Origin of the sequence: Mesorhizobium sp. M1050, assembly GCF_040318715.1 — a bacterium.
GTDB lineage: Bacteria > Pseudomonadota > Alphaproteobacteria > Rhizobiales > Rhizobiaceae > Mesorhizobium.
On sequence record NZ_JAMYMV010000037.1, the window covers coordinates 1 to 56,131 of the forward strand.

The following is a 56,131-nucleotide window of genomic DNA, read 5'->3' on the forward strand; positions in this document are numbered from 1 at the left end:
CGACAGGATCGAGGGCCGCCAGCACCCGGCTGAAGGTGTCGTGGCTGGGCGCGCCACGCTCGAGCGGGATGAACTGCCGCAACAGATCGAGACGGTTCCTGGCAAACAGCTCCATCTCCGTGCAGTGCGTCGCCCCGCAAAGCACCGCCGCAAGTGCTACGAACAAAATCTCCGGCAACGAGTGCTGCGCGGTCAAGTCCCGTGGGTCCGGCACCTCGCCGAATACATCCAGAAACACCATCACGGCCTCCGATCATTCAGAGGTCCTCTCAGAATCGATTTCCGCACACCACACAAGAGTCCGTTTGTACTCATGTGCGATTCCCCTGCCCTTGAGGGGGAGATGTCCGGCAGGACAGAGGGGGGCGCCACGCAATGATGCGGGAGAAAAGCTTACCCCGCGCGGCCACCCCCTTGCTCGGCTTTGCCCGCCTCCTGCGCCGCTACGGCTTTGCCGTCGCGCCCGAACAAGTCTCCGGCTTCATGCAAGCGGTGACATTGCTCGGACCGCGCTCGATGGCCGACATACGCGAGGCGGCGCTCGCGACGCTGGCGCCGCCGCCCGACCGCCGCGACGAATTCGAGGCGCATTTCCAGAGCCATTTCTATGGCAACACATCGGCGATGGTCGAAGGCGACGCCGACGAGGAAACCCGCATCAAGGATGATGGCGGCGCCGACGAACAACAGAACGAAGCCGACCGGCAACAAGAGGGCGGCGAGCTGTCCTCGGCCCTGGAGCAACTGAGCAGCCGCGATTTCCAGCGCGACAATGACGGCCTTGCCGCTTTCCGCCGCAAGCTCGCTTCCGCCTTGCCCGCCCGCCGCTCGTTCCGTACCGTGCGCACCCACTCGCGCGGCAAGCTCGATCTTCGCAGGTCGCTGCGGGAAATCGTCAGCGCCGATGGCGACGTCCCCTCGCCGCTGCTGCGACGCCGCCAGACCGTGCCGCGCAAGCTGCTGATCCTCATCGACGTGTCCGGCTCGATGAAGCTGCATACAGCGGACTATCTCAAACTCGCGCATGCCGCGGTGCAGGGCGCCGAACGCGCCGAAATCTTCACCTTCGGCACGCGGCTGACCCGCATCACCGGGGCATTGCGCATCCGCGACCGCGACCAGGCTTTGGCCCGCGCGGCCGCCCAGGTTGACGACTGGGACGGCGGCACCCGCATGGGACCAACGCTGCTCGCCTTCCTCTCGGTGCCGCGCTTTTCCGCTTTTGCACGCGGCGCCGCGATCATCATCCTGTCCGACGCGCTGGAGCGCGGCGACCATGGCGAGCTGGAGACGGCCATGCATCGGCTGAGTGCCCGCGCCTTCCGGCTTTCGCTGGCCACGCCTTTGGCCGGAGACCCGCGCTTCCGGCCGGCAACGGCGGCATTGCGCGCCATCCTGCCGGTGATCGACGATCTCGTCGACGGCTCGTCGCTTGCCGGCCTCACCGATTTCATCCTGTCGCTCGCCCGCCCTGCCCCGGCTGCGGCGACAATCTGGAAGAGGGTTTCGTGATGCAGAAGGCAATCGACGCACATTTTCACATCTGGCGCCAAAGGGATCAGCCCTGGCTGGTCGGCCCGATGGTGCCGCGCATCTTCGGCCCTTACGAGCCGATCCGCCGCGACTATCCGATCGAGGAGTTTCTGGCCGACCAGAAGGGATCCGGCGTCGAAAAGGCCGTCTATGTCCAGACCAACTGGGCCAGGGAGGATTTCGAGAAGGAAGTCGCCTTCCTGCAGAAGACCGCTGACGAGACCGGCTGGCCGCATGCCATCGTCGGCTACACCGACATGACTGTCGACGACGTCAGGCCCCAGATCGATCGCTTGAAAAAATATCCGCTGCTGCGCGGCGTGCGCATGCAATTGCACTGGCACGAAACGCTGGCCTTCCGCTTTGCCGCTTCGGCGGACCAGGTCATCGACCGTAAGGTGCGGGCGAATGTTGCGCGGCTGAAGGATTATGGCTTGTCCTTCGACCTTCAGCTCTTCCCTGCCCAGATGAAGGACGGGCTGACGCTGGTCGGCGAAAACCCGGAGACGAATTTCATCCTCACTCATGCCGGTATGCTGACCGGCATGGAACCGGAAACCACCGAGGCCTGGAAGACCGGACTGCGCATGCTGTCGGCAGCGCCCAATCTCTACGCCAAGCTCTCCGGCCTCGGCACCTTCGTCCACCGCAACGACCCGGCGCTGATCGCCTATATCGTCGACAACGCGATCGAGATCCTGGGCGCTGACCGTCTGATGTTCGGCTCGAACTTCCCGATTGAAAAGCTATGGACCAGCTACGCCGAACTGATCAAGGCGCACCGCAATGCGATGGCCAAGCATGGCGCGGCGGCGGAGGCGGATATTTTCTGGAACACGGCGGAGAAGGTTTACCGGCCGGTGTGAGAGCGCGCTTCCCGCCCCCACAAGTGAGAAGATAAGGTAAGCCGCGCCTACCTTACCTCGAACTGCGGATCGACCGGGATCTGCATCGCGGTCACCAGATGGTTGGTCTGGCCGGCGAGCCCGATGATCGACACCAGTTCGCCATGCTGGACATCGGTCATACCCTTGGCTCGCGCTGCCGCCGTGTGCGAGTGAACGCAGTACGAGCAGCCATTGGCGGTCGACACCGCGATGTAGATCATTTCCTTGGTCAGCGGATCGATGGCGCTGTCGGCGACCATCACCACCTTCAGCTGTTCCCAGATCCGCTTCAACGCCGCGGGATCATTGGCCAGCCCACGCCAAAAATTGTTGACGAAGTCCGATTTGCGCGTCGCGCGGATGTCGTCGAACACGGCCTTCACCGCCGGGATTTTCTCCACCTCGGCATCGCTGAGAAGTCTTGTGGTGGCCATGGCGTGATCCTTTCGTTTCGATCGATGAACGTTAAATCAAGTTCCGAGCAAAGGCGGCTAACCAGCTTCTCTGACTCAGTTTTTTGGCGCGAAATAGCCTAAACTTCGTCATCCTAGGGCGAAGCAGGCGCGAAGCGCCGTCGCGGAGACCCTGGGATCCATTCCGTGACCTCTGCCGAAGAGTGCAGCGGAACAGAATTCTGCACCGCGGCAACGCTACGGAGTCCCGGCATGGATCCTCGGGTCTGCGCCGCGTCGCTACGCTCCTTGCTTCGCCCGTGGATGACGAAGGGATGGATTTTTTGGCCAAATATCGACGTACGCACCGCCCGGAACCCTAGTGAACAGCCGCGTACATGATCTTCTCCTCCGTGACCTCCGCCGGCGAAAACTCCTCGACGATGCGGCCTTGCCGGCAGACCAGGATGCGGTCGGACAGGTTCATGATCTCCGGCAGATAGGACGAGATGACGACGACGGCGAGGCCCTCGTCGGCCAGACGGTTAATGATCTGGTGGATCTCGGCGATCGCGCCGACATCGACGCCGCGCGTCGGCTCGTCGAAGATGACGATGCGCGGCTTCTGCACCAGGCCCTTGCCGATCACCACCTTCTGCTGGTTGCCGCCGGACAGCTCGACGACGCGGGCATTGTCGTTGATCGCCTTGATGTTCAGCGTCTTCGTCCATTCCGCCGAGAGCACGCGCATCTCTTGCGCGTTGATCACCCACGCCTTTTCGCGGCCCGCCGCCAGCAGCCCGCCGAACAGGTTCTCGGCAATGCCCATCGTCTCGAAGATGCCTTCGCTCTTGCGGTCCTCGGTGACATAGACGATGCCGTCGGCCACCGCTTCGCTCGGCACGAGATAGCGCACTGGCCTGTCGTCCAGTTCGATGGCGCCGCCGCGAAGGAAATCGCGCTTGTAGATGCCGGAGACGATCTTGAAGGTCTCGGTGCGGCCGGAGCCGATCAGCCCGAACACACCGGTGATCTGGCCCTCGAAGATCGAGAAGGAATTGTTGCGCACGACATTGCTCATCGAGATGTCTTGCACCGACAGCACCTTCTTGCCAGCCTTGCGCAGCTTGGACTGGTCGCGCTGGCGGTAGATCTGCCCCGACAGCGTGCGCCCGACCATGGCGGCGACGATCCTGTCGCGGTCGAAGGCCGATGTGTCGTCGGTGATCACCAGTTCGCCATCGCGCAGTATGGTGATGCGGTCGGCAATCAGCAGCGCCTCTTCCAGAGCGTGGCTGATGAAGACGATCGACACGCCGCTCGCTTTCAGTCTGCGGATCAGCGCGAAGAAGTGTCGCTTCTCTTCCGGCGTCAGCGTCGCCGTCGGCTCGTCGAAGATGATGATCTCGGCATTGTGGTGCACCGCCCGTGCGATCTCGACCATCTGCCGCTTGGCCGCACCCAGCGTTGCCACCATGGCGTTCGGGTCGACTGGAAAATTCAGCGATTGCAGGAACTGCTGCGCGGAGATGTAGGTGCCGCGCAGCCGGTTCAGGAACTTTTCGGTGCCGAGGTAGAGGTTCTGCGCCACCGTCATCGATGGTACCAGGCTGGTTTCCTGGAACACCATGGCGATGCCGGCTTCAAGCGCGGCATGCGGCGAGGCATAGGCGATCTCCTGGCTATGGTGGAACATCTTGCCCGAAGTCGCGTCGACCACACCGGCGATGATCTTGGTCAGCGTCGATTTTCCCGCGCCGTTCTCGCCGAGCAGCGCGTGGATCTCGCCCTTGCGCAGCTCAAAGCTGACATTCTTCACCGCGGGCACGCCGCGATAAGTCTTGGTGACATTCTCCAGCCGAACGATCGGTTCCATCAGAAGCCTCCCGAAGCAATGTCGACCGCCAGTACGCAGTCACCGCCCCTGGAGGCGATGAACAGCCGGCCATCTTTTTCCGCCACGCTGCAGATGCCATGGCGCGTGCCGTTGGCGCGGCTGTGCAGGCTGAATTGCGGCTGCATCTTCGCGTCGAGCCTCACCACCAACCCGTAGGAGCGGCTCGGCGACCATGGCTTGTGGATGCCCATGGTGCGGATGCCGCCGCATTGCAGCGGTTCGAGGAAGCTGCGGCTGGAGGCCAGCGCCGGCGCGATCCAGTAGGCCGGCGGCACCTGGTCGAGCATGTCCTGCCGGTAGTGCGTCTCCTGCAGCACGAATTCGATCAGCCGGTTGCGCGGCGCAAACAGGGCCAGCCAGGCTCCGCCATCGGCGGATGGCGACAGCCGGGAGGGATAGCCTGGCAGATGAGTCAACCACCGTCGAACGATTGCCCGTAGCGCCATCGAAGCGGACAAGCTGATGGCGCCAGCTTTCACTGACCAGAACATCCCTGCCGATGGGATACAGCCCATAGGGAAAGGCGATGTCGCCAGCGACCTTGCGGAAGCCGCCTGCCGCGTCCCGCTTCCAAAGCGAACCGGACGCTCCCTTCCTCATCAGGTCGGCGGCCCATTGCGAGGGCGCATGCTCGGCCGAGCCAATGGCCAGCCACAGCGTGCCGTCATCCGCATAGGCAAGTGCGGTGATGCAGCTGAGATCAGCCGGCAATGAAACCTCCTTGCCGGATATCAGCAGCTTGCCACTTTCCAGCCCCAGGGTCAGTTCGCCGGATGGCGAGAGCGCCAGCGCCGTGACGGCAGACGGGAAGGTTTCGATCACCTTGGGCTCGGTTCGGGCAGCAAGCGAATAGACAGCGTTGCCGCTGGAGGCCAGCAGCCTCTCACCAGAAACCAGCAGATTGTCCGGCTCCGTCAGTTCGGCAAAAGCCAGCGCATCGTCCAGCCGCGTATTGGGCCGAAAAGCACCGTCAAGCGGCGGAATGGTCACCGCCTTGCCGCGAAACAGGTCGAGCACCGGATCAAGGATCATGGCCTTGCCCCCCAATAAGAAGCGGGGCTGGTCCAGTTCGGGTCGGCGCCAGCGATCTTGTAGCGGCCGACGCGGTTGTTGAGGATGCCGCCGACGAACAGATATCCCTTGTGCTCGCGCATCGAGGTGACCATCGGGTGCGCGCCGCCTGAGAGGTCGCCCATCGCCTCGACGATGCCGCCCTTCTCATTGAATTTCACCACGCCGCCGGTGTTGATGTTGGGGAACAGCCACTCATCCTGCGGCAAGCGGCGCGTCATGCGCTTGCGCATATCGGGGTGGCGCAGCGACAGGTCGAAGCTCGGTGTGCGCATGCCGAGCCACGCCATCCAGTAATTGCCGTCGGAGGCGCGGTTGATGTTGTCGGGATAACCCGGCATGTCGCGGATGACGCATTCGGCTGTGCCGGCCTTCGGCCCTTCCAGCCAGTAGCGATGCACCCGGCAGGCCCAGCTTTCGGCGAAGAACAGCGACTTGCCATCATGCGCCATGCACACACCATTGGTGTAGCGGTAGCCGTCGAGCAGCGTCCCGGTCGATCCGTCCTTCGGGTCGTAGACCAGCAGACGCCCGGTGGCGCGGTTCTCGATCGAGTCCAGCGCCCAATCATGGGCATCGTAGCGCTTGGTCGAATCGGTGAAATAGATCCGCCCGTCCGGCGCGATGTCGCAGTCGTTGGGATCGCGCAACCGCGCATCGTCGACGATCGAAGTCCAGGAGCGCGACGTCTCGGCTGACAGGCGTTTGACCTCCCGATCGGGCGAGACCGAATAGAGCCCCATGGCGCCGACGCAGCTGATCAGATTGCCCGATTTGTCGAAAGCGAGGCCGAGCGGGAATCCGCCGATGTGAGCGAATACTTCCGATTTGACATAGTCCGGCGCGAAGAAGCGGACGATTTCGCCGTGGCGCGTACCGCAATAGAGGTTGTCGTCGCGGTCGAGGATGACGTCTTCCGGCCCTTCCAGCTCGCCAAGCCCGATATGGTCGGCGGCTGATAGCCGGTTGTCGAGTTCGTATGACGTGCCGGAGCCGGGCGCGGCCGACTGTGTTTCGCCCATCTTGAGATAGACCGGCGCGACATAGACTTCGTTCAGCACCTTGTGGCGGTTCTTCAGCCAGCGGATGTCGATGGTCACCGCCACCGCCAGCATGATGCCCAGCACCATCTGGTTGGTACCGGTGCCGTAGCCCAGCCGGATCAGCCCATTGGTCATGGTCAGCACGATGATCGCGCCCATCAGCCCCTTGATCACCGAGCCGCGCCCGCCGCCAAGGCTGACGCCGCCGACCACCGCCGCCGTCAGCGCCATGATCTCGAGATTGAGGCCGGTGCCCGGCCCCGCCCCGCTTAAGCGGCAAGCGATGAGGAAGCCGCCGATGGAGGCACAGAAGCCGGAGAAGACATAGGTCATGAACACCGTGCGGCGCACGCGAATGCCGGCATTGTGCGCCGAGCGCCTGGAGCCGCCGACCGCCAGCACGTGCCAGCCCGGCCGCGAACGCGTCAACGCGATATGGGTGACGATGGCGAGGATGATCGCCAGCCACACCGAAACCGACAGCCCCCAGAAGGTGCTGTCGCCGATGAAGTCGAGCACATCCGAAGTGGCGGTCGAGAGCTGCACATCGGCGGCATAGGTGGTGACCAGGATGTCGAACAGCGCCCGGCCGAAGATGAAGGTGACCAGCGTGGTGAGAAAGGCGCGCAGCCTGAGGTAGCCGACGAGATAGCCGTTGATGGCGCCGAAGACGAGTCCGGTGGCGACCGACGCGGCCATCGCCAGCCAGATCGACTGTTCGAGGATGAAGAAGACATAAACGGCGGAGAAGCAGGAAAGCGCGAAGATCGAGCCGACCGACAGGTCGATGCCGCCGCCCAGCATCACCACGGTCATGCCGGTGACCACCATCGAGAATTCACCGAGCTGGCGGGTCGATTCCTGCAGCGCCGTCAGCTTGAAGAAGCCGGGAATGATCGAGCCGAAGGTTGCCAGCGTCGCCACCAGCGCCAGGAACGGAATGGCGTTGTCGGTCCAGCGTTTGGTCAGGATCTCGCCGACGACATGGTCGGGCACGAGATTGTAGCGCCAGGACTGGAGGCGTTCGCGAAAGGACATAAGGTCACTGCAGCAAGAGAAGGAGGTGGCCGCGGGCAATCCGGTCACCCCGTTGATCGGTGTTGGAGAGTATCGGATTATTTCGCCGCCGCTTGCGCCTGCAGCGCCTTCAGGTCCCAGCAGCTGTCGGGCTTGAGGTCGGCCTTGGTCGTCGCCCTCTCCAGCGTGTAGATGTAGGTGTGCGAGGTGCCGGCCGGCTGGCCGCTCTGCAGCAGGAACTTGATGATGGCGTTCATGTCGCCCGACTGACGGGCAAGTTCGGTCATCACCACGGCGCCATAGGTGCCGTCCTGCAGCTTGTCGCAATCGGCCGCCTTCTCACCGCCGCCGGTGGTGACCAGGAACACCTTGCCGTCGAGCTCGGCGTCGCGGATCGCAGCGGACGCGCCGGTGGCGTCGCCATCCCAGAAGTCGATGATCGAGCAGATGTCCGGGTTCTGCTGCAGCATCGTCGTCGTCACGTTGCGGGAGGTCGTCGCGTCCCAGTTGGAGTCGGGCTTCGCCACCACCTTGAAGTCGGGATGCTTGTCCAGCACCTTCATGATGCCGGCATATTGATAGAGGCTCGACGAATTGGCTTGGTCACCCTGCACGAGGCCGATCTTCTTCGACGAGTTCTCGCCGCAGCCCTTGATCGCCGCTTCGGCCTCGAGCTGGCCAAGCCGATCCCAATCGCTTCCGACAAAGGCGTCGGCCGGAAAATTGGCGGGATTGTCGACCAGGATCACGTAAGTGCCGGCGGCCTGCGCCTTCTTCATCAGCTTGGAATAGGAGTTGAGGTCCGGTGCATGGATGATCAGCACGTCCGGCCTGGTGTCCGACGAGATGGCGTCGGTGATCGCCTGCGCGCCGGCATCGACCACCCAGTTTGGATCGCGCGTCTCGAACACGCCTCCCCAGGCCTCGACTTCGGTCTTCAGATAATGCGCCCAGCCCTGCGCCAGGTCGAAGCCCATCGCCAGCGGCACCAGCATGACACGCTTGCCCTTGAGCGCCTGCGCGTAAGCCGCTGGGCCGGGATCGTCGGCGGCCAAGGTTGGCGCCACGAAGGCGGTAACGGCGAGTGCCGTGGCAGCGGCCATCAATGTCCTGATGAATTTCATGTCAGATCCTCTCGTTTCGATTTTCATTGCCGGCCGACGGAATGAATCGGGCCGGGTACCCCTAAATGTCGCCCTGTTGGGCGGTCTGCTCGTCACGTGGATTGATGATGCCGTCGACGATGATCGCGCCGAGCAGGATCGCCGCCTTGATCAGGTTCTGGTAGAGCAGCGGAATGTCGATGATGGTCATGGCGTTGAGCAGGATGCCGATCAGCGCGGCGCCGACCAACACGTTGCGCACCCCGCCCCGCCCGCCGGACAGGCCGATGCCGCCGATCACCGCCACCAGCACGATGTCGTAGAGCAGCGTCGAATTGACGATGCGGGTGTTGATCGAGTGCAGGCTGGCCGCCGTCAGCAGGCGGCGATCAGGGCCACGAAGGCGGAAAGCACATAGCGCAGCATCAGCATCGGCCTCACCGGAATGCCGATGTTGCGGGCGGCAACGGGATTGTCGCCGGCAAAATAGATGTAACGGCCCCATTTGGTGTAGCGCAGGAACAGGAAGAACAGGAACGCGAGGCCGACGAAGATGAACACCTCGATCGGAATATCGAGAAAGCGCAGGCCGCCGAGCAGTTCGACCCAGTGGCCCTGCGGCACCGGCACGGCGTCCTGCGTGATCAGTTGCGAGCGCACATAGCCGAAGACGAAAGAGCCGGTCGCCAGCGTCACGAAGATCGCCGGTACATCGGCATAGGCAACGAGAAAACCGTTGAGCAGGCCGATGGCCAGCACACCGGCTAGGACATAGGCGAAGGCCAGCCCGTCCGGCGTGCCCGAATTCAGCAGTTGCAGATACCAGGCGACCGACATCGCCATGATCGCCACGGCGGAGAGGTCGATGCCGCGGCCGATGATGACGACAGCCATGCCAAGCGCCAATATGCCAAGCACCGACACGGAGCGGATGATGGCGACGAGGTTGTTGGGATCGACGAAGCCCGGCAGGCCAATCGCCGCGGCAACGAACAGCACCACCGCGATGGCAAAGACAATCCCCTCCTGATTCAGGCTCCTGAAATTCGGCCAGCCGATCGTGTTCATGTCTGCGTTTGCCCCGATGGCAGTGCTGCCATCCCTGGGAAGAAAGCTAATCGGCCCAGCGCCGGTTCGTCAAATGAATCCGCGTTCAGAACCTGGGCTGGCAGCGATATTCACCGAGTGGACGCATCGATTGCCGAAGCTGGCGCAATCCATGGAAAACCCTGCATTTTTGGCAATCGGTTCCGCCATCACGGCCACCGGTGAAAGAACCGCTTCAACACGAAAGCGCAAGGCGGAATTTATCTCCGCATGAGGTGGAAAATTCGATGTCAATTTCCCGGCGTATGGCCGGAGACCTCGGCGCCCGCACCCGCCGGCAGAGCGAGAAAACGCAACGCCGCCACCAGCCCAATGGCGCCGATCACCAGGAAGGCGATTCGAAAATCCACAAGGTCGAGCGCCGGCCTGTCCCTGGCGATCTGCGACAAGTTGAGGACCGCCGCCGCCACCGCGACGCCGAACAGCATCGCCACCTGCTGCAGCATCGAGGACAGCGTTGCTGCCGAGCTACGCTGCGCCGCATCGATATCGGCGAAGGCCAGCGTGTTGAGTGCGGTGAACTGCATCGAGCGCGACAGGCCGGCGATCAGCATCAACACTATGACCAGCGCCTGCGGCGTCTGCGGCGAGATCGCCGCGCAGGCTATGATCGCCGCCGAGGCGATCAGACCGTTGACGACCAGCACCGACCGGAAGCCGAAGCGGCGCAGCGTCGGCGTCGTCACCGTCTTCATGCCGAGGTTGCCGAGGAAATAGGCCAGGATCATCATGCCGGCGTCGACCGGGCTGAGGCCAAAGCCGACCTGGAACAGCAGCGGCAGCAGGAAGGGTGTGGCGTTGATCGCCACCCGGAAGATGGTGCCGGCGGCCAGTGTCGAGATGGCGAAGGTCAGCACCTTGAATGACGAGAGATCGAGCAGCGGATGCGGCGCGCGCCTGAGATGCCGCACCGCCAGCCAGCCGATGACGATGCCGGCGGCGATCAGCGCTGCGGTCGGCAGGACACCGTCCTCCGGATGCGCGATGCGCTCGAGGCCGTAGAGCAGCAAGGCCAGCCCGGCCGATGTCAGCACGAAGCCCGGCCAATCCAGCGGTTTGGGGTTTGCTTCGCGATCACCCGGAATGAAGCGGGCAACCAGAGCAAGCCCGATCACGCCGAGCGGGATGTTGATGAAGAAATTCCAGTGCCAGGACAGAGTGGTGGTGATGAAGCCGCCGAGCACCGGTCCGACCACCGGCGCAAACAGCGCCGGCCAGGTGATCAGCGCGGTGGCGTTGATCAGCTCGGACTTCGAAGCATTGCGCAGGACGAGTATGCGCCCGACTGGCGTCATCAGTGCGCTGCCCAGCCCTTGCACGACACGGGCGGCGACGAATTGGCTCAGGTCTTGAGAGAAGGCGCAGGCGAGCGAGGCCAATGTGAATAGGATAATCGCCAGCAGGAAGATGTTGCGCGCGCCGAACCGGTCGGCGAGCCAGCCCGACAGCGGCACGAACACCGCCATGATCAGCATATAGGCGGTGATGCCAATGCTCATCGCCACCGCCGACACGCCGAACGACGCGCCCATCTGCGGCAGCGAGGTCGAGATGATCGTCGAATCCAGCAGTTGCATGAAGAAGGCGATGGCGACGATCAGCGCCACGCGCCGCGCATTGGTGGCCGTCTCGGGTAAGGTCTCGGTCTCGGGAATGGCAGTCATGACGGAAGCGGTTTGAACAGCATTTGCTTAGCCGCGTCCAGGCACAGCGCAACAAACTTTCGTGTCGCGCCGCGCAAGGCGAGGCCAGACGGTGATCGAGCCGCGTGTCCATCTCGAGCCAATGCTCGGCAGCGACGCCGAGATGCTCTACGCGGCGCTCGCCAGCGGAAGTTGGCAGACGGACTTAGCTCCGGCCGACCTTGTCCAGGAACAGGCGTAGCTCGGCCGGGTCCATGTGCACGACATGCCTGTCTTCGGGATAGGCCAGGCTGTTGACGTCGGCGACATATTCCGAGAACGCGGCGATGCGCTCGGCCTGCAAGCGGTCATATTCGGCGGCGAAATTGCGATAGACCTTGGAGTGACGAGGCATGTGGCCACGGTTCTGTCCGAGAATATCGTCGGCGAACAGATATTGCGCATCGCAGCCGGTGCCCGCCCCCATCGACAGCATGATCAACGATGTTCGTTCCGAGATAGCCTTGGCCACCTCGACAGGCACGACCTCGATCTCGGCGCCGATGGCGCCGGCGGCCTCCAGCTGCTTTACCGCTTCGAGTATCTGGATGGCGGTGTCGGCCGTCTTGCCGACCGCCTTGAAGCCGCCGGTCCAGGTCGCGCGGGAAGGAATAAGGCCGACATGGCCGATCACCGGAATGGCATCGTCCGCCATCCGCTTGATCGTGGCGTAACCGGCGCTGCAATAGACCGCGTCGGCGCTGGCCTTGTAGAGCCGAAAGGCCCAGCGCACGAAATCGTCCGCCGTGCCGATCTCGTAGAAATTCTCGCCGGGCATGGTGAACAGGCTGGGCGCCGCATCGCGGTATTGCGGGTTGAGCACCAGTTCGGGCGGCACCGAGACGATATCGACCCCTGCCCGCTCGGCGGCCTCGGCCTCGTCCATCGTCAGCACGCGTAGCATGGTCAACTGGCGCTTGCCCTTCATGGCGCGCAGGTCGGCGACGGTCGGTCTTTTTCGGCTCATCGAAAGGGGTTCCCTCTGTTACTTGGTGCGGCAGGTCAGCCGATCTCGATCATGACCTTGCCAGCTTCGATGCGCACTGGATAGATCTTGAGATTGACGCACACCGGCGCGCCTTTGGCGACACCTGTCTTGTAGTTGAAGCGGCCATTGTGCTTAGGGCATTCGATGATGTCGTCCATCACCAGCCCGTCGGCCAGATGTGCCTTCTCATGCGTGCAATAGCCGTCGGTGGCGAAGTACTCGTCATCGGGACTGCGATAGATGGCGAAAGTGCGTCCGCCATGATCGAAGCGGATGACGTCCTCTTCCTCGATATCGTCGACGGCGCACGCTTCCACCCAGTCGGCCATCTCTGTCTCCTGCAACTCTATTCCGCCGCCGCCGGAACGGTCAGCGCGTGGAACTCCTCGCGGTACGGCCGTGCCGTCGGCGGCAATTCGCGCTTGAGGAAGTAGTCCTCGTACTGGAGCTGCTTGATCAGCACCGGCCAGACCTCGCGATAGGCATGCCACATCGATGGATTGGGCTCCGGCAGGTCATGCTTGATCAGTTCGTGCAGCTTCGGCAGCGCATGATAGGGCACCATCGGGAACATGTGATGTTCGACATGGTAATTCATGTTCCAGTAGATGAAGCGGCTGATCGGGTTCATGTAGACGGTGCGCGTATTCAGCCGGTGGTCGGTGACATTGTCGGCCAGCCCGATATGCTGCAGCAGGCCGGTCAGCACCATGTGCCAGCTGCCATAGAGGCGCGGCAGGCCTATCAGCACCGGCGGCAGGAACGACCACAAAAAGAGCGCCAGCGCGATCGCCGCGACATAGATGGCGATATGCCAGCGCGCGGCGGTGACCACCTTGCGCAGCTCCATCTCGGGGATAAAACTCTTCTCGTCGGGCGAGATGCTGCCGAACGCATTGCGCACCAGTGTGGGCAGCGAATAGCGGAAATCGAGAATGCCGGTGAAGGCAAGCGCGGCGCGCAAGAGGTCCGGCGGACGCATCACAGCGATCTCGGCATCGCGGCCGACGATGATCGTGTCGGTGTGGTGGCGGGCATGGCTCCAGCGCCAGGTCACCGGATTGCGCATCAGCATGAAACTGGCGATCTGGTAGACGACATCGCTCATCCAGCGGGTGCGGAAGGCGGTGCCGTGGCCGCACTCATGCCAGCGCGAGTCGCTGGAGGACCCGTAGAGCACGCCGTAGACGAGCAGGAACGGCACCACCCACCACGTGCCCCAGAACCAGATGATACCGGCGGCGGAGCCCAGTATGGCTGATGTCCAGATGATCGTGTCGCGGATCGCCGGCCCGTCCGAGCGCTGCATCAGCTCCTTCATTGCCTTGCGAGGAACGTCGGTGTGGTACCACTCGGCCGAGGCCAATCCGGTCTCGATCGCGATGCGTGTGCTTTCGCCGACCAGGCTGTAGTCGCGCTTTTTTCCCATCACATCGACCTCCGATTTCCGACCCGCCAGCCGGAGCATTCGCTTCGCATCATGACCTGCCCGCCAGTCTCGGAAAGTTGCCCGACGGCGCAGGATAATCCTGTTGCGGTTGCCTGGTGATCGAGACGATCCTCCGTTCGGCGGCGGCGATCGCGCCGGCGCCGTCGATCACCCGGAATACCGCATCATAAGAGCGGCCTTCGCCATGCTCCAGCCAGATCATCTCGCCACGCTCGCGCGCCGCGAGATTGCCGAGCACATGATGCGTCGAGGGTTCGATACCCAGCGCATATTGCCCGGCCTGGAAATTCTGCCATTCATAGGCGCAAGGCAACTGGTCCTTGCGGGTCACGACCTCGAAGCCAAGTCCGAGACGGTCGTTGACAACAGCGACTGGCACCTCGCCATTGCCGTCCGCCGCCATGTCGTGCTGCCAGACCTGTTCGCTGAAACCCAGTCGCGGCGCCGGCACTGTGCGGTAGCCGACCTTCTGCGCCTCGTAGCGCTCGCCATCATGGCCGGCCCAGACGACGTCGCGGATCGGCGCCAGATAGCGCGCGCCCTCATCGAGCAAGGGGTGGCTGACATTGACATGGTAGAAATACATGTGCGGCGTACGGTTGAAGCCGTGATTGACCACGCGGTCCGACAGCCGGATCTCATTGCCGCCGACATCGGCCTCGATGCGCCGCAGCAAATGCAGGTCCTCGCCGAACACCGCCGATTGCTGGACGATGCCTTCGGCCCACAGCACACAGCGGTCGCCGTCCCAAGCCTCGCCATAACCGGTCAGCCGCGCCGGAATGGTGCCGACGCGGCCGTGCAGCGAATGCACCACGGTCTTCCTGCCCGGATAATTGTAGCTATCGACCGGCACTTCCTCCCGGCCCAATATGTGGTCGAGGCCGCAGGTGACCAGCAGCCCGGAAAAAGAGCGCGCCCAGGCGAGCCCTCCTTCCCCCTCATAGTCGTGCAGGCCGGAATGACGAAAGCCGCTCGGCGAATGCCAGCCGATCGCCTGTCCCCTGAAGTCGCAGTCGGCGATATCGAGTGCCCGGTCGACCAGCGCGGTGAAGCGCAGGCCCGAGCCGGTACGGAACTCCAGCATGCGGATGCCGCGTTCCACCCCGTCGCCAAGCGTCATCAGCCGCACGCCGGCGAATTGCGAAAGCATGCCCGAGCGTTCCGAGACCTGCCGGCGCGAAAGCGTCTTGCCGTAAAGTTCTACCATGTGACGGCCGCTTTCTTCACTGCACTGTCGTCCCATCAATCGGCTGCGCTAACCACCGTCACAGACCGTTGGCGCGGAACTTCCCGTCGAGGAATTTCTTGGCGCGCGGCACGTCGTCTTCCGAGAGGTGCTCGATGATGACCGGGATGTTCGGATGCTTTTGCGCCAGCCGCTGGAGGTAGAGGTCGTAGTTCAGCGACCCGAGGCCGGGTGCCGGCAACTCGATCTCACCGACGCCACGGAACGTGTGGCTCTCCAGCGCATCCTCGTCGCCGATATCGGCGTGCTTCTCGGACTTATCGCCGCCCGAACGCTTGACGTCCTTGGCGTGGGCTATCCTGATCTTGTCGGTCAGCGTGTCGAACACCTGGTTCAGGATCTGGTCCATCCTGTCGATGTTGTGCGTCTCGAAATAATTGGTCGGATCCATCAGAAGGCCGAGGCCGGGATGATCGACCTGCGCGAACATCTTCACCGTCTCCTCGACCGAGCCGACGACGTTGTTGACATAGGTCTCAAGCAGGAAGACCGCGCCGTGGTCATAGGCCGTCTGGGCAAGATCAGCGACCACCTTGCGGCATTCCTCGAAGCCTTCCTCGGTCTTGTTCTTGGGGTGATGCACCCAGTCGGATTCGGTGTTGTAGGTGCCGGTTTCCGAGATCACGTAAGGGGAGCCGAAATGGCGGGCGTTGCGGATGATCTCCTTGAGGTAGCCGACGCGCCTGTCGCGCTCGGCCTTGTCTGGATGGATGATGTTGGTGTAGCCCGACACGCAGCAGACGGGCAGATTGTGGTCGCGGAAGACGTCGCGCACCGTCTTGGCCTTGTCCCTGGTGATCTGCCCGGCCGACAGGTCGACATCCTTGAAATGAAGGTCGAGCTGCACCGTGTTGAAACCGAGCCCGCGGATCTTCTTCGCCGTCTCTTCGAGACCGTACGGGAAATAGCCCGTGAAAATACCTGCCTGCATCATGGTGTGAATTCCTCCCTGTAAGCGATTCAGTTGTCTGGCATTTCAGTTGCGGTGATCAGGTAGCGATCTCGGAAAGCTTGACGGTGCGGCCCTCATCGATCGAGCGGTAGCCCGCCTCGACCATCGCCATGGTCTTGACGTTGTCGGCGACCGACAGCGCTGGCGGCGTGCCGGTCTTCACCGCGTGCTGGAGCTGTTCCATCACGCCGATAAAGGCATGCGGGAACCACATCGTGTCCCAGCTCGGGCTGATCCATTCGCCGCCGGTGGTTTCGGTTGAGGCATAGGTCAGCGTCGAGGCAGCACCTGTCGGCCATCCGATAGTGCCCTTGGCGACTCCCTTGGTGCCGTCGACACGCCAGTTGATATGCTGGTCGTCCTTGTAGCCATCCTGGCGCGGACCGGACCAGACATCCTCCAGCGACACGGCAAGCACGCCGGAAGGGAAGCGCAGCGTCGACACGGTGATGCCGTCGGAGTGGTCGAATTTCGTGCGCGGATCCTTGCGCGTCAGCGTGGTGATTTCATCCGGGTCGCCGAACAGAAAGCGCAGCACATCGAGGTGGTGCACGCTCATATTGGCAAGCGTCAGCCGGTCGTAGTCCTCCAGGAAGCTCTGCCAGTGCGGGATGGCGTGCATGTCGATCTGCGCGAAGACGATGTCGCCCAGCGCACCGCTGTCGATGATCTGCTTCAAGACGCGCATCGACTGGTCGTAGCGCATGTTCTGGTTGACCGAGAGGATCTTGCCGGCCTTGGCCGCCTCGTCGCGCAGCTTGACTGCTTCGTCAACCGACAACGCCAACGGCTTCTGCGCCAGGATCGCCTTGATGTGCTTCTGCTTCAGCGCGTGCCGGATCAGCGCCGGCTGCTGGTCGGGCGGAAAGGCAAGATCGATGATCTCGACACTCGTATCCTCGATCAGCTGCTCCGGTGTATCGTGCACCGTCCCGATGCCCCAGCGGGTCGCCACCTTCTCGGCACTGGCCCGGGTGCGCGAGGCGATCGCCACCACGGGGAAACCAGCTTCCTTGTAGGCAGCGAGATGGCACTCGGCCATGATCATGCCGGCGCCGACGCAGCCGATCCGGTATTCCTTGGTGCGGACCTTCACGTCCGGCTCGAAGCCCTTGTGTGCCATCTGATCCTCCCGAGACTCTTTCCTTGCGGCCGCCGTCATCGTGCCAGCGCTCCCCCGCTCTGTCCGAAATAATGCACGCGGGCCGGCTCGCAGGATATCGCCACCATCGCGTCCGGCCGGATGTCAGGCTGCCCGCGCAGCAATGCCTTTAGCCGCGCCTGCCCGGCAGCGAGCGTCACCACGGTGTAGCCGCCAAGCGGCTCGACCTCGAACACCCGCGCCGGGCGGCCCAAGCCCCCATCCGCCCACGCTGTAACCTTGATATCTTCCGGCCTGAGCCCAATCTCGACGGTATCGGCGGGAGCAGTCTTGTCGGCAATGCGGATCGTGCCTTCAGCCGCCTCGACGCGGCCTTCGCCGCGCGCCGATTTCAAGATGTTCATCATCGGCGAGCCGAGCAGCCGCGCCACATAGGTGCTGGCCGGATGATCATAGAGTTCGGCCGGTGCACCGATCTGCCTGATCCTGCCGTCCTCCAGCATTGCGATGCGGTCGGCGACCGACATCGCCTCTTCCTGGTCGTGCGTGACATAGATCAGCGTCTTGCCGAGCTCGCGCTGGATGCGCTTCAGCTCGACTCGCGTTTCTTCGCGCAGCCTGGCGTCGAGCGCCGAGATCGGATCGTCCATCAGATAGGCGTTGGGATCGCGCACCAGCGCACGTGCGATCGCCACGCGTTGCCGTTCGCCGCCCGAAAGCTGTCCCGGCGGCTTGTGCAGGATATGGCCGATATGCAGCTTCGCCGCGACGTCGGCGACCCGCCTTTTGATGTCGACCTCGGCGACCCGGCGTTCGACCAGGGGGAAGCGGACATTGTCGAGCGCACTCATATGCGGGAACAGCGCCAGGTTCTGGAACACCATCGCCACGTTTCGCTCGGCCGGCGACACAGTGTTGACCGGTCTGCCGCCGATCAGGATTTCTCCCGAGTCTGGCGTCTCCAGCCCTAGCACCAGACGCAGGATGGTCGACTTGCCCGACAGCGGCGGCCCGAAGAAGCAGAAGAACTCATTGTCGTTGACCGTGAATGAAGCGTCGTCGACGGCGAGCGTATTGCCGTAGCGCTTGGTCACGTTGCGAAAGACGATATCGGCCATCTCAACCTGCCTTGATCGCAAGGCCGCTGGCGGCGTCGAAGACGCGCACCGACGACGCGGTGGGTGCGACGATCGCGGTGTCGCCGATCGCCAGGCCGACATCATTGTCGAACACTGTCTTTACGGCAGCCTCGCCCTGCCCGAGATGAACGATGGTGCGCGCCCCGATCCGTTCGACGAAGGTGACCTGCATGGCGAGACCCTGACCATTCTCCACCAGCGTCGCCTGTTCCGGCCGGAATCCGTAAAGCACTTCGCCGCGCGCGCCGCGCATAGCCGCCGCGAGATCGCTCGGTAACGGCGGGGTGATGCCCGACGGCCCGAGATCGATGACCAGCCCGCGGTCGCTTTCCGCGGGTCTTCCCTTGAGCAGGTTCATGCCCGGCGCGCCGATGAAGCGGGCGACGAAGACATTGGCCGGATCGTTGTAGACCTCGAGCGGCGTGCCGACCTGCTGCAGCACGCCATGATCCATGACCGCAATGCGGTCGGCCATGGTCATCGCCTCGAGCTGGTCGTGGGTGACGTAGACCATGGTCTGGCGGAACTGGCGCTGCAGCTGCTTCAGTTCGGTGCGCATGACCGCCCGGAAAGCAGCATCGACATTGGACAGCGGCTCGTCGAGCAGGAAGATCGCCGGCTCCATGATCGCCGAACGGCCGATCGCCACCCGCTGCAAGATGTTGACCGACAGCCGGTCGGCCTTTCGGTCGAGCAGCGGCGTCAGTTGCAGCATTTCAGCGATCGCACCAACACGGCGGTCGATCTCAGCTTTCGCTGTACCGTGCATCTTCGGCCCGTAGGCGAGGTTCTGGCGCACCGTCATATGGGTGAAGATGGCATAGTTCTGGAACACGAAGCCGACGCCGCGCCGCCCCATCGGCACGCCGGCCATGTCGCGCTCGCCAAACAGGATCTTGCCGCCGGTCGGTTCCTCCATGCCGGCGATCATGTTCATCGTCGTCGATTTGCCGCAGCCCGACGGCCCCAGCAGCGCCATGAACTCGCCGTCAGATATTGCCAGGTCCATGGTCTTCAGCGCCGTGAAGTCGCCGAATTTCTTGACCAGGTTCTGCAGGTGAATGGCGCTCATGCCGGCACCTCGCGTGCCCGCGCCATGCGCTTCATGGCGAACACCGCGACGATCGAGAGCACGATCAATATGGCCAGTGCGATCGCCGCCACATAGCCCCAGATCAAATCCTGAGTGGTGAGCTTGTAGATATAGACGGAGATGGTTTCGGTGGCGACGCCGGGGCCACCGCCGGTCATGATGTAGAGCGTGTCGAAGATCTTGAAGTTCTCGATCACCCTTATCGCCAACGCGATGATGATGATCGTCTTCATCTTCGGCAGCACGATGGTGACGAAGCGCTGCCACGGATTGGCGCCGAGCAGCGTCGCCGCCTTGATCTGGTCCTCCGGCACGCCGACCAGGCCGGCGAGCAAGATGAGGAACATAAGCGGCGTCCACTGCCAGATGTCGGCGACCATGACTGCAATCAGCGCCAGCGTCGGGTCCGACAGCCAGGCGATGGTGACAGTCGAGCCGGTAAGCGACGACAATATGTCGTTCACCGGACCGCCCGACTGGAACAGCATGAAGAACATGTAGCCGGCCACCGCCGGCACCACCATCATCGGCATCAGCAGGACCGAGTAGAAGATACGCTTGCCCGGAAAGTCGTCGGCAAACAGCGTCGCCAGCGCCAGCCCGAGCAGGAACTCCGCCGGCACGCAGACGATCATGACGATGGCCGTGCGCTTCAACGCGCTCCAGAAGCGCGCATCGGCGGCAAGGTCAGTGTAGTTGGCAAAGCTGTTCCACAGCGACCAGGCATTCCACCAGCCAAGGCCCGACAGCGGCGACCAGTCGGTCACGCTGATGTACAGTTGCATCAACAGCGGGAAGGCCGAGATGAACAGCACCAGGATCTGCGCCGGCAGCGTCAGGCGGAAACCCAACCTTGCGCCCTCGTCGTGCGAAACCGGCCTTGCTCCGACGGTCTTCATTTCGTCCTTCAAGATCATGGCAGTCACCGCGCTCATTGTTTGAGCGCCCCGAATGTCAGCCCGCGCACCAGATGGCGCTGGATGGCGATGCCCATGATGACCGGCGGCACGGCAGCGATCAGGCCGAGCGCTGCCTTGGCGCCATAGAGCTGCCCGGTCATCGAGGACGACAACGAAGCCATGTAGACCGGGATCGTCACCCATTCGCGCGTCGTCAGAAGCAGCGCGATCAGATAGTCCGACCAGTTGAGGATGAAGACGAAGAGCGCGGCACTCGCCAGCGGCGCGCGCATCATCGGCAGCGTGATGCGGGTGAAGACGCGCAGCCGCGAACAGCCTTCGACAAGGGCCGCCTCCTCGATCTCGCGCGGCATGTCGTCGAAGAAAGTCTTCATCAGCCAGAAGGCGAAGGGCAAGGTGACGATGCCGTAGATCAGCGCCAACCCCCACCAGCTGTCGGTGAAGTTGAGGAAGGCCCACATGATCATCACCGGGATCATGACCGCCATCGGCGGAAACAGCCGCAGCTGGATCAAGGCCAGCGGCAAGTTCTGGCCGGAGCCGAAACGCGACAGGCCGTAAGCCGCGGCAGTGCCCGCCGACATGGCGATCACCGTGCCGAAAACCGCCGACAGCAGCGATGAGAGGATCGGCTTCAGCGCCGTGTGGTCGAGCGCGACGATCAGATTGTTGGTCGACTCGCCGAACACGAAACGGAAATTGCTGAGCGTCGGGTTCTTCGGCCACCATGTCAGGTCGGCGCCGGTCGCCGACCATTCCGCGATCGGCTTGAAGGCCATCGACACCATCCACAGGATTGGCACCAGCGTCACCGCCATGGTGGCGAAGATCGCGGCGTAGCGGAATATCTCGAAAGGAATCGAACGCTTCATCTGGCGGCTTTGCTGGTGGCGTTGTGGGCGGAGGGGAGAAGCACGCTCCTCCCCTCCTTCGGTGTGATCCAGGGAGACGGATCAGACGATTGGATCAAGAACAGTCGGCCAGGCCTCCTTGTTGGTCTTGATAGCTTCGAGCAATTTGTCCTCGCCGGTGCGCCGGGCGATCTTCTTCCACTCGGCCTCGGTATCGGCCATCGCCTGCTCCGATGTCTTGGCCTTGGTCAGCGCCGCCATCAGGTTCTCGTCGAGCGCATTGTGGAAGGCTGTCGCGCCCGGATAGTTGATGGTCGGCACGGTGCGAGCCACCGTCTCGCGCACCACGTCCATGTGGTAGGCATGATAGGTCTGGCGCACCAGCGGATCGGAGAAATCGGATAGCCGGAACGGGTCCAGGTAACCACCGGGGTTGGCGCTCATCCATGCGTAGATGCGGGCGGAACCCAGCCACTGCAGCAGGAGGTAGGCGGCCTCCTGGTTTTTCGACTGCGCCGAGACCATGCCGGTAAGCGAGAACCAGAGCACGGAACGGCTGATCAGCTTGCCGTCTATCTCGCGCCCGGGCGGCAGCATCGAGCCGATCTTGCCGGTGACAGCCGAATCCTTGTTACCGACATTGTCGAGGAATTTCGGCAAGTTGGAAAAGGCGCAGGTCATCGCCGCGCCGCCCTTGGCGAAGTTGCCGTATTGCTCGGGCCAACCCCAGGAGATCGCATCCGGCGAATGATGCGCGAGCGAAGCGACATATTCGTTGGTCGCCGCAATGCCTTGTTCCGAATTGATCATCGGCTTGCCGTCGTCGCCAAACAGGAACTGGTTGGGCGAGGCCATCGAGACGTAGCGCTGATACCAGTTGGTGTAGCCCCAGCCTTGGTTGCGCAGATCGGTCGAGCCGAACAGGCCCTTGTCCGGGCGCTGGAAGAAGGCGGCGATATCGCCATGCTGCTTCCAGGTTCTCGGCGGGGCCAGATCGTAGCCGTATTTGTCCTTGAACGCTTTCTTCTCGGCTTCGTCGCCGAACAGGTCTGCGCGGTAGACCCAGGTCTGGAAGTCGCCGTCCAGCGACACGCCATAGTTCGAGCCGCGGTATTTGTTGAGCAGCGATACGCCCTTGGCGCCGTTGACATAGCCGTTCGTGGGATCGTCCCACTCGGGCTTGTGCTGCGCGACGAAGTCGTCGAGCTTTGCGATGCCGCCGGTTTCGGCGAGGTCGCCGAGGCGGTTCCATTCAGTCGAATAGATGTCGTAGGCCCCACCCTTGGTGGAGATGTCCTGCATCGTCTTGGTGAATTCCTGGCCGTTCGGCAGTCCGACGATTTCGATCGGAATGCCGGTCTCCTTTTCCCACAGATCCTTGATCGAGGGCGCGCCGGCCGGGAATGGCTGCGTGAGCTGGCCGATCGAGCCGTCGGACAGGCCGAGCACGATCTTGGCCGGCGCCTTGCCGGCCCCCTTTAGCGCCTTGGCCGCCTCGATCGCGCGGCCTTCCGGCGTTTCGGCGCTATACTGATAGCGCTCGGCCCCATCGAAGCCCGTCGGGCCGCCGATCATGCCCGGCGCCAGCGCGTCGGCCGCATAGGCTCGGCCGGGACGAATGAATTGCGGCGCAATGCCGGTGGCGGCCACGATCACGGCCGCCTTTCCTCCGGACGCCAGCAAGCGACGCCGCGAGATGCGGATCAAATTGGACATTGAAACTCCTCCCTTAGGGCCACGTTTCCTCCACGACCCTGTGAGGGATATTGACGGCAGCATGGGAAGCCTGTCAACATCATAAGTAGTCAAAACACATCACAACATCGCAAATAGGGTGGGGAAATGCGCAAAACCGGGATCTACAGGTCTCTTCTGATGCCTCGATTTGAGGGGAAACGGCTGCTCCCGGCGCCGCGCAGCCTTGCCGGACGAGCTGATTTAGCGCGGCGGCTTGCGCATCGGCTAAGGGCGGATACATCATTTCCCATCAGAATCGCGGACGGCGCGAAAGCCGTCGCCAGCCGACCTGACGCATGCAGGAGATGAAAGACGGTGCGGTCCACCCTGACTGACATAGCCCGGGAAGCCGGTGTCTCGGCCGCCACGGTCGACCGAGTGCTCAACAACCGCCCCGGCGTGCGGGCGCGCACGCGAGAAATCGTGCTCGAAATGGCGCAGCGGCTTGGCTACATCGCCGAAAGCCCGAACGGGGCGCCACCGCGGCATTTGCAAGGTGATGTCATCCGGCTCGATTTCGCGCTGCCCGCCGGCACCAATTCCTTCATCAAGATGCTGCACCGCCAGATCGAGGCGCAGGCGCAGTTACGGCCCGACCTCGATGTGCACATCGCCACCATCGAAGGGTTCAACCCGGACGGCCTCGCCCGCCTGCTGCAGGACTTACGCGGACAGACGCAAGGCGTTGGCGTCATTGCGCTCGACCACCCGACGGTGCGCGAGGCGATCCGCTCGCTGTCGGCCAACGACATCAAGGTGGTGACCATCGCCTCCGACATCCTGCATGTGCCCAGGGTCGCTTATATCGGCATCGACAACCGCGCAGCCGGGCGGCTCGCCGGCTATCTGCTCAGCCGCTTCATGGGACCGGGACGTTCGGGTAAGGTAGCGCTGTTCGCCGGCTCGCTGTCCTATCGCGGCCATGAGGAACGCGAGATGGGGTTCCGCCATATCCTGACAGAGGAATCGCCCAATCTGCAGATCGTCGAAATGCGCGAAATGCTCGACGACCGCGAAAAGGCCTATTCGGAGGCATCCGCCCTCCTGGAGCGGCATCCGGACCTTGCCGCGATCTACAATGTCGGCGCCGGCAACACCGGCATCGCCCGCGCGCTCAAGGAGCGCGACCGCGCCCGGTCCATGGTCTTCCTCGGCCATGAGGTGACGGACGGCACCAAGGATCTTCTGCTCGACGGCACGCTCGACGCGGTCATCGACCAGAACCCACGCGTCGAGGCCCGCGAAGCGCTCAACACCCTGGCCCATGCGGTCAGGGGGTTGCCCTACGAACTGCATCAGCCAAGGCTGCAGGTGATCTTCAAGGAGAATATCCCGGAGATCTGACGGACCGAACGAGCGGCGCGGCGCGCCAAAAGGCGCCCGCCCCGCTCGGTCTTTCCGGTCTACTGGACGGCAGCGACTTCCGCGGCAGCACCATCGACGAAGCTCTTGTCGATCCACTTGCCGTAGTCGATCGAGCCCTTCAGCAACCCGGCGTTCGCCATGAATTTTTCCTCGCCCTGCAAAGCGGTGATCGCATCGTCGGTGAGCTTCGGGTCCTGGTGGAACACGCCGTCGGCATAGGTCTTGCGCACGGATTTTTCCGACGACTTGGTCGCCTCGACAAAGGTCTTGATCGTTTCGTCGGGGTGCGCGTCGGCCCAGCGCGAAATCTCGATATCGACCTTGAGCAGCCGCTTGACGAGATCTGGGTATTTCGACGCGAAGGCGCCGTTGACCGAGATGACGTTGGGCACGTTCCATTCCGGATGCGTGCCGGTGTCGAACAGCACGCGCGCCTCGCCGGTGTCGACCAGCTTGGCCGCCGTCGAATCCGTCTCGACGATGGCGTCGATGTCGCCGCGCAGCAGCGCCGGACCGGACGCCTCGAAAGGCAGGTTCAACCCTTCGAGATCATTCGTGCTCAGGCCGACGCTGTTCAGCGCCTTGCTGAAATTCGAATGCCGCACCGTGCCGGTGAGATAGGCAACCTTCTTGCCCTTGAGATCCTGCAGCGTCTTCAGCGGCGAGTCGGCTTTGACGATGATGTAAGAGCCGCCTGCCTTCACGTAGCTCGACACACCGATCAGCTTGACGTCGGCACCGGACGCCGCGACGCGCAGCGCCGGATTGTTGCCGGTGTAGGTGAACTCGATCGCGCCGGTGGCCAGCGCCGTCGTCGCCTCCGAGCCGCCATTGAAGGTCACCAGCTCGACCTTGATGCCGTCCTTGGCGAATTCCTTCTCCCACCAGCCGTCCTTCTGGGCGAGAATGAACTTGAGGTGTCCGGGCGCCGTGCTGCCGATGCGGATGACATCTGGCTTGTCCTGCGCAAAGGCAGGCATGCCGCCAAGGCCGACGACGACAGCAATGGCGCCCTTCAGGAGCAGCCGGCGAAATCCGTCGAACGAGATGCTGGACATGGAAAATTCCTTCCTGATTTGGATGAATGAGGGGCTTAAATGAGCGAAGTCTCGGACTGGCTCTTCCAGGCGGTCGCCCAACGTTCGAACCAGACGAGCAGGTAGTTGACGGTCAGCCCGATGACGGTGAGCGTCAGGATGCCGGCGTACATGTCGGCCGTTTCCATCATCAGCTGTGAGTTCTGGATGAGGAAACCGAGGCCGGATTTGGCCGCCAGCATCTCGGCGCCGATGACGGCGAACAGCGAGGATTTCACCGCCAGCCGCGCGCCGGCGACGATCGAGGGTATGCTGGCCGGCAGGATGACCTTCCGGAACAGATCAAAATCGGACGTGCCCATCGAACGCGCCGCCTTGATCAGCAGCGGATCGACCGACTTGACGCCGCTGATCGTGTTGACGAGGAGAAAGAAAACCGAGGAATAGAAGGTGATCGCAACCTTCGATTCCTCGCCTATGCCGAGCAAAAGAATGAACACCGGCAGCAGCGCGAATTGCGAGGTGTTGCGCAGCGTCTGCACCAGGAGATCGCTGACCTTCTCGAACAGCGAATAGCGCCCCATCAACAGGCCGAGCGGAATGGCGACAACCACGCCGAGAGCGAAACCGATCGCCGCGCGCTGCAGGCTGATGCCGATGTGCTCGACCAGCACGCCCGAGGCGAGCAGGGCCCACCAGGCGACCAGCACCTCGCTCAGCGGCGGAAAGAAGATGCGGTTCAGCCAGCCGAGCCGTGGCGCGATCTCCCACAGCAGGAAGAACAGGCCGAGCAGCGGCAGGCCGTAGACAAAGGTGCCGTGGCTCGCTTTCTTGCGCCGGACTTTGGCGCTGTGAGCCTTGATAGCGGGGACTCTGGCGGCGGCTACCGTTTCGCCAGCTCCGGCAAACAGATCAAGCGCTCCAGCGGTGCCAAACTTTTCGGTCAGATAAGCCATGGGTCCAGCTCCTCAGTGACTGAAGGCTGGCGACAGGGTCCAGTCCTTCTGCGCCTTGTTGACCTCGTCGCGCAGCACATCCCAGACGCGGGCGCGATAGGTGTTGAATTCAGCGCTGGCGCGGATGTCGCCATCGCGCGGCCGTGGCAGGTCGATGTCGATGATCTCTTTCACTGTGCCCGGCCGCGCCGTCATCACTACGACGCGGTCGGCAAGGAAGATTGCCTCGTCGATCGAGTGCGTGACGAAGATCACCGTCGTCTTGATCTTGCCCCAGATCCGCAAGAGTTCGCCTTGCAGCAGCTCGCGCGTCTGCTGGTCGAGCGCCGCGAACGGCTCGTCCATCAGCAGCACTTCCGGATTGCTGGCCAGCGCACGCGCGATCGCCACACGCTGCTGCATGCCGCCCGACAGCTGGTTGGGGAAACGGTCTTCGAAGCCGGCAAGGCCGAACAGCGCCAACAGATGGTGGGCAGTAGCGGTGCGTTCCGCCTTGGCGACGCCGCGCACTTCCAGTGCATATTCGATGTTGGCCACCGCCGTGCGCCAGGGAAACAACGCATATTGCTGGAAGACATAGCCGGTCTTGGGATCGGGCCTGGTGATCCGCCGGCCGTCGAGCTGGACGTCGCCACCGGTCGCCTGCGTCAGCCCCCCGATGATGTCGAGCAGCACGGACTTGCCCGAGCCGCTGGGTCCGACCAGCGTGATGAACTCGCCCTTGCGGATGGAAAGATCGACGCCATCGAGCACGGTGACGCGGTCCGTCGCCTCGCCGTCGACGGTGACGAACTGCCCCGGCTTGAGCTGGAAGGTCTTGCTGATGTCGCTGACGACGATGCGGTCCATGTTTGGGCGGCGGTCCATGTCTGTCTCCGATCGGTTCACTGCGCCACGCGGATGCGGTGCGTCGGGTCGAACTCCGAGCCGCCGGCTTTGCCGCGCTTCCAGCCGAGGGCGCGGGCATAGGAGCCGAACAGTTGGCGCGCATCGGCCTCCGCCTCGGTGATGCCGGTCGGCCCTTCGGCGAATTCGGCGACGTAAAGCGCGTCGGTCGGGCAATAGATCTCGCAGAGGAAGCAGGTCTGGCAGTCCTCCTGGCGGGCGATCACCGGCACGCCGTTGTCGGTCGCGTCGAAGACGTTGGCCGGGCACACCTTGACGCAGATGTCGCATTCCACGCAGCGCGTGGCCGAGACGATCTCGATCATGACGCCAGCTCCGCCAGCCGCTCGGAGGCGCCTGCTATGCGGAACTCATCGACGCCGGTGATGACCAGCCGAAGCGCGAAGGCCGGGCTCTTGCCTGGCAGATCGGTACGGCGATGCATGCCGCGGCTCTCGGTGCGGTGCAGGGCGGCGGCCACCGACCAGCGCCCGGCAGCCGCAATCGATGCCGCCTCGCGGGTGCGGACCCGGTCGAGCCCCTCGCCCTGCAGATGGTCGCGTACGTCGCGCCAGACGCCCTCCAGCCGCTCGCTGCTTTTCTCCAGGCCCTCGCCAGAGCGGAAGAAATTCTTGTCGAGCGGCGTGACTTCGCTACGCACCGCCTCGATGATTTCGCCTGCCGATATGTCGGCGCGCGGCGTTGCCGCCGGGCGCAACCCAGCCTGGCCGAGCGACTGCGCAGCACTGCGAAACGCCTTACCGTTTCGACGCTTGGCATGGGTAGAGGCGCCCTTGCCGGCCCACCAGCCGCTGGCCAGCGCCCAGGACGAATTGACGGCGCCGCCACCCGAAACAGCCCCGGTCATGATCTCTCGGCTGGCGGCATCGCCGGCAACGTAGAGGCCGGGCACGCCGGTGGCGCAGTCGTCGGAGACGATATCGATGCCGCCCGTGCCGCGCACCGTGCCTTCAGCGCGCAAGGTGATGCGGAACAGTTCGCTGAACGGATCGATGCCGGCGCGGTCATAGGGCACGAAGCAATTCGGTTGGCCCTGGCGCAACCAGCCTTGCAACGCCGGTTCGGCCTGATCGAGCCGCGCATAGACAGGGCCGTCGATCAGCGCTCGCGCCACTTCCTCCTCGCGGTCGCCGATGCCGTTGCGCAACGGCTCGCCGGTCGGCCCGAGGATCGGCGAACCGTCCTCGCGATGGAACGACGCCCAGCGGAACGGCAGCCCCTTGTTCAGCGAAGAGCCATAGGGTGCCAGCGTGTACTTGCCGGTGAACTCCATGCCCGACAGGCTGGCGCCGGCTTCCGCCGCCATCAGATAGCCGTCGCCGGTGAGCCCGGTCGCGCCCAGAATGCGCTCGCGGAAGGCGCAGCCGCCGGTCGCCAGCACCACGGCATTGGCGTCGACGCGCCAGTCCTGGCCAACCTGCCTGGCGACACCGGCGGCCCCGACGATGGCGTCGTCATCCGACAGCAATTCAAGCGCGGGATGGTGGTCGAGCACTGTGACGCCAGCCAGGAGCACGCGGCGGCGCATGAAGCGCATATAGTCCGGGCCGCGCAGATTGGCGATATAGAGGCGTCCGTCATCCTCGCTCGGAAACGGATAGCCCCATTCGGACAGCCTGAGCAGATTGCGGTAGGCGGTGTCGACGCAGCGCAGCATCCAGCGCGGGTCGGCGAGTTCGCCGGTGCGCTGCCAGCGCCGCTCGACGACGGCATGCCTGTTGTCACCCGGCGGCACGCACCAGGTGCCGGTGTTGGACGGCGCCGTGGCGCCGCTGGTGCCGAGATAGCCCTTGTCGGCCAGGACCACCTTGGCGCCGCTTTCGGCAGCAGCGACAGCCGCCCAGGCAGCCGACGGCCCGCCGCCCAGCACCAGCACATCGGCTTGGAGGTGCAAGCTGTCGGAAGCGGATTTTTGCGACTTGGGCATAGATGCTCGGTGACTGAGTTCGCGACAGCGCGAGAGGGCTACGCAGCGCGATCGGCGTTTGCGAACCACACCGGCTCGTTGCCGGCGCTCCACTTGATGTTGCAGCCGATCGACGGCACCTGTTCGGCAGTGGGCCTGCCGCCCTCCAGCACCGTGTCGACCGCCGCGCGCAGATCGGCACCGGTCACCGGCTTGCCATTGCCGGGCCGCGCATCGTCGAACTGGCCGTGATAGGCGAGCCGCCGGTCGGCATCGAACAGGAAGAAGTCGGGCGTGCAGGCCGCGCCATAGGCTTTGGCCGTCTGCTGCGAAGCGTCCTTGAGATAGGGGAAGGAATAGCCGATTGTTTCAGCCTCCTCGCCGATGCGGGCAAGCGTCTCCTCGGGATGCGCCTCATGATCGTTGGCGTTGATCGCCACCACTTGCAGCCCCTTGCCGGCATACTCCTTGGCGAAAGCGGCAAACTGATCGCGGATCAGTACGACGAACGGGCAGCGGTTGGAGATGAAGGCGACGAGCAAGGCCGGCTTGGCATCGAAATCGGCGAGCCGGTGCAGCACGCCTTGCGCGTCGGGCAACAGGAAATCGGCGGCCCTGGTGCCAAGCTCGATCGGGTTGGATTCTGTCTTCGGCATAGATGCGCTCCCCCAATTTTTGCGGCCGGTTTTTACAAAGCCAACGTGCGAGCGTTTAAGCGTCCGTAGTTAGTCTATGAATTTAGTATAATTATAGGCCGAAGAACACATTCACGGTCAACCGCGTGGCTTGGAATATCGTGCCAATGTTTCGAGCCGAGCCGGCACGTTTGTCCAAGCAGGGGCCCATCTGAAGAAATCCGGACGGATGAGGTTGTATTGAGGCCCCAGGGTCCGCCCGCGCGACGATGCCATCGCAGACACGCCGAACGTCAGGGCACCATCATCCTTACGGATAAAGCGCCCTGCCAGGATCGCATCTAATGTGCGCGGGCCAAAGCCGATGAGACGCTGGCCGCTGCCTACTGGCGGCGTGGCGCTGCGGGATTGATGGTTGGCCGAATGCTGACGATCGCAGCACCGTCCTCGCCGATACCAATCATGATCCTGTCGCCGGAGGCTATGCCGGCAATGTCGCACGCCACCAGCGGCATGCGGATCTCATAGAGAAATTCGGCAACGATCGCGCCAAGCGCCAGGATCGGATCCTGCCGCTCCAGGAGCATGCCGGCCGGCGCGGTGCCCCTGCGGATCGCCTCGGCCAGGACCGAAGATGAGGACGACGAGCCACGCCCGCTCGGCATGACCAGGATCTTGCCGGCGACATTCTGGCCAAGCCCAGGATGCGAATGGTCCGTTATGTCGCCAGTTTCGGCATTGATGCCGCCCCAGAAGCTAAGCGGCTGCGAGAACACCAGCGCCTGACCCTCGGCCGCGCCCGCCAACTGGAAAGTGCCGGTTCGCTCCACCGGTCGCGTCATGAGGCGGTCCGCACGACATGGCCGGCCGCCGCCGAACGGATGCAGTCCTTCATCTCGGCGAAGGCGACGGATACGCCGATATTGCCGGGCGCATAATGCGCCCATTTGCCGGAATTGGTCATCACCACGCCGTCGAGGCGCTGAAGGATCGCAGTGACATAGGTGCAGGTATCGGCGACCGGGATCAGGCCGAACGCCTCCATGCCATCAAGCGCCCCCTCCGCCTGCAGTCGCGTCAGGGTAGCTCGGCCGGTGTTGACATAGATCGGAATGTGCCTGCCCGGTGCGATCTCGCGCAGCAACGGCAGCAGCCGCATCCATTCCTCATGCGAAAAATGCGGCGTGCCGAGCGACACCGCCGCCAGCGGCGCGCCGTCGGGTACGCTCGACAGCCGAGCCAGCGACTGATCGATATCGGCGCGGGTGATGCGGATCGTCTCCTCTGGGACATGACCGTGGAAGGCCTCGTCGAGCGTCCTGGCTTCCGGGGTGACGCCGACCGCATGGAACAGCGCCACCGCTCCGGTCGTTGCCGCCGCCGCGCCTAGCGCCTTCAACTGGTCCTCGTCGCGCGGCTGCGGCAGGCCGGCAATCACCGGAATGCGGTCGCCGCTCGCTTGCCCGATCACGAGCCCGATGCCGACGAACAGACTGTCGCTCGGCTCCAAGTCGGGAATGGCCAGCTCGAACAGGATTCGGCCGCGCCGGTTCTCACTCAGATGCAGGCCCCAGGCCGGCGCCCGTCCGGTCATGGCGCAGCACAAATCGATGAAATCGCCATAGCGGTTGGTCCGCGCGCCGATCACCGAATTGGCAAAGACGATGGCGTTGGATTCGCCCCACGCGATCTGCTGGCCGAAGTCTGGCCGGAACCGTGTCTGATAGGGTGCGCAGGTGAAGGTCGCCTGGCAGCCGAGCTCCAGATGCGCCTTCATCAGCCGCCGCGCCGGCACCTCTTCCGCCGCCGGCATCTTCACCATGCCGGGATGGATGAGATCGAAAGAGCCGACGTTCAATGTCGTCGGCACCTGGACGCGGCCGCCGCCCTCGACCAGCCGCTCGACGAAATCGAGACCGGCCTTGCCGTGGTAGAGACAGCCATCGATATGGGCGCCGGCAATGTCGAGCAAGCTGCCTGCCCCGACCGCATTGGAAAAAGCGACCAGGATTTTCATGGCAGCGGCTGCGGACGGGCCTTGCTCGCCGTCGAGCATGGATCGGTCGTGCGCACTCAGTTCAAGCGTCATCGCAGCTCCGGGCTCGTTATCGGAAAGGACGGAGGGACAGCACCCCCCTCTGCCTTGCCAGGCATCTCCCCCGCAAGGGGGGAGATTGGCTCTCATATCCGCCTTCGCAAATTCCCAACGCTTCGGGAAGAGCATCGGCGCTGAAGCTGCCGATCTCCCCCCTTGCGGGGGAGATGCCCGGCAGGGCAGAGGGGGGTGTGACGGAACGCTGTCTAACCCGCAATCAGCACCGTACTCTCAGGCGACCAGCGCAGCACCACCTGCTGGCCCTCCGCCAGTCTGTCGGCGCCGGTGTTCTGCACGATCACTTTCAGCATCTGGCCCTCGCGCTCGACGAAATACGTGCTGTTGTTGCCGGCGAAGATGCGCTTGGAAACCTGCCCCTTGAGCACGTTCGAATTGGCCGCATCCGAAGCCCCGCCATCCGTCGCGATGCGGATGCGTTCGGGCCGCACGGCACAGCTCGCCTTGGCGCCGGCGGCAAGCTTTGCACCCACGCCCGAGGCAATCGCCGTGCCGTCCGGCAGCCGGATGCCGTTGCCAGTGCTGTCGCCGCGAAAGATGTTGGCGTCGCCGAGGAACGTTGCGGCGAACTCGCTCTTCGGCCGGTCGTAGATCTCCTCCGGTGGCCCTTCCTGCACCAGCCTGCCGTCGCGCAGGATGCCGATGCGGTCGCTCATCGTCAGCGCCTCTTCCTGGTCGTGGGTGACGAAGATGGTGGTGATGCCGATCTCGCGCTGGATGCGCTTGAGCTCGATCTGCATGTCGACGCGCAACGCCTTGTCCAGCGCGCCCAACGGCTCATCGAGCAGCAGCACGCGCGGCTTGGTGACGATGGCGCGGGCGAGCGCGACGCGCTGGCGCTGCCCCCCGGAGAGTTGGTGCGGACGGCGACCGCCGAGTTTGCCGAGTTGCACGAGATCGAGAGCGCGCTGCACCTCTAGAGCAATCACCGCCTTGGCCTCGCCGCGCACCGACAGGCCGAAGGCGACATTGTCGGCGACGCTCATATTGGGAAACAGCGCATAGTTCTGGAACACCATGCCGATGCGACGCCTTTTGACCGGCACCCGCTCGACGCTCTCGCCGCCGATGGTGATGCGGCCTGAATCGGGGAAATCGAAGCCGGCAATCTGCCGCAGCAGTGTGGTCTTGCCGCTTCCCGATGGCCCGAGCAGCGCATAAAAACCGCCATCGGCGAAGTCGATGGAAACGTCGTCGAGCGCCTTGTGTGCCCCAAAACTGCGCGAGATGTTCGATACCTGCACGCCGGCCATTATTTCTCTCCGCCGAATTTGAAGAACCGCGCCGTCAGCAGCATCAGCGCCATCGACACGACGATGATGATCGTCGAGACCGCATTGATCTCGGGCGTGAAACCCTTGCGGATTGCGGCGTAGATTTCGACCGGCAGTGTTGTCTGCCCCGGCGTCGCCAGGAAATAGGACACCACGAACTGGTCGAACGAGACGGCGAACGCGAACAATCCGCCGGCAATGACGCCAGGCATGATCCAGGGCAGCGTGACGCGTCTTGTCACCTGCCATTGGTTGGCACCGAGGGACCGCGCCGCCTCCTCCAGCTCCGGCGCGAAGGTCTGCAGCCGGGCCGAGACGACGACGATGACATAGGGCAGCGCCAGCGCGACGTGGCCGAGAAGGATCGCGTGCAGGCCGCGGCCGATGCCGACGCCGAAGAAAAAGATCAGCATCGCTGTGCCGGTGATGAGCCACGGTATGGCGATCGGCGGAAACAGCAGCGCCTGCAGGAATTTCTTGCCGCGAAATTCATGGCGATAGAGCGCCAATGATGCCGCCGAGCCGAGCACTGTGCAGATGACGGTGGTGATGACCGCGATTTCGACGCTGTTCCAGGTGGCGGCGATCAGCTGGTCGTTTTGCCACAGCGAGGCGTACCATTCGGTCGTCCATTCGAATGGCAATTGGTAGAAGGGCGAGACGTTGAACGACATCAGCGCCATGATGATGATCGGCAGATAGAGAAAGGCGAGCAGCAGTCCGATGTAGAACCGGCCGAGCCCTTCGAGGATGCGGGTGGTCGCCATCACGCGGCTCTCCGCAACGCCGGCGACGCCACCGCCAGGATGACCAGCACCACCGCCAGCAAAATGAAGGACAGCGCGGCACCCAGCGGCCAGTTGAACACGGCGACGAACTGGTCCTCGATGACCGTGCCGTAGAAGGTGCCGGTGCGGCCGCCGAGGATACGCGGTTCCATGAACGAGCCGACGACCGGCACGAAGATCAGGGCGGCACCCGCCACCAGCCCCGGCATCGACAGCGGGACGATCACCCGCTTCAAGACCTGCAGCCGTGAGGCGCCAAGCGAGCGTCCGGCCTCGATCAGCGAGTCGTCGATGGCCTGCAGCGTGAGATAACAGGTCAGCACCATGTAGGGCACATAGGAATGCACCAGCCCGATGATGACGGCCGGATAGGAATACATCAGGTCGATGTTGACCTTGAACGGCAGCATGGTGTTGAGCGCGGTGTCGAGAATGCCGCCCTCGCGTAGCACCATCGCCCAGGAGAAGATGCGCACCAGTCCGTTCGACCAGAATGGCAGGATGACGAGCAGGAAGATCGCCTCGCGGCTGCGCCCCTTCAGCACTTTGGCGAGCACGTAAGCCGCGGGATAGCCGATGATGACGCACCACAGCGTCACCTCGAGACCGAGGCGCAGCGAGGCCAGCAGCAGCGTCAGATAGAGGCTTTGCGAGAAGAAGGCGGCATAGTTGCCAAGGGTGAAGGCCCACGGTTTTCCCGACAGCGGCAGCTCGGTCATGAACGAGAAGAAGACCATGGCCGAGAGCGGCAGGAAGATCGCCACAGTCAGCCAGAGATAGGCAGGCGCCAGCAGCGGCAATGCCAATCTCAGCCCGCTGCGCGATGCTGTTGCAGCTGCCATGAAAGCCTTCTCTCCCCAGATTGGAAGAACCAACCGGCGCGAACCGCCGGTTGGTTCCGATGCCGACTTTATTTCACGTCGACCTTGAGCTGCTGCCACAGCGCCAGATAGGCTTCGCGCTGCGCGTCGGTAATGGGCGCCTGGAACTGGATGCGCTTGGCCACTTCGGGATCACCCATGATCTTGCGGTTGAAGGCATCTTCGGGCAGCGCTTCCACCGCCTTGGTGTTGGCCGAGACCGGCGCGCCGACCTTGGTGACCCATTCGACGTAGAATTTCGGATCGATCATGTAGTTGATGAAGGCTTCGGCCCCGGCGACGTTCTTGGCGCCGACCGGAATGGAAAAGGCGTCGAGCCAGGCGACGGCGCCTTCCTGCGGCACGACCAGCGAGACCGGCAGCTTGAAATGCGTCTTGGCGCGATCGGCCGAGCCGCTCCAATAGGTGCCGATGTCGATCTGGTTGGAGGCGACCATCTGGTTCCAGTCGTTCTCCGAGCTCCAGAAGGTCTTGATCTGCGGCATCAGCGAGGTGAGCTTCGCCTTGACGGCGTTCATATCCTTGATATCGTTGATGTTCTGGCCGGTGGCGATGGCGCCGAACTGCACCGCCTCGACAGCGTCGTCGCGAATGACGACGCGGCCCTTGTGCGCGGCATCCCACATTTCGGCGATGCTTGTCGGCGGCTTGTCGAAGGATTTGTCGTTGATGGCGAGCGCCGTCAGGCCCCACACCCACGGCACGCCATAGACCTTGCCATCATGGACGAGCATCGGCGATCCCGCCTTGTCCTTGTTGATATCGGCATAGTTCGGCAACTTGGAGACGTCGATGGGCTGGATCAGTTTCCCGGCCATCGCCTGGTCGTTGAAGGCGGCATTGATCATGACCACGTCGTAGAGGCCGGGATTGGTCCGGATCTTGGTCAGCATTTCCTGTTCGGAATTGAAGAAGTCGTTGACGACCTTGTTGCCGGTCGCCTTTTCGAAAGCCTCTACGGCCCACGGCTCGTCGGTGCCGTAGCCCTTCCAGTTGAGCACATGCACTTCGTCGGCCTTGGCGGCGAACGCGAGTGCGGAGGTAAAGACGGCGGTCGCCGTCACAAGAGCAGTCAAGTCAGGCATGCGCATGGTTGGTTCCTCTCTGTGTTTGCCCGCTTCCCGGGCTTGTCAGGCTTTCCGGCAGTTATGCATTGGCCTTCTGTGTCCGGCCTGCCCCCGACGCGTCGGCGGCATGGCTCAGGAATGTCTGGATTTCGCGGTCGGTCGGCGCCGACGAGCCGCCATGGCGGGTAACCGAAATGGCGGCCGCCGCATTGGCGTAACGCGCCGCCTCGAAGGGCGGGGCGCCGCGCGCCAGCGAGCTGACGAAAGCCCCGATATGGGTGTCGCCGGCGCCGTTGGTGTCGATGGCGGTGACTGTGTAGCCGGCAATGGTCCGCGCTGGCCCGCCGGCCAACCGCAGGTGGCAGCCCTTTGCGCCGGAGCGGATAACCACGCCGGCAGCCCGCGGACAATGCTCGTCCAGAAGTCGTGCCGCGACAGCCTCGACATCGCCCGGGCCGGTGATCTCGGCCGCTTCCGTCGTGTTGCAGCTCAGCCATGTGGTGCGGGCAAGCACCCGCGACAGGATCTGGCGCGGAATGTCCGTGATGACCGGCGTCGGGTCGAAGACGAAAGGGGTTTCGTCCGGCAGCGACTCGATCCAGTCCGCCAGCGCGTCACGGCTTGCGGGGTAGCTCAGCGTGTAGCCGGAGGTGAACACCCAATCATCAGGCGCCACCGCGACCGGCGCCATCAATTCGAGGCTGAGCACACTTTCGGCTCCCGGCCACGACACGAAGGTGCGCTCGGCATCGCTCGAGATCATGGCGACGCAATTGCCGCTGTCCATCAAGGGCGATGGCGGTGTCAGTGTCGCGATGCCCTCGGCGGCGAAAGCGGCGCGCAGGAAGTCGCCATTCGGCCCGCTGCCGAGCTGGCCCCCGAAAACGACTTTCATCCCGGTGCGGCTGGCCGCGACCATCATGTTGAATCCGCCGCCGGCCACCCGGGCGAAGCTCGATGCCGTCTTCTCCATGCCGGGCGCCGGCAAGGCGTCGATGCGGTAGACATAGTCGACCACGGCACTACCGACATGGACGAGACGGCCATTCATGCCGCCGCGTCCTTGCCGGAGGCACTTTTCGCCACCCGTGCCGTCACGAGGTCGGCCGCAAGCGCGCGAACCTCTGACATGTCGATGCCCTTTAGCCGGGCGATGTGCTGTTGCGGCAGCCGGGAAAAGCCGGTGCAGGCGCCGGCCATGCCGGCCGCGATGGCGCCGATCGTGTCGGTATCACCGCCGAGATTGGCGCTGATGACCGCTGCTTTCCATGCATCGCCCCGGGCGACTTCCAGCACCGCGAAGGCAGCAGGAACGGATTCCTGGCTGGCGACGCCGGTGCCGACCAGATCGGTGATCAGCCGGATCGCATCCCTGATCGCCTTGCCGCGCACGATGTCCTGTGCCCAGACGATACGCGCGGCGATGTCGCCGCCGGTGACCCAATGGCCGAGCGTCGCCCCTCGCCTCGCCGCCGCGACAGCGCTGGCGGAAGCATCGCGCCAACCACCGCCGGCGACGCCGCGGCTGACAGCGGCGGCAACAGCGGCGGCGGAGGCGATGGCGATCGAGGTGTTGTGCGTGGCCCGGCAGGTCTCCGCCACCTTGTCGACGAATGCCCCCAATGGTTCGAGCGGCATCATGATGCCGACCGGGGCAATGCGCATGGCCGCACCGTTGGTGTCGCCACTGCGTCCCGCTTCCTCTGCAGGCACGCCATTGTTGATAGCGTCGATGGCACGCTTGGTCGACGGTCCCAAAAGATCATAGCTGCCGCGCGCCTTGACCGCGCGTTCCCAGTCGAGCAGCGCATTGACCCAGCGCTTATGGTCGAAGCGGTCGCCGGATTCGACGAGAATGCGGCCGAGCAGCAGCGCTTGTTCGGTATCGTCGGTGATGGTACCGGCAGCCAATCCCTTCGACACTGGATGATTGGCGAAAGGCGCGATGAAATCCTCGACATGGCCGTAGAGTTCGGCAATCCGGGCCGGCGACAAAAGCTGCGTCGGCATGCCGAGCGCATCTCCCAGCGCTCCGCCGACAAGCGCGCCCATGGCGCGATCGAGCGGGTCCTTGGCCGTGTCCGGCATCGCTCAGAACCTCATATGCAGCGCGAAATGCGCCGGGTTGAGCAGGCTGGTGACATATTCGATCGGCCGGTCGTCGACGGCGCGCGTCAACCGGCGGCCGCGCAGGAACGGCGTGCCTTGCGGGCAGCCGAGGATAGTGGCGTCCTCGGCGTTGAGCATCTCGATCTCCACCCATTCCTCGCCGTGGTCGGGAATGAGGCCGGCAGCGCGCAGCGTCTGGTGCAGCGAGCCCTCGCGCAATCCGCGCAACGGCACGTCCTCAAGCTCGGGTGACAATGGCAGCCGGCTGCGCTCGATGGAGATCGCATGGCCGTCGCTGGCGTTGGTACGCACCCGGTCGACGGCGATGAAGAACGGGCTTTCGATACCAAGCAGCGAAGCCAGATCGGCGTCCTCGATGACCTCCAGCCGCAGCGTCCGCGTCTCGGCGTTGGCGCCCGCATCGGCCAACGCCCGCGACCAGCCGATGGCGTCGTCGACCGGCTTGCCATCGAAAGTGACGAAGGAGCCGATTCCGACCTTGGTGGTGATCAGCCCGCGGCTGGACAGTTCCTCGAGGCCCTTGCGGACCGTATTGCGGCTGACGGAGAAGCGCTGGACGAGTTCGTTCTCGCTTTGCAGGCGGTCGCCGAAACCGAGAACGCCGGAGCGGATCTCATGTTCGAGAACCGTGGCGATCTGTTCGGGCTTGCCGGTGCCGGGAGACAGTTGAACCGCGCGCCGTTTCATATAGGTACCTGTTCAGTGAACCTGTATAATCCTGTTCAATACAGATCCACGGACGCCGTGTCAACATGACCTGAGGACGAGCAAACGGGCGCGGATTTTGGGGAACGCCTACAAAAAAGCGTCGACGACAGGCGGGCATACGGATTGCGAAGGCCGACCACCATCAAGAGGATAGCGCTGGTTCTTGATTCAATCCTGGCCGAACCCGTTACGGTATCGACACTTCACGGGGCTCAACGAGGATATCCGCCTCGATCGCGGCGTTGATGAATGCCGCCCGTGCCGCCGAGGCTTCTTTCTTCCCCTCAAGCACGGCCAGGCAGACCTTGCGAGCAACCATGTGCCGTTGCCCGGTTGCAACCGGCCAGCGGTTCATCAATATGTCGGCAGCCTGGGCGACCCGCTCCACGTTGAAGATCGAATTTCGCGATCGGCCGAGCGCAATCCGGACCGGCTCATCGAAACGCTGGTCTTGCACCACCCCACCTCCCGGAATCGAACGTGCCGACCCAATCCCCTGTATTGTGATAGGTTTCGCGCCAAAGGTGCAAGATGTCCGATTCCAGTGGCCAGAAAAATCCCAGGCTGATCGTCGTGGTCGCATTCGATCGCGGCGAGGACGACGACTTGTTTCCAGCCTTTGGACCCGCCGACCAGCAGAGCAAGGATCGCGCCATACGCACCGCCAGGGCTCTGGCGGCAAAGCATGCCGGCGTCATCGCCTGGAGCCGCGAGGCAGATCCGACGCTGGGCGAATATGGCCCGCCGAACACGCTCTTCGTCAGCGGCGATGTGCCTGACATGGAGTAATCGATCGGCGCCAGTACCTGACCCGAACCAAGCGTCCGGCGGCTAGGAGTGACGTTCCCCGGAAAACCGTTGCCCTCCTTGACGCTTGACGCAAGCGGCTCTTCGGCCGCCAAGCAAAAGCCCGCCACGGGCGAACCGGGGCGGGCCTTGGAGGAGGACAAGGTGTGGGACCCTCTCCTCTTGTTTCCACGGGGGGTGTGGACCGCGATTACTTTACGAAAATTCCCAAACGAGCCGGATCACAAACGGATCGTGGCACATCACAATCGGGTGCGTGCCGGCATCAAGGCGGTCACGAGATCGCGATCGCTCTTGATGACTGACGCTCTACTCCGACGATTGCGGCTGCGCCCATGGATGACGCCCAGGGCAACGCATAATGGCTGTGATCGCAGCCGATAGGCCTGCTTATCAGGCGATCCCGTAGAACAGCCTGTAGTGGACGCGCTTCATATAGTCCCGGTACTCCGGCGTGGCGGCCAGCAGCGCCTCTTCGCGCAGGATGCGATGCACCTGGAAGAAGGTGATCACGGCGTAGACGGCGAGATTGTAGAAGGAAAAGGCGGACAACAGGAACAGGACATGGCCGGCAAGGTAGCCGGCATAAATCGGGTGCCGCACCAGACGGTAGGCACCACCGGTCATCACACCGCGATTGCCCGGCAGAATGGCAAACGAACGCCCCAGAGATATCTTTCCCCAGATCACGAACCCCAACGCCAGGGCTTGCAGCGGCGCGGCGGCATAGACCGGGATGATGGCTGCCCCGGGCTCCAGGTCGATGAAGCCGACACCGAAGCTGGCGATCACGGAGACAACTGCCGTGAGCGGGTTCCAGTCGCGAACCTGCGGTCGCCGCGACAGAAGCAGCCAGGTAAAAGTCAGAACCTCGGAAATCGCCACCAGCGCCACGTTGAGGCGGGTCGGGTCGAGCATGAGGTGATACACGCCGCGGTAGACGAACATCCCCGCGAAAGCCAGCGCGCAGATCCGAAAGAAACCCTCCCGCAAATCGACCAGGATTTCGCGCTTCCGGGCCGCGGACAAGATCCTGTCGTCATTGATGTGCGAAAGGGTTTCGCTTTTTGATATGAGCAAGGCAAGCACCCCAATGATCCCTCGGGGCAACCTTTGCACGCAACCATTGCCGGGCGGTTAATCAACAAGATCAGATCAGCACTAAACGGGATATGACGCACCGAGGATGCAGCGCGAAGCGCGCCCTAGCGGCTCGCAAGAAGTCGGGCCGGCACCATGGCGGCAGGCAGGTCTGATCCATTCCGCTCTGCAATTTCTGCTTGCATTTTTGGAACAAATGACGAACAATAGGCAGATCACCGCTGAAGCGGGTATTCGGGGGGCCAGCGAAATGGCGCGTTGGAAAGGTGCGGGGCTGGCTGCCGCCGTAAGCGGATTATTCGCGCTGACGACAGCCCTTCCATGGGTGCGCTTGTCGCTGGAAAGCCTTGTCGTCCTCCTTATCCTGAACACATCCGCGCTCGCCACCGGCAAGGATTGCGCCGTCTGCTTCAGCGACCGCAAGGTCGGTGCCGATCAGCTCATCGCCGCCTGCACGCCGATTGCCGACGACAAGACGGCACCGTCGCGGAACCGTGTCATCGCCTATTTCCGTCGCGGCCTCGCCTGGGACGACAAGCATGATTACGACCGGTCGATCGCCGACTACAGCGAAGCGATCATGCTCGATGCCAGAGATGCCTCGGCCTACTTCAATCGCGGGGCTGCCTGGTACAACAAGGGGGAAAACGACCGCGCCATCGCTGACTTCAATGTCACAATCAGCCTCGAGCCTGGCTCCGGCGACGCCTACTACAGCCGTGGCCTGGCCTTCTTTCGCAAAGGCAAGACCGACGCGGCTATTATCGATTTCGAGCAGGCGCTCACTGTCGATCCGCAAAACCACAATGCGCGCAACAGTCTCGGCGCCACCTGGCAACGCAAGGGCGACCACGACAGGGCTATCACCGAATATGACGAGGCGATCCGCCTCGATCCACAAGGCGCCGCAGTGTATGTCAACAGAGGCATCGCCCACGCTTCCAAAGGCGACTACGACCTTGCGATAGCTGATTTCGACCATGCCATCAGCCTCGATCCGGAAAGCGTCGACGCCTACGCCAATCGAAGCGCTGCCTGGATTGGCAAGAGCGACTGGCCGCGCGCAGTTGCCGATGCCAATCGGGCGATTGGGCTCGCCCCCGACAGCGCGGACGGCTACTACAACAGGGCCGTCGCCTGGACGAATACAGGCGACAATGATCGCGCCATAGCTGATTTCGATAAGGTGATCGACCTCAACGCGAAGGATGCTGCCGCCTATTTCGGCCGCGCGCTCGCATTGACCCGCAAAGGCGATCGTGACCGCGCGACGGCCGACTGCCGAAAAGCCATGGAACTCGAACCACAACGGTCCGGCGCCTGCAACGAGCAGGTGACAGGCGGTGAAGCTCCGTCTGCGGATGCATCTATGGCCGCTCCCCAGCAGGACAATTCAGCGGCTATCGCCTGGAATCTGCAACGGGGGTTGAACCAGCAGATTCAAGGCTATGTCGGAGGCGCGATAGACTCGTTCAGCTTTGTAATCGGGCTCGATCCCAACAATGCCGAAGCCTATTACGATCGCGCCCTGGCCAGGGCGTCTGTAGGAGACAACGTGATTGCCGCTGCCGACTGCAGACAGGCAATCAAGCTCGATCCGAAACGGACAGGTACCTGCAACGAACAGGCCGCAGACGACAGGGTCCGGCCAGTCGAACCCGTTGCGTGGGAGGCCAAGGACAATCACAAGCGCGCCGAAGCCGACCGCAAGAAGGCGCGGACCCTCGGCGCGAACTAGACAGGTTCAGGGAGGGCCGGTGGATGGGACGTTGGAAAGGCTTTAGCGTGGCGGCGGTCGCCGCTTTGTCGTTTGTTGCGATAAAGGTATTGCCCTGGGCGCTCGGCTTTGCCGGCGGCAAATATCTTTACCAGACAGTGGCGGGTTCGCCCGATCCACAAATGCTGACCACAGCTCAGGTAAGCGAACAGATTGAAAGCCAAGGAAGCCAGATTTTCAAGGCAATCAAGCAGGAGTTTCCAGACGACTACGACGTCGTCGTGGAAAAAATCACGGCCGTGGCCAGACTTGGAAATGTCGATCAGGTGCGAAATGCGAGCAGGATGGCTGTCGCCGATCTCAGGCGAAGATACGCATCCCTGCTGTCCTCGGCTCCGGACGGCAAAGCCGCCGAAGCGCTGCGTGCACAATCGGATATGCTCAACCATGTCATGGCGCGGGAAACCGCTGCCATCTGCAACAACTACCTTCGTGAAGGGCCGGATGCACTCGGCACGCCGGACCAGGATTTCCTGATCGACATGGACAAGGTCGGCGCCACCCTGTTCCACGCTTTCGGCGCAGCGAAGAATGGCAGTCTGCCGGCCGCCGCTGCCAGCGACGGAGACTGGTCGCTGCTGGCCGACGCTTTCATCAACGCTGGCGGCACTCCCGCCGAGATGACTGCCATTGCCAATATGAGCCGGGAATTCGAAGGTCTCTGCCCAGCCGTAGCAAAACTCTACGCAGCCGCCCTGTCGCTGCAGGGTGAACCCGGGCGACACATCAAAACCACTCTGCTCTATGAGATCGTCCGGAATTGAATCGGTCGGGTCTGCTGATCTGTGGGTCTGACGTAAAGCTGCCGCACCTCGTGAGCTTCTTGGCTGGCCAGCCATTTCCTCGAAGGTCGAGAGCCGATTGGCTCCCTACCCCAGAGCTGAATTGCTGAAATACTTCGCGAAATCAGGGCGTTGCGTCAGAACTTTGCCATTGGCATCGCGCAGGATTCCGGATGCGAAGAGGTAGTCGCCGATCGCTTCCATCTTGGCCGGATCCATCGTCCCGATGGCGCCGCTTTGGCTGCGCAGATAATGGCCGTCGACCAGCATCTTCAGCGAAGCCTCGATCAGTGCCGGGTTGGTCAGCGTATCCTTGTTGGCGGCGATCAATAGGGCTGCCGCCTCCTCGCGATGATCAACCGCGAACTGGTAGCCGCGCCGCGTTGCCTGGACGAAGGCGGCAGCAGGTTTCGGATTTGCCTCGAGATAGGCTTCGCTCGAAGAGATCAGTGTCGTGTGCTCATCGGGCACGCCGTAGTCGGCATAGACGAAGCTGCGCTGCTTGATGCCTTTCAACTCGGCATCAACGCCTTCCCAGGTCGAGACTTCGAGCGTGAAGTCGACCGAACCGTTGGCCAGCGCCTCATAGGCCGAGGTACCCAGCGTCACCGTCTCGAAATTGCCCTTGCCGCCGTCGTGGCGGATGATGGAGCCGATTAGTGCGTTTTCCCAGGCGCTGCCGAAGCCGCCAAAGATCAGGCCGTCGAGATCCCGCGGCCTTTTGATCTCGCTGCGAGCCGCGTTGAAAACCACGCGGCCGGTTTCGGATTGCACCACCGCGTAGACGCCCTTCAGGTCGGCCCCGGCGGCTTTTTGGGTGAACAGGCTGATGCTGCCGTTGATGCCGAAATCGGCGACGCGGTTGGCAACCAGCGTGCCAGCCCCGGTATCGCTGTAAGGCAGGATCCCGACCTCGAGTCCAGCTTCGGAATAGAACCCCTTGTCGCGGGCGACGAACAGGCCGATGTGATTGGTGTTGACCGTCCAGTCGAGTGCGACGGTAACCTTTTGCGCCGCCGATTGTGCCCGGGCTCGCCCCGATCCGGCAAACAGCGGAAGGCCGGTGGCAAGGGTCAGCAGCAGTGCCTGCCGGCGCGTCAAGTCAGTCATGGTCGTTTCCTTTGGATGGGTTGGGGTTGAGGATGATGTCGAGGATCTCGGCCTCGAGCGCACTAGCCTGGCGCGCAGCGTCGCTGCCGAGGCTGCGCGGTCGCGGCAGCGGCACCTTGATTTCGCGCACGATGCGGGCCGGGCGCGCCGACAGCACATAGATGCGGTCGGACAGGAACACGGCTTCGCGCACATCATGGGTGATCAGGAGCGCCGTCCAGCGGTGATCCCGCCACATCCGCTCAAGCCAGCGCTGCATCGCGGTGCGCGTGAGCGCGTCGAGCGCGCCGAACGGTTCGTCGAGCAAAAGCATGTCGCGCTCCTGCACCACCGTGCGCAGCAGGGCCGTACGCTGGCGCATGCCGCCGGACAGTTGAGCAGGAAAATGCCGCTCGAAGCCAGCAAGCCCGAACTCGGCAAACAGCGGCGCAACACGTGCCCGCGCCGCCTTGCGCCCGATGCCCTGCACTTCGAGCCCCAGCGTCGTGTTGTCGAGGATGCGTCGCCACGGCATCAGCGCGTCGCGTTGCGGCATGAAGGCGAAATGCCTGCCGTGGTCATCGAGGGGAGCGCCGTCGAACAACATCTCGCCCTCGCCGTGCTCGGCGCCGGTCAGAAGCTGGAACAGCGTCGACTTGCCGGCGCCCGAGGGCCCAAGCACAGAGACGAACTCACCAGCGCCGACACTCAGCGATATATCGGCCAGCACGTCGAGCCCACCGAACGCCTTGCGCACATGCCGCAGTTCGAGCCGGCTCATCGCCGCTTCCCTGCGGTTTGCTTGCCCTCCCAAGGCATGGCAAGGCGCTGCAACAGTACGGTCAAGCCGAACAGGACAAGTGTAAGCGCTGCGCTGACGCCGACAGCGGCCAGCACCAGGTCGGGGCGGAAATTGTTCTTGGCGTTGAGCATATAGATGCCTAAGCCCTTCGCCGCACCCGCATATTCGGCGAAGATAGCGCCGACCACGGCATAGGTGATGGAGATCCTCAAGCCAGCAAAGAAGTAAGGCAGCGCCGAAGGCAGCCGTGCCAGCACGAAGACGCGCCAGCGCCCTGCCCCCATGGCGCGCAGCATCTGGCCGATCTCGGCCTCGGTCGACTCGTAACCCTCGACCAATGCCACCAGCATCGGAAAGAAGGTGACCAGCGCCACCAGCATGATCTTGGGCGCCAGTCCGAAGCCGAACCACAGCACCACCAGCGGCGCGATCGCCACCAGCGGCAATGTCTGGCTGACGATGAAGACGGGAAACAGCGCGCGGCGCAGCGGCTGGAAAAAGTCGACCAGTATCGATAGCGCAAAGGCGACGCTGAGCGAACAGGCAAAGCCAAGCAGCGTGGCGCGGATGGTCGGAATGGCGTTGTCGACCAACGCCTCGCGATTCAGCATCGCTTGCGCGAGGACGCGTGACGGCGCCGGCAGTGTCGTCGGCTTGATGCCGGAATAGGTGGCATAAAGCTCCCAGGCCAGCAGGAGCAGTCCGACCGACATCGTCACCGGTACCGCCTTGATAAGAAGGCTCGCGATCGGGCGCGAAGAAACTGGGGATGGGACCACGGCAGGTAACCTTTGACGGCCGCGCATAGGCGGCGGCTGTTTCAGACGGCCGACGGGCTGTTGGCTGAAACCGTGACGTCAAGGGTTACGTGGCCGGCACCCGGTCCGAAGCGGCAGAAGGCCGCGTCAAGCGCCGAAAAGATCGCGCCCGCATCACCGCCCAATTTCGTGCAGAAATGCTTGGAGCGCTCATAGACGCCCGACTGCTTGAGAAAATCGATGCAGCCGTAGATCTCATCCATATGGTCGTCGGTGCCCATCACATAGAGCGAGAACTGCGCTGCCGCCGGCTGGCCAGTCGAAGCCGCGCCGCGCACCGCCGCGATGGCCGCATCCCTGCGCGGGCCGAGTGGCCCGACAGGTCCGCCAAGGGCATCGGAGCGGCAGATCGGATCGTCCGGCTCGCCCGGGCAGCCGCGTGAGATGGTGGCTGACAGCACGCAATGTTTACCGCTGCGCGCCGCCGCCACGAAGAGGTCGCGCATGGCTGGAAACAGCACCTCGGGTGGCCCGACCAGCAGGGTCGAGATGTCGTCGGTCTCGATCCGGAGCTTGTCGCGATAGGGACCGAGCGCGCCCAGCGCGCCAAGGATGACGCCGACGAAATCGTCGGCCATGGGATATAGGGAAATCTGTGCGCCTGAAAACATGGCCCGCCTCGCTCCGCTGGTATTACCCAGATCAGCTTTTAGGGTCTGTGGGCTTGCCGCCCCCGTCTCAGCCCCGACCGTACGGAGCACCCCTGTGGATGCGCGGGTTAAAGCACCAATCAAACCGAAGTGAAAGCCATTTTTTCAGCGCGCTGCACCAAAAAGCATTGCGCCAGTGGTTCTTGGGTCGAAGACGCCGATGTTTCTGGAGCGAAATTTTATCGGGAACCTTCGCTGCCGCGACCGGTTGTCCCCATAGTCGCAAATGCGATCACCTTCGTAGAAACAAGCGACGAGTTCACAGAAATGGAGACAAACCATGTTCATGAAAATCCTCGCAGCTTCGGCTCTCACGATTGGTCTGGCCATGTCAGCCATGGCGCAAAGTGCCGGCAGCAATAACGCAAGTGGCGATGGCGCCGGCAGCGGGAAGTCGGTGACTGTGGAGCCGAACACCCCGGCTTCGCCGAATACGGTTAGGCCCGGTACTGTCGACCTCGGCATAACCAACAGCACGACCGGCATGCCCGGCGACATGAATTCGAACGCAGATCGAAATTGCCCGGCCGGCCCGCAGGGCGCGCAGCCTGACGCCACCCACACCTCGCCGGGCACCTCTGTGCCGACGGTCAACGATAACCACTGCGGTAAGTAGGCCATTGCCGGCAACCGAGGAAGCCGCGAGCGCATGCTCCGCGGCTTTTTTGGGCGCCCGCGGAACCGGGCACTCCTAAACAAGGCCAAGCTGGCATTATCGATCTTTTCAAGCGGGGCGCGGTCTCGCAGCCGCCAAGGGTCAACGTCATACCCAACGCAGCAGGCGTTACCCCCCGCAGCGTGTTCCTAGCCGCGCTTGATTTGCCACGTGGCGTGCTAAGATGGCGCAGTCCTTGATATCAGGCGCTCGACGGCTGCACCGAGGTGACAAGGCGCAGTGACCTGAAAGGGCTTGGCCTGCGACGAAGCCGCTCGACGGTCTCGTCGAGCCGGCACAGTCGCCGGTTGTGAAGTCTACGAAACAGCCTTTTCGCGAACCGGCAGCTTCCAGCCCGGCCTGACGAAGTGGCAGGTGTAGCCGTTGGGATATTTCTCCAGATAGTCCTGATGCTCAGGCTCGGCTTCCCAGAAGGGACCGACCGGCGCCACTTCGGTGACGACCTTGCCCGGCCACAGACCCGAGGCATCGACATCGGCGATAGTGTCCTCGGCGACGCGCTTCTGTTCGTCGCTGGTGTAATAGATCGCCGAGCGGTAACTCAGCCCGACATCGTTGCCCTGCCGGTTGCGGGTCGTCGGATCATGGATCTGGAAAAAGCGCTCCAGCAGCGTGCGATAGCTGATGATGGCCGGGTCGAAATTGATCTCGATGGCTTCGGCGTGGGTGCCGTGGTTGCGATAGGTGGCATTGGGCACGTCGCCGCCGCTATAGCCGACACGGGTGGAGATGACGCCGGGATAGCGCCGTATCAAATCCTGCATGCCCCAGAAACAGCCGCCGGCAAGAACTGCACGTTCGGTCGAAGTCGCCATATCACGTCTCCTCAAAAGCAATTCCACGAAAAGCGTGTAGCGATTTTCCGTCTGGAATTGCGCAAAATCAACTTGGATCTCCCATAAATGGGCATTGTCTCTTGCTCCGTCCAGCGGACCGCCGACCTGCTTCAGTTGCTCGTTTGGGCGAGGCTGTCGATCGCATTCGCCAACTGCGGCGCGCCGGGCGGAATGGCGGCAAAGCTGACCACCACCGGCGGCGCCCTGAGCGACCAGTCGAAAAGAACGGTTTTGACCGGGACGTTGCCCACCCACACCTGCAGTCGAGGTGGCACGTCGCGCCCAGACCAGACCAGCAGTATGCCGTGGTCGCGCAGCCGATCCTTGGTGATCCAGGGGGCATACTGCATGTTCAGGTCGGTGAAGATCGACGGCTTGTCATAGGCGTTGAGGCCCGCCAGCGACGCGATAAGGGGATGGCCGCCGACGATGTCGAGCCGACCGGGCGCGGCCGCGTGCCAGACGACCTCGGCCTCATCCGATATCTTCTGCGCCGGCCAACAGACGGCGTCCATCCGTCCACGCAAATTGCATTTCGTCCAGCGGATCCCCGCATAAGCACCAGATATGCCGATGATGCAGACGAACGCGCAGATCGCCAGCTTTCGCATCTCGACGGTGCCGAGGCGGTGGCCCAGCAAGGCAAGCGCCACAACGCCAGCAAGATTGTACATCGGCGCGCCCCAGGCCTCGCCTGCCCCGGTGAACAGGGACGCCACCATGACGAGGAGCGCCGGGCCAAGCCCCATCCACAAGAGGTAAACGAGAATACCGCGCCCAACGGGCTCTTGCGGCGGCGCCGAGCGCCGCAGCAGCCCTGATATCGCCAGCACCAGAACGAAGCCGCAGAGCCCGGCCATCTGGACGCCGATATAATAGAAGCGGGAGCGATGGGCCAGCACCCACTGATCGCGCCAGGCAGCATAGGTCAGCGGCAGGAAATCGACGCGGTTGAGTTCGACGGCCAGCGGCGCAGCGACAGCGACGAAAACCACAAGGCCAAGCCATGGCCAAGGCGTGGCGAGCCGACTGCGTGCCCGCGGGTCGGACAACAGCCAAATCGCGCCGAATAGCAACAGCAGGGCGGTGGAAAACTTGGCGTAGAGCCCGACGCCCGATACGAGTCCGAGCGCAAGCCACCAGCCCGGCCCACCACCACGCCCTGCACGCCACAACAGCCAGCAGATAGCGGCCCAGAAGGGCATCTGCGCGTAGTCATGATTGAACTGCGGGGTCGGCCAGCCGAAGAAATAGAGAGACGGCATCAAAAGCACGGCAGCCAGCGCACGCTTCTGCCCTATCAGGTCACGGGCCAGCAGATAGACCAGGACGAAAGTCGCCGAGATCGTCAGCTGGGCCAGGAAATATTGCGGCCAGCGGAACGATCCGGTCAGAAGATGGCTGGTCTCGAGCAGCCATGCGGGAAGCTGTGGATGCTTGTAGCTCAACAGCACCCATTCGCGGCCCCACATGAAGCCTTCGACGACATCGTTGGGCGGTGAGACGTTGACAAGTGCGGGCGCCACCGTCCAGCAGAATATCTGCATCAGGCACAAAATTGCCAGCAAATACAAGGGATTACGGATTAGATTGGACAAAACCGATGGGGAATCGACGCCGGCGGCAACCAATTCCGCCGGCACCCAGTCGTCCATGGATCCATCTATCCCCGCCATGCGGCGCTTAGATCACATAGTCCGGTTTGACGAACAGCCCAAACGTCGAAGCTTACAAAAAAGTATAGCTATGTGCCATTGCAGCACCATTATCGAGCAGGAGTATCGGCGCTCCTCTCTCCAGCCACGATAGCGCTGCACGGCTGACTTAGCCTGAAAAATCCGGATCCCAATGCGCCACCACCACGCCGTCATCCACTACCGTGCGCTCGACTTCTGGATGGCGCGCGCGGCCGTTCTGGTTATCATCTGCCTGCAGCTTCTGGTCATCAACAACCTCTCATTTGGGCCGCGCTGGCTGGCGCCGGTGCTGGAGGCCGCCCTGCTGCTGCCCTTGTCGGTGGCCACGGCCTGGACACAGGCCGCCACCCGAAAGGCGGTCGATGATCACGAGTGGCATGCGATCGGCCAGTTTCGCATCATGATCCGCAGAACCGCGCTAACCATGACCGCCATCATCAGCCTCATGAATTGTGGTTCGCTGTTCTTGCTGGTGCGTGCCTTGCTGGAGGGCCATGCCGGCAACAGCGGCACGACGCTGCTGATCGATGCGCTCAACATATGGGTCACCAACGTCATCGTCTTTGCCTTGTGGTTCTGGAGCACCGATCGCGGTGGACCGCCGACCTGCGGGCTCGTCAAGCTCGCGCAGGCCGACTTCCTGTTCGCACAGATGACGCTGAACGACCGTGACCTTCGCGATTGGCTGCCCGGCTTCGTCGACTATTTCTTCCTTGCCTTCACCAATGCGACAGCGTTTTCGCCCACCGATACGTTGCCACTCTCCCAGCGCGCCAAGCTGTTGATGATGGCGGAATCCATGATCTCGCTGCTGACCATCGCGCTGGTCGCGGCACGCGCGGTCAACATCCTGGCTTGAGGCTTGCCAATCCGAATCGCCGCCGCATCGAGCCGAAACGCAAAATGGCCCGCCCCGGCGCGAGCCGAGGCGGGCAAAAATGGCAGTCGTGGAAATGAAATGAGGACTATACCGCGTCTGGCGGCTCTTTCGGCGCGGCTCTATGCCGAAAGTGTCTCGGGCATGCTGTCAAGCAGATGCCAACAGACAACGCCGACCGGAGCCAGCAGCTACTCATCTGACGGCGGCTTGAATCGCCTCGCGACAAACTCGAACAAGACGTCCGAGATCCACATGGCGCAGACGCCGATCAGGAAGGCCGCTGCCAGTGTGGTGGTGTCGTCGACGGGATCCGGCATCGGCAGGCCGGTGATCCTGGCGTAGGACACCGCCGGCAGCGTCAGATATGCCGCCGCCAAGGCGCCACAGATTGGCGACGCTATCATTTCGCGCAATTTGTAGCGATGCCGCGAGAGCGCGCGCAGAACGCCGCCGGCAAGGCCAGCCGCCACGACCGGTCCCTTGATGCCAAGCAGGTCGAAAATTTCGTGCATCACGGTCTCCATCCACAGAGCTTCTGACCCTTTTCGTTATGAGCCAGGATCGCCGCTGCCGACGCGTCGGAAAGAGTCGCCACCTCTGCCTGTGTCGGCCGGATGGGATGCCCGGCCGCGCAGAACGACCCGCCCGATGTGGTGCAGCCGGCCAGCGTGAGGGAAAGCGCTAGGATTTTGACCATTTGCCCAGCCTCCTCCGGTTGTCGTCCGGCGTCCGGCCGGCAACGGCATCATCGATCTTCTGGGCTTCGGAGCGAGCCGCGGCGTCGGCGGCATCTTGCCTGGCCTTCTGGTTGGCCTTGCCCTTGGCGTAGGCCGTCCAGAGACCGGCGAGCGCGGCACCCGTTGCAAGGAGATATGGCCAGACCTGGCCAAGCAGTGCGAGCGTTCCCATCTCATGTCTCCTTGGCCGGCGGCACGATCATGCCGCGCGGACCGTCACGCACCGCGTTGATGATGATCTTGGCAAGGGCGATAGTGCCGCTGATCTGAAGCGCGGCGCGGTCGCTCACCCCGAACATCGTCCAGTCGAAGCCGGCAAGGGCGCCACCGCAGATGATGGCGATCAGCGTGTTGAGGAGATTGTGTAAGGCGTTGGTATTGAACCATGTCATCAAAAGAGGCTCCCGAAAAAACCGGTGAGGTGATGCCGGAACGCCGTGAGCGCTGCGGCCATGAGTAAGAGAATACCGGCCGCTGCAGCCGTCTTGCCGCCGGATGGCGGTACCCGAGGCACCGGCTGGACCGTCTGCGCCTCGGTAGCGGTGGTTTCGGCTTTGGACGGTTGCGGGACAGTCGCCGGCGCGGCCACCGCGGCATGTTGCGCCGACATCAGCAAGGCCTGAACCCGCACCGACCTCACCCGATCGGACCAGCCGCGCCCGAACGTTGCCCATGTCGGCAGCCGTTTGAGAAACGCCAGCCGCGCATCGCAAAGCGCATCGATGATGACGCCGGCCGGTTTTGCCTTGACTGCCGCGAGGGTCACCGGTCCGATCCGGCCGTCCTGGGCAACGCCCACCGCCGCCTGCAGGTATTTCGCCGCCCGGCCAGGCCCGCTGTTCACCGCGAAATCGAACACCGCAAAGTCGACGCCATCGGGCAGTTCGGCGCCGAGCACGGCGTCCCAGTAGAAACGGCGGTAGATCGTGGCAACCTGCGCGTCGCCGATGCTGCGGAGGTCCGCCTTCGTCGCGTCGGCCTTCACGTAGCGGCGGAAATTGGCGAGCGTCACCCCCTTCATGGTGGCGCCGCCTGGATCGGCTGGATTGTCCGACCAGAGCCCTTCAGATTTCAGAACGAGCGCAAGCGCCCGCGCGAAGTTGCGGTTCATGGTTATGGTTCCTTTCGGATCGGTTTTGCTAGGCTGGAAGGATGGACACGATGGTTCGATCTGCTCGTGACATATCCCGGCGAGCGATCGGCTGGAGGATCATGGATTTGATTGGCGCAGCCATGCTGGTGGGCATGGCCGTGGTGTTCTTGCTCAGCACACAGATCCTGAAGAGAGGGCAAGATGACGGACAACGTCGAAGTGCGATCACCGATCGCCCGCGAAATCGCATCGGCAATCCACTGGGTTCCTGGCTCAGTGCGGCAACAATATCATTCGCGCTTGGAGTTCTCGCGCTACGCGCCTCGGCCTCAGCTATCTACTCAAGGCCAATGGGCGGGCTTTTCGTGGCATCGTTCATCGCTTTGGGAACGATCTCGGCTGCCGTTTCGATCGGCTCGGTATTCGGACTCATTTGGAAATTTACGCGGTCTCAAATGCGAACTTCGCTGGACGGGTTCTTTTGAGTCGGGTTCCTCGTGCTTCCGATTTCAGTGGCACTTTGTGCCTCAGCAACGTGGCCGCTCGCTTGGTACTTTCTGGGCGGCAATGAACAATCGCGTTTATAAAGGTTTAGTGATCGCAATCCCGGGAGGTGGCTAAGGCCTACGTGGCGTAGGGGAATGGCTATCACTAACAGGCATCATGCGCCGAGATCGCACTTGCAGAGTGGTTAAGATAGCCATCACCTGAATCGTGAGAAACACGATGACGATCGGTCGGATCAGCGCAAGAATGTTCTCGGGGCTGTTCCTGTGGGCGTACACCCCGATCGTCGCCGCCCCGAGAAGGAAGAGAAAAAACATCATACCCCTGCTACGAACTATCGAATTGTTCAAAAACAGGATGCTTGCACCATAAATCCCTCCCCCGATCAGGACACCAAGAAGCCCGCCCATCGCCCAGCAGTGCGCCCATAAATTGGAGGCTAGTCCGTACGTCGCCTGGGAAAAAACCTGTTGCTGCAAGAGCTCATTAAAGCCGCCGCTTCCAAAGCCGAAATAGGACGGCACCAGCAGAAACTGCGCGAGGCAATCCCGCGTCGTACTCCAAAGCGGATACGAAACGTTCAAGGCAACGACTTTTTCAAGCAATTCATGAGTGCCGAAGGCCTCCCATCCGGCCTGCAAAGACATGGCGTCTGTCGATGCGAGAATGTCGCTGAAGGACTGGTCAGACTTCAAGGACACGTAGAAAGGTTTGGCATAGAAAATAACGGCTAAAACTGCTGCGGCGGCGGCTAGCGATTTCCCGGAAAAGAGCGTCCTGATTGCTGGCCGGCCCCACATGAGCGCGAAGCCTAGAGAGACTAGCGTGATGACAGGGGTAGTGCGATCAGCGCCGACAACGATCAGCGCGAGCAGGCATGAGAAGACATTTCTGGCCCAAGGCACCTGAAAATACCACCCTATCAAGAAGCCAAGCGCTATCGACCATTTCCAGAGAAGCCAGTCAGCGCCGATGTAGGAGCTGATTTCCGCCCGAGGATCGAGCAGCCATAGGAAATTGCCGGATTTGTATGCCAATGAACTGTAGCAAAGCACAACAAGCCCGAGCGCCGCCAACAGAAACCGGTTCAAATAGACTGGATGTGGGATTGCCCGGATCGTCGGCTGCTTCTGCGCATACCCGCTTGTATCAGCGACAAAAAGGGAAAGCGCAAAGCCGAGCCACGCTACAGCCATCACCAGTGTGGCCGCATCAGAGGTCGGCGCGTAGTATGCTGACATCTTGCCGGATAGAACCGGCCGAGTTATGCCGAGCAATGCCGGAATGCTATAGGCGCAAAGACCAACGAAGCCGATCCAGATCGCCGAAACTGTGGGGAATCTGGTCAGCAAAAGTATTGTCGTCGCGATAACCGTTACCCACAGCAAAAAGAACATGGATCCTGATAACATCAGGACTATCGAGTCGCAATTTTCTAGAGCTCGAAATCCCCTGACCAGCCGATTGCCGAACTGACAACCCACAATCCCAACGCGTAGGCCTCCAAGGTCACTCGCTCACCGGGATCGAGGATGAGATATTTTCCTGCACCGCCACCCTTAATCGTGTCCGTGCCGTTGGGATCGAGATTCATGACATGGGTCGAGTGCAAATCAGCAAAGCCGATCCGTAAACCCGGTGCGGCCGGCGGCAGAGTGTGGGTCCGCGCTGCGCCGGCGCCGTTGTTGTGGCAGAGGGCGCGGTTATGCAGGCCGAACAGGATTGTGTTGAGGGTCAGGTTGATTGGCACACTCGACGTCCCCTGCAGGCCTGGGTTGTCGCCACCGACGAACCGGGTCACGATGCCGGCCGTGATGGAACTGCCAGTACCGTCGCCTACCCACTCCGATATGTCAAAACCGTCAACGAGCATTTCGTCAATTACGCCGCCGGTGGTCACCCGAAAGGCAATGCCAACTGAAGTCGAGTTCTTCAGCGCAATGTCCTTGAGACTGACCTTGCGCAGCCGTTGGCCGGCGGAAAGGTTGAACCGGATGCCATGCGACTGGGTGTTGCCCCTGATGCCCGTCAGACTAAGGCTCGCTGGCGTGACGCAATTCGCCACCACTATGGCATCGGTCGAGCAGTTCATCATGGTGCCTGGGCCGATCGCAAGCGGCGTCTGGTATGGAGCGGCGACTGTAGCCGTGGCGCCGGACACGCCGCCCGTGATAGTCTCGCCAGTTGAGAAGCTGCTGGCCGAACCGCGCACATAGATGCGTCGGGTCACGCTGCTTGCCGTTTTCGCAATCATCGAGGAGCCGCCAGTGATTGTTTCAGCAGCCTGGAATGTCCCGGTCACCGGCAAGACTCTCAGCAGATTGGCGAAGAAATCGATCACGGTACCTGTCGCACCGGACGTACCACCGGTTACCGTCTCACCGAGTTCATAGTCGACAGTTGAACCGGTTATGACAATTTCAACATGTTGGAACCGCAGGATCCCGGTCGAGCCAGAGGCGCCGCCGAAGACGGTCTCGCCAGTCGTAAACGATCCGACCTGCGAGCTAAGAGCGAGTTGGTATTCGCCGTTTGGCTCCAATTGCAGGGCTGTGTTGTAGCGGTCGATATACCAGTTATCGAGCCGGCCCGATTGGATTTGAACGCCGTATACATTGCCGGCAGAGCTGCCAGAAAGCCTGTTGCCGATCGCCTTGACGTTCGAGATGAGCACTTCGCTGTTGGCGTCGGTCGCTGCGACGCCAACCAGACAGTCATTCGCCACCACGTTGGTGATGATTCCTCGTGGATCTCGCGCGCCCGTCATTTCCACCCAGACACCGGCAGAAGGACTATCGAGATGCGCATCGGCGAAAACACCGTCTACCAAGATGTCGGTGGTGTTGAGGTTTCCCGCATACGTCAACACGACGCCGTCGCGTTTGCATTTTGCCGACCGG

Annotated in this window: 56 protein-coding genes, 2 pseudogenes and 1 riboswitch (1 of these 59 cut by a window edge); of the genes and pseudogenes, 10 read left to right on the forward strand and 48 right to left on the reverse strand. The window is 62.9% G+C overall.

All coding sequences use genetic code 11. From position 1 onward, the window contains the following. The coding region (locus tag NKH57_RS19870; protein ID WP_352946438.1) for a transposase family protein at positions 1–241 on the reverse strand (241 nt) is incomplete at its 3' end. 134 nt (positions 242–375) lie between these two features. On the opposite strand from NKH57_RS19870, the gene NKH57_RS19875 reads away from it, so the two are divergent. Together NKH57_RS19875 and NKH57_RS19880 are read left to right on the forward strand one after the other, a co-directional pair. Further along, positions 376–1,512: a vWA domain-containing protein gene (locus NKH57_RS19875; protein WP_352946441.1), complete on the forward strand. Its 1,137-nt coding sequence runs from the start codon at positions 376–378 to the stop codon at positions 1,510–1,512. Next, positions 1,512–2,399 carry an amidohydrolase family protein gene (locus tag NKH57_RS19880; RefSeq protein ID WP_352946444.1) on the forward strand — a complete coding sequence of 296 codons (888 nt, stop codon included), beginning with the start codon at positions 1,512–1,514 and terminating at the stop codon, positions 2,397–2,399. The genes NKH57_RS19875 and NKH57_RS19880 overlap by 1 nt, the downstream gene beginning before the upstream one ends. Before the next feature lie 47 nt (positions 2,400–2,446). On the opposite strand, the gene NKH57_RS19885 is transcribed toward NKH57_RS19880, so the two are convergent. The 6 genes and pseudogenes from NKH57_RS19885 to NKH57_RS19910 form a co-directional block, all read right to left on the reverse strand. Further along, on the reverse strand, positions 2,447–2,854 hold the full coding sequence (locus tag NKH57_RS19885; RefSeq protein WP_352946447.1) for a carboxymuconolactone decarboxylase family protein: 408 nt from the start codon (positions 2,852–2,854) through the stop codon (positions 2,447–2,449). 337 nt (positions 2,855–3,191) lie between these two features. Continuing rightward, entirely contained in the window at positions 3,192–4,688 is a 1,497-nt protein-coding gene (locus NKH57_RS19890) for a sugar ABC transporter ATP-binding protein (protein ID WP_352946450.1), read from the reverse strand. Beyond that, positions 4,688–5,741 (reverse strand): annotated as a pseudogene (locus NKH57_RS19895) (hypothetical protein). Before NKH57_RS19895 ends, NKH57_RS19890 begins: the two are co-directional and overlap by 1 nt. Beyond that, a complete protein-coding gene (locus NKH57_RS19900) occupies positions 5,738–7,861 on the reverse strand; it encodes an ABC transporter permease (protein WP_352946453.1) in 2,124 nt (707 codons plus the stop codon). The pseudogene NKH57_RS19895 and the gene NKH57_RS19900 overlap by 4 nt, the downstream one beginning before the upstream one ends. A 77-nt stretch (positions 7,862–7,938) precedes the next feature. Continuing rightward, positions 7,939–8,964: a sugar ABC transporter substrate-binding protein gene (locus tag NKH57_RS19905; RefSeq protein ID WP_352946456.1), complete on the reverse strand. Its 1,026-nt coding sequence runs from the start codon at positions 8,962–8,964 to the stop codon at positions 7,939–7,941. A 61-nt stretch (positions 8,965–9,025) separates the two neighbouring features. Then, positions 9,026–10,011: pseudogene (locus NKH57_RS19910) on the reverse strand (ABC transporter permease). Here NKH57_RS19910 and NKH57_RS19915 point away from each other — a divergent pair. After that, positions 10,010–10,264, forward strand: coding sequence for a hypothetical protein (locus tag NKH57_RS19915; RefSeq protein WP_352946459.1), 255 nt, complete (start codon positions 10,010–10,012; stop codon positions 10,262–10,264). The pseudogene NKH57_RS19910 and the gene NKH57_RS19915 sit on opposite strands and share 2 nt — an antisense overlap. 16 nt (positions 10,265–10,280) lie before the next feature. Here NKH57_RS19915 and NKH57_RS19920 read toward each other — a convergent pair whose 3' ends face one another. From NKH57_RS19920 to NKH57_RS19975, 12 genes are all read right to left on the reverse strand, one after another. Beyond that, the gene (locus tag NKH57_RS19920; RefSeq protein ID WP_352946462.1) at positions 10,281–11,714 is read right to left on the reverse strand and encodes a DHA2 family efflux MFS transporter permease subunit; all 1,434 of its coding nucleotides are present in this window, start codon (positions 11,712–11,714) and stop codon (positions 10,281–10,283) included. Between the two features lie 184 nt (positions 11,715–11,898). Beyond that, a complete protein-coding gene (locus NKH57_RS19925) occupies positions 11,899–12,699 on the reverse strand; it encodes a 3-methyl-2-oxobutanoate hydroxymethyltransferase (RefSeq protein WP_352831638.1) in 801 nt (266 codons plus the stop codon). A gap of 35 nt (positions 12,700–12,734) precedes the next feature. After that, positions 12,735–13,049 carry a MocE family 2Fe-2S type ferredoxin gene (locus NKH57_RS19930; protein WP_352946465.1) on the reverse strand — a complete coding sequence of 105 codons (315 nt, stop codon included), beginning with the start codon at positions 13,047–13,049 and terminating at the stop codon, positions 12,735–12,737. Between the two features lie 17 nt (positions 13,050–13,066). Beyond that, a complete protein-coding gene (locus NKH57_RS19935) occupies positions 13,067–14,149 on the reverse strand; it encodes a fatty acid desaturase family protein (protein ID WP_352946468.1) in 1,083 nt (360 codons plus the stop codon). A gap of 49 nt (positions 14,150–14,198) precedes the next feature. Then, a complete protein-coding gene (locus tag NKH57_RS19940) occupies positions 14,199–15,380 on the reverse strand; it encodes an aldose 1-epimerase family protein (RefSeq protein ID WP_352946471.1) in 1,182 nt (393 codons plus the stop codon). 58 nt (positions 15,381–15,438) lie between these two features. After that, entirely contained in the window at positions 15,439–16,353 is a 915-nt protein-coding gene (locus NKH57_RS19945; RefSeq protein ID WP_352946474.1) for a sugar phosphate isomerase/epimerase family protein, read from the reverse strand. A gap of 55 nt (positions 16,354–16,408) precedes the next feature. Next, a complete protein-coding gene (locus NKH57_RS19950) occupies positions 16,409–17,494 on the reverse strand; it encodes a Gfo/Idh/MocA family protein (protein ID WP_352946477.1) in 1,086 nt (361 codons plus the stop codon). A 35-nt stretch (positions 17,495–17,529) separates the two neighbouring features. Beyond that, entirely contained in the window at positions 17,530–18,591 is a 1,062-nt protein-coding gene (locus tag NKH57_RS19955; protein WP_352946480.1) for an ABC transporter ATP-binding protein, read from the reverse strand. 1 nt (position 18,592) lies between these two features. Beyond that, a complete protein-coding gene (locus NKH57_RS19960) occupies positions 18,593–19,684 on the reverse strand; it encodes an ABC transporter ATP-binding protein (RefSeq protein ID WP_352946483.1) in 1,092 nt (363 codons plus the stop codon). Further along, complete coding sequence (locus NKH57_RS19965; RefSeq protein ID WP_352946486.1) at positions 19,681–20,640, reverse strand: carbohydrate ABC transporter permease; 960 nt, start codon at positions 20,638–20,640, stop codon at positions 19,681–19,683. Before NKH57_RS19965 ends, NKH57_RS19960 begins: the two co-directional genes overlap by 4 nt. Further along, positions 20,637–21,497, reverse strand: a complete 861-nt coding sequence (locus tag NKH57_RS19970; protein WP_023760990.1) for a carbohydrate ABC transporter permease — start codon at positions 21,495–21,497, stop codon at positions 20,637–20,639. The genes NKH57_RS19965 and NKH57_RS19970 overlap by 4 nt, the downstream gene beginning before the upstream one ends. Positions 21,498–21,578: 81 nt before the next feature. Continuing rightward, positions 21,579–23,192 (reverse strand): extracellular solute-binding protein, encoded by a 1,614-nt coding sequence (locus NKH57_RS19975; RefSeq protein WP_023760991.1) that lies wholly within the window; start codon positions 23,190–23,192, stop codon positions 21,579–21,581. A gap of 336 nt (positions 23,193–23,528) precedes the next feature. Here NKH57_RS19975 and NKH57_RS19980 point away from each other — a divergent pair, with 336 nt between their 5' ends. After that, on the forward strand, positions 23,529–24,557 hold the full coding sequence (locus tag NKH57_RS19980; protein ID WP_352946489.1) for a LacI family DNA-binding transcriptional regulator: 1,029 nt from the start codon (positions 23,529–23,531) through the stop codon (positions 24,555–24,557). A 59-nt stretch (positions 24,558–24,616) separates the two neighbouring features. Here NKH57_RS19980 and NKH57_RS19985 read toward each other — a convergent pair whose 3' ends face one another. The 16 genes from NKH57_RS19985 to NKH57_RS20060 form a co-directional block, all read right to left on the reverse strand. Next, on the reverse strand, positions 24,617–25,636 hold the full coding sequence (locus NKH57_RS19985; RefSeq protein ID WP_352946492.1) for an aliphatic sulfonate ABC transporter substrate-binding protein: 1,020 nt from the start codon (positions 25,634–25,636) through the stop codon (positions 24,617–24,619). Between the two features lie 35 nt (positions 25,637–25,671). Next, entirely contained in the window at positions 25,672–26,571 is a 900-nt protein-coding gene (locus NKH57_RS19990; protein WP_352831616.1) for an ABC transporter permease, read from the reverse strand. Between the two features lie 12 nt (positions 26,572–26,583). Continuing rightward, positions 26,584–27,420 (reverse strand): ABC transporter ATP-binding protein, encoded by an 837-nt coding sequence (locus tag NKH57_RS19995; RefSeq protein ID WP_352946579.1) that lies wholly within the window; start codon positions 27,418–27,420, stop codon positions 26,584–26,586. A gap of 35 nt (positions 27,421–27,455) precedes the next feature. Next, positions 27,456–27,782: a 4Fe-4S dicluster domain-containing protein gene (locus tag NKH57_RS20000; protein WP_352946495.1), complete on the reverse strand. Its 327-nt coding sequence runs from the start codon at positions 27,780–27,782 to the stop codon at positions 27,456–27,458. Further along, complete coding sequence (locus NKH57_RS20005; RefSeq protein ID WP_352946498.1) at positions 27,779–29,404, reverse strand: FAD-binding protein; 1,626 nt, start codon at positions 29,402–29,404, stop codon at positions 27,779–27,781. Before NKH57_RS20005 ends, NKH57_RS20000 begins: the two co-directional genes overlap by 4 nt. 38 nt (positions 29,405–29,442) lie before the next feature. Further along, entirely contained in the window at positions 29,443–30,039 is a 597-nt protein-coding gene (locus NKH57_RS20010; protein WP_023760998.1) for a thioredoxin family protein, read from the reverse strand. Between the two features lie 362 nt (positions 30,040–30,401). Next, positions 30,402–30,860 carry an aconitase X swivel domain-containing protein gene (locus NKH57_RS20015; RefSeq protein WP_352946501.1) on the reverse strand — a complete coding sequence of 153 codons (459 nt, stop codon included), beginning with the start codon at positions 30,858–30,860 and terminating at the stop codon, positions 30,402–30,404. Continuing rightward, positions 30,857–32,107, reverse strand: a complete 1,251-nt coding sequence (locus NKH57_RS20020; protein WP_352946504.1) for an aconitase X — start codon at positions 32,105–32,107, stop codon at positions 30,857–30,859. The genes NKH57_RS20015 and NKH57_RS20020 overlap by 4 nt, the downstream gene beginning before the upstream one ends. A gap of 212 nt (positions 32,108–32,319) precedes the next feature. After that, a complete protein-coding gene (locus tag NKH57_RS20025; protein WP_352946507.1) occupies positions 32,320–33,384 on the reverse strand; it encodes an ABC transporter ATP-binding protein in 1,065 nt (354 codons plus the stop codon). Beyond that, the gene (locus NKH57_RS20030; protein WP_352946510.1) at positions 33,384–34,172 is read right to left on the reverse strand and encodes an ABC transporter permease; all 789 of its coding nucleotides are present in this window, start codon (positions 34,170–34,172) and stop codon (positions 33,384–33,386) included. Before NKH57_RS20030 ends, NKH57_RS20025 begins: the two co-directional genes overlap by 1 nt. Next, positions 34,172–35,035, reverse strand: coding sequence for an ABC transporter permease (locus tag NKH57_RS20035; RefSeq protein ID WP_352946512.1), 864 nt, complete (start codon positions 35,033–35,035; stop codon positions 34,172–34,174). Before NKH57_RS20035 ends, NKH57_RS20030 begins: the two co-directional genes overlap by 1 nt. A 68-nt stretch (positions 35,036–35,103) precedes the next feature. Further along, the gene (locus tag NKH57_RS20040; protein WP_352946515.1) at positions 35,104–36,165 is read right to left on the reverse strand and encodes an ABC transporter substrate-binding protein; all 1,062 of its coding nucleotides are present in this window, start codon (positions 36,163–36,165) and stop codon (positions 35,104–35,106) included. Positions 36,166–36,220: 55 nt separating this feature from the next. Next, complete coding sequence (locus tag NKH57_RS20045) at positions 36,221–37,192, reverse strand: PfkB family carbohydrate kinase (protein ID WP_352946518.1); 972 nt, start codon at positions 37,190–37,192, stop codon at positions 36,221–36,223. Then, positions 37,189–38,229, reverse strand: coding sequence for an ADP-ribosylglycohydrolase family protein (locus NKH57_RS20050; RefSeq protein ID WP_352946521.1), 1,041 nt, complete (start codon positions 38,227–38,229; stop codon positions 37,189–37,191). Before NKH57_RS20050 ends, NKH57_RS20045 begins: the two co-directional genes overlap by 4 nt. A gap of 3 nt (positions 38,230–38,232) precedes the next feature. Then, the gene (locus tag NKH57_RS20055; protein ID WP_352946524.1) at positions 38,233–38,958 is read right to left on the reverse strand and encodes a GntR family transcriptional regulator; all 726 of its coding nucleotides are present in this window, start codon (positions 38,956–38,958) and stop codon (positions 38,233–38,235) included. A gap of 208 nt (positions 38,959–39,166) precedes the next feature. After that, on the reverse strand, positions 39,167–39,436 hold the full coding sequence (locus NKH57_RS20060; RefSeq protein ID WP_023761008.1) for a DUF982 domain-containing protein: 270 nt from the start codon (positions 39,434–39,436) through the stop codon (positions 39,167–39,169). Positions 39,437–39,510: 74 nt separating this feature from the next. On the opposite strand from NKH57_RS20060, the gene NKH57_RS20065 reads away from it, so the two are divergent. After that, positions 39,511–39,768, forward strand: coding sequence for a hypothetical protein (locus NKH57_RS20065; RefSeq protein ID WP_352601963.1), 258 nt, complete (start codon positions 39,511–39,513; stop codon positions 39,766–39,768). A 411-nt stretch (positions 39,769–40,179) separates the two neighbouring features. On the opposite strand, the gene NKH57_RS20070 is transcribed toward NKH57_RS20065, so the two are convergent. Further along, positions 40,180–40,815 carry a methyltransferase family protein gene (locus tag NKH57_RS20070; RefSeq protein WP_352601965.1) on the reverse strand — a complete coding sequence of 212 codons (636 nt, stop codon included), beginning with the start codon at positions 40,813–40,815 and terminating at the stop codon, positions 40,180–40,182. Positions 40,816–41,137: 322 nt separating this feature from the next. Between NKH57_RS20070 and NKH57_RS20075 the strand changes: the two genes are divergently transcribed. Together NKH57_RS20075 and NKH57_RS20080 are read left to right on the forward strand one after the other, a co-directional pair. Further along, the gene (locus tag NKH57_RS20075) at positions 41,138–42,625 is read left to right on the forward strand and encodes a tetratricopeptide repeat protein (protein WP_352946528.1); all 1,488 of its coding nucleotides are present in this window, start codon (positions 41,138–41,140) and stop codon (positions 42,623–42,625) included. Between the two features lie 47 nt (positions 42,626–42,672). Then, positions 42,673–43,428, forward strand: a complete 756-nt coding sequence (locus NKH57_RS20080) for a hypothetical protein (RefSeq protein WP_245266796.1) — start codon at positions 42,673–42,675, stop codon at positions 43,426–43,428. A gap of 105 nt (positions 43,429–43,533) precedes the next feature. Here the strand turns inward: NKH57_RS20080 and NKH57_RS20085 are convergent, their stop codons facing one another. From NKH57_RS20085 to NKH57_RS20100, 4 genes are all read right to left on the reverse strand, one after another. Beyond that, positions 43,534–44,556, reverse strand: a complete 1,023-nt coding sequence (locus NKH57_RS20085) for an ABC transporter substrate-binding protein (protein WP_352946531.1) — start codon at positions 44,554–44,556, stop codon at positions 43,534–43,536. After that, complete coding sequence (locus NKH57_RS20090) at positions 44,549–45,316, reverse strand: ABC transporter ATP-binding protein (RefSeq protein WP_352946534.1); 768 nt, start codon at positions 45,314–45,316, stop codon at positions 44,549–44,551. The genes NKH57_RS20085 and NKH57_RS20090 overlap by 8 nt, the downstream gene beginning before the upstream one ends. Continuing rightward, positions 45,313–46,143: an ABC transporter permease gene (locus NKH57_RS20095; protein ID WP_352946537.1), complete on the reverse strand. Its 831-nt coding sequence runs from the start codon at positions 46,141–46,143 to the stop codon at positions 45,313–45,315. The genes NKH57_RS20090 and NKH57_RS20095 overlap by 4 nt, the downstream gene beginning before the upstream one ends. A 14-nt stretch (positions 46,144–46,157) precedes the next feature. After that, a complete protein-coding gene (locus NKH57_RS20100) occupies positions 46,158–46,766 on the reverse strand; it encodes a YkoF family thiamine/hydroxymethylpyrimidine-binding protein (protein ID WP_352946540.1) in 609 nt (202 codons plus the stop codon). Then, a riboswitch (TPP riboswitch) is annotated at positions 46,757–46,870 on the reverse strand. (Overlaps the previous gene by 10 nt.) Before the next feature lie 215 nt (positions 46,871–47,085). Between NKH57_RS20100 and NKH57_RS20105 the strand changes: the two genes are divergently transcribed. Further along, positions 47,086–47,421, forward strand: a complete 336-nt coding sequence (locus NKH57_RS20105) for a hypothetical protein (RefSeq protein ID WP_023761017.1) — start codon at positions 47,086–47,088, stop codon at positions 47,419–47,421. A 356-nt stretch (positions 47,422–47,777) separates the two neighbouring features. Here the strand turns inward: NKH57_RS20105 and msrA are convergent, their stop codons facing one another. Continuing rightward, positions 47,778–48,296: a peptide-methionine (S)-S-oxide reductase MsrA gene (msrA, locus tag NKH57_RS20110; protein ID WP_352601975.1), complete on the reverse strand. Its 519-nt coding sequence runs from the start codon at positions 48,294–48,296 to the stop codon at positions 47,778–47,780. Between the two features lie 131 nt (positions 48,297–48,427). Continuing rightward, positions 48,428–49,972, reverse strand: a complete 1,545-nt coding sequence (locus NKH57_RS20115; RefSeq protein WP_352946544.1) for a glycosyltransferase family 39 protein — start codon at positions 49,970–49,972, stop codon at positions 48,428–48,430. A gap of 193 nt (positions 49,973–50,165) precedes the next feature. Here NKH57_RS20115 and NKH57_RS20120 point away from each other — a divergent pair, with 193 nt between their 5' ends. Further along, positions 50,166–50,873, forward strand: a complete 708-nt coding sequence (locus NKH57_RS20120; protein ID WP_352601978.1) for a hypothetical protein — start codon at positions 50,166–50,168, stop codon at positions 50,871–50,873. 209 nt (positions 50,874–51,082) lie between these two features. Here the strand turns inward: NKH57_RS20120 and NKH57_RS20125 are convergent, their stop codons facing one another. The 4 genes from NKH57_RS20125 to NKH57_RS20140 all read right to left on the reverse strand — a co-directional run bounded on the left by NKH57_RS20125 (position 51,083) and on the right by NKH57_RS20140 (position 52,742). Beyond that, positions 51,083–51,406 carry a hypothetical protein gene (locus NKH57_RS20125; protein ID WP_023761022.1) on the reverse strand — a complete coding sequence of 108 codons (324 nt, stop codon included), beginning with the start codon at positions 51,404–51,406 and terminating at the stop codon, positions 51,083–51,085. A 169-nt stretch (positions 51,407–51,575) separates the two neighbouring features. Next, on the reverse strand, positions 51,576–51,803 hold the full coding sequence (locus NKH57_RS20130) for a hypothetical protein (protein WP_023761023.1): 228 nt from the start codon (positions 51,801–51,803) through the stop codon (positions 51,576–51,578). A gap of 1 nt (position 51,804) precedes the next feature. Then, a complete protein-coding gene (locus NKH57_RS20135) occupies positions 51,805–52,023 on the reverse strand; it encodes a hypothetical protein (protein WP_023761024.1) in 219 nt (72 codons plus the stop codon). Further along, the gene (locus tag NKH57_RS20140) at positions 52,023–52,742 is read right to left on the reverse strand and encodes a glycoside hydrolase family 108 protein (RefSeq protein WP_352946549.1); all 720 of its coding nucleotides are present in this window, start codon (positions 52,740–52,742) and stop codon (positions 52,023–52,025) included. Before NKH57_RS20140 ends, NKH57_RS20135 begins: the two co-directional genes overlap by 1 nt. A gap of 101 nt (positions 52,743–52,843) precedes the next feature. On the opposite strand from NKH57_RS20140, the gene NKH57_RS20145 reads away from it, so the two are divergent. Beyond that, positions 52,844–53,209, forward strand: a complete 366-nt coding sequence (locus NKH57_RS20145) for a hypothetical protein (protein WP_352946552.1) — start codon at positions 52,844–52,846, stop codon at positions 53,207–53,209. Positions 53,210–53,341: 132 nt separating this feature from the next. Here NKH57_RS20145 and NKH57_RS20150 read toward each other — a convergent pair whose 3' ends face one another. Next, positions 53,342–54,628, reverse strand: coding sequence for a hypothetical protein (locus tag NKH57_RS20150; RefSeq protein ID WP_352946555.1), 1,287 nt, complete (start codon positions 54,626–54,628; stop codon positions 53,342–53,344). Positions 54,629–54,666: 38 nt separating this feature from the next. Beyond that, positions 54,667–56,131, reverse strand: partial view of a right-handed parallel beta-helix repeat-containing protein gene (locus NKH57_RS20155; RefSeq protein WP_352946558.1) — the 3' portion only. The gene runs 1,211 nt beyond the window's last position; only the last 1,465 of its 2,676 coding nucleotides appear in the window; its start codon lies beyond the right edge, outside the window; it ends in the stop codon at positions 54,667–54,669.

Coding starts and splice junctions, on each gene's coding strand:
- NKH57_RS20130 (WP_023761023.1), bottom strand. CDS start 51,803: ATGGGAACGCTCGCACTGCTTGGCCAGGTCTGGCCATATCTCCTTGCA.
- NKH57_RS19955 (WP_352946480.1), bottom strand. CDS start 18,591: ATGGCCGATATCGTCTTTCGCAACGTGACCAAGCGCTACGGCAATACG.
- NKH57_RS19965 (WP_352946486.1), bottom strand. CDS start 20,640: ATGAGCGCGGTGACTGCCATGATCTTGAAGGACGAAATGAAGACCGTC.
- NKH57_RS20040 (WP_352946515.1), bottom strand. CDS start 36,165: ATGCGCATGCCTGACTTGACTGCTCTTGTGACGGCGACCGCCGTCTTT.
- NKH57_RS20005 (WP_352946498.1), bottom strand. CDS start 29,404: ATGCCCAAGTCGCAAAAATCCGCTTCCGACAGCTTGCACCTCCAAGCC.
- NKH57_RS20100 (WP_352946540.1), bottom strand. CDS start 46,766: ATGTTTTCAGGCGCACAGATTTCCCTATATCCCATGGCCGACGATTTC.
- NKH57_RS20085 (WP_352946531.1), bottom strand. CDS start 44,556: ATGACTGACTTGACGCGCCGGCAGGCACTGCTGCTGACCCTTGCCACC.
- NKH57_RS19900 (WP_352946453.1), bottom strand. CDS start 7,861: ATGTCCTTTCGCGAACGCCTCCAGTCCTGGCGCTACAATCTCGTGCCC.
- NKH57_RS20075 (WP_352946528.1), top strand. CDS start 41,138: ATGGCGCGTTGGAAAGGTGCGGGGCTGGCTGCCGCCGTAAGCGGATTA.
- NKH57_RS20000 (WP_352946495.1), bottom strand. CDS start 27,782: ATGATCGAGATCGTCTCGGCCACGCGCTGCGTGGAATGCGACATCTGC.
- NKH57_RS20125 (WP_023761022.1), bottom strand. CDS start 51,406: ATGCACGAAATTTTCGACCTGCTTGGCATCAAGGGACCGGTCGTGGCG.
- NKH57_RS20105 (WP_023761017.1), top strand. CDS start 47,086: ATGTTCATGAAAATCCTCGCAGCTTCGGCTCTCACGATTGGTCTGGCC.
- NKH57_RS20010 (WP_023760998.1), bottom strand. CDS start 30,039: ATGCCGAAGACAGAATCCAACCCGATCGAGCTTGGCACCAGGGCCGCC.
- NKH57_RS19885 (WP_352946447.1), bottom strand. CDS start 2,854: ATGGCCACCACAAGACTTCTCAGCGATGCCGAGGTGGAGAAAATCCCG.
- NKH57_RS20095 (WP_352946537.1), bottom strand. CDS start 46,143: ATGCGCGGCCGTCAAAGGTTACCTGCCGTGGTCCCATCCCCAGTTTCT.
- NKH57_RS20025 (WP_352946507.1), bottom strand. CDS start 33,384: ATGGCCGGCGTGCAGGTATCGAACATCTCGCGCAGTTTTGGGGCACAC.
- NKH57_RS20120 (WP_352601978.1), top strand. CDS start 50,166: ATGCGCCACCACCACGCCGTCATCCACTACCGTGCGCTCGACTTCTGG.
- NKH57_RS20145 (WP_352946552.1), top strand. CDS start 52,844: ATGGATTTGATTGGCGCAGCCATGCTGGTGGGCATGGCCGTGGTGTTC.
- NKH57_RS20015 (WP_352946501.1), bottom strand. CDS start 30,860: ATGACGCGACCGGTGGAGCGAACCGGCACTTTCCAGTTGGCGGGCGCG.
- NKH57_RS20045 (WP_352946518.1), bottom strand. CDS start 37,192: ATGAATGGCCGTCTCGTCCATGTCGGTAGTGCCGTGGTCGACTATGTC.
- NKH57_RS19935 (WP_352946468.1), bottom strand. CDS start 14,149: ATGGGAAAAAAGCGCGACTACAGCCTGGTCGGCGAAAGCACACGCATC.
- NKH57_RS19970 (WP_023760990.1), bottom strand. CDS start 21,497: ATGAAGCGTTCGATTCCTTTCGAGATATTCCGCTACGCCGCGATCTTC.
- NKH57_RS20135 (WP_023761024.1), bottom strand. CDS start 52,023: ATGACATGGTTCAATACCAACGCCTTACACAATCTCCTCAACACGCTG.
- msrA (WP_352601975.1), bottom strand. CDS start 48,296: ATGGCGACTTCGACCGAACGTGCAGTTCTTGCCGGCGGCTGTTTCTGG.
- NKH57_RS19945 (WP_352946474.1), bottom strand. CDS start 16,353: ATGATGCAGGCAGGTATTTTCACGGGCTATTTCCCGTACGGTCTCGAA.
- NKH57_RS20090 (WP_352946534.1), bottom strand. CDS start 45,316: ATGAGCCGGCTCGAACTGCGGCATGTGCGCAAGGCGTTCGGTGGGCTC.
- NKH57_RS19975 (WP_023760991.1), bottom strand. CDS start 23,192: ATGTCCAATTTGATCCGCATCTCGCGGCGTCGCTTGCTGGCGTCCGGA.
- NKH57_RS19985 (WP_352946492.1), bottom strand. CDS start 25,636: ATGTCCAGCATCTCGTTCGACGGATTTCGCCGGCTGCTCCTGAAGGGC.
- NKH57_RS19880 (WP_352946444.1), top strand. CDS start 1,512: ATGCAGAAGGCAATCGACGCACATTTTCACATCTGGCGCCAAAGGGAT.
- NKH57_RS19960 (WP_352946483.1), bottom strand. CDS start 19,684: ATGAGCGCCATTCACCTGCAGAACCTGGTCAAGAAATTCGGCGACTTC.
- NKH57_RS19930 (WP_352946465.1), bottom strand. CDS start 13,049: ATGGCCGACTGGGTGGAAGCGTGCGCCGTCGACGATATCGAGGAAGAG.
- NKH57_RS20030 (WP_352946510.1), bottom strand. CDS start 34,172: ATGGCGACCACCCGCATCCTCGAAGGGCTCGGCCGGTTCTACATCGGA.
- NKH57_RS20020 (WP_352946504.1), bottom strand. CDS start 32,107: ATGACGCTTGAACTGAGTGCGCACGACCGATCCATGCTCGACGGCGAG.
- NKH57_RS19995 (WP_352946579.1), bottom strand. CDS start 27,420: ATGGACCGCATCGTCGTCAGCGACATCAGCAAGACCTTCCAGCTCAAG.
- NKH57_RS20050 (WP_352946521.1), bottom strand. CDS start 38,229: ATGCCGGACACGGCCAAGGACCCGCTCGATCGCGCCATGGGCGCGCTT.
- NKH57_RS19940 (WP_352946471.1), bottom strand. CDS start 15,380: ATGGTAGAACTTTACGGCAAGACGCTTTCGCGCCGGCAGGTCTCGGAA.
- NKH57_RS20035 (WP_352946512.1), bottom strand. CDS start 35,035: ATGGCAGCTGCAACAGCATCGCGCAGCGGGCTGAGATTGGCATTGCCG.
- NKH57_RS19920 (WP_352946462.1), bottom strand. CDS start 11,714: ATGACTGCCATTCCCGAGACCGAGACCTTACCCGAGACGGCCACCAAT.
- NKH57_RS20140 (WP_352946549.1), bottom strand. CDS start 52,742: ATGAACCGCAACTTCGCGCGGGCGCTTGCGCTCGTTCTGAAATCTGAA.
- NKH57_RS20150 (WP_352946555.1), bottom strand. CDS start 54,628: ATGTTCTTTTTGCTGTGGGTAACGGTTATCGCGACGACAATACTTTTG.
- NKH57_RS20065 (WP_352601963.1), top strand. CDS start 39,511: ATGTCCGATTCCAGTGGCCAGAAAAATCCCAGGCTGATCGTCGTGGTC.
- NKH57_RS19890 (WP_352946450.1), bottom strand. CDS start 4,688: ATGGAACCGATCGTTCGGCTGGAGAATGTCACCAAGACTTATCGCGGC.
- NKH57_RS19875 (WP_352946441.1), top strand. CDS start 376: ATGATGCGGGAGAAAAGCTTACCCCGCGCGGCCACCCCCTTGCTCGGC.
- NKH57_RS19905 (WP_352946456.1), bottom strand. CDS start 8,964: ATGAAATTCATCAGGACATTGATGGCCGCTGCCACGGCACTCGCCGTT.
- NKH57_RS20115 (WP_352946544.1), bottom strand. CDS start 49,972: ATGGACGACTGGGTGCCGGCGGAATTGGTTGCCGCCGGCGTCGATTCC.
- NKH57_RS19990 (WP_352831616.1), bottom strand. CDS start 26,571: ATGGCTTATCTGACCGAAAAGTTTGGCACCGCTGGAGCGCTTGATCTG.
- NKH57_RS19925 (WP_352831638.1), bottom strand. CDS start 12,699: ATGAGCCGAAAAAGACCGACCGTCGCCGACCTGCGCGCCATGAAGGGC.
- NKH57_RS19950 (WP_352946477.1), bottom strand. CDS start 17,494: ATGGCACACAAGGGCTTCGAGCCGGACGTGAAGGTCCGCACCAAGGAA.
- NKH57_RS19915 (WP_352946459.1), top strand. CDS start 10,010: ATGTCTGCGTTTGCCCCGATGGCAGTGCTGCCATCCCTGGGAAGAAAG.
- NKH57_RS20055 (WP_352946524.1), bottom strand. CDS start 38,958: ATGAAACGGCGCGCGGTTCAACTGTCTCCCGGCACCGGCAAGCCCGAA.